Source organism: Pseudomonas sp. E1MeOHC2 (assembly GCF_058745025.1).
Genome location: NZ_CP196675.1, coordinates 4,286,435 through 4,344,105, shown reverse-complemented (window position 1 = coordinate 4,344,105; position 57,671 = coordinate 4,286,435). Strand labels below are relative to the sequence as shown.

Here is a 57,671-nt window from a genome sequence, read left to right as displayed (position 1 = left end):
ACCTGGCGCAGTTCCTGCCCAACCACGAGTACGACCGCACCCAAGCCGATTTCCAGTGTGCGGGCCACGCCCTGCGCGCGGTGGGCAAGCAGATCGTCGAGCCTGGCTGGCGCCGTGCCTTGCCCGAGGCGCTAACCCCGGCCAAAGGCCGCGAGGCGCCGCCAGCCCAAGTTCTGCCAGCCCTGCGCGAAGGCCAGGACTGCAACGTGCAGGGCCTGCAACTCAAGGACCTGTGGACCCAGCCGCCCAAGCCATTCACCGAAGGTGACCTGATCAAGGCGATGAAGAACGTCGCCAAGCTGGTAGATGACCCGCGGCTGAAACAGAAGCTCAAGGAAACCACCGGCATCGGCACCGAGGCGACCCGGGCTAGCATCATCCAGGGCCTGCTCGACCGCGGCTATCTGGTAAAAAACGGCAAGGCCTTGTCCGCCACGCCCGCGGCCTTCAGCCTGATCGACGCCGTGCCACGCGCCATCGCCGACCCCGGTACCACGGCCATCTGGGAGCAGGCACTGGACATGGTGCAAAGCGGTGAAATGAGCCTGGAAGAGTTCGTCGCCCGGCAGTCGGCCTGGATGGGCAAGCTGGTCGAGCGCTGCAGCGGCATGCGCATGACCATTACCGGGCCGGCGGCAGGGGCAGCGCCACCTTGGAAGAAGAAGCGCCGAGCCAGCGGGAAGAGTAAAACCACTGGAAGCAAAGCGACCACAGGCAAGCCAAGGCAACCTCGGAAAAAGGCTGCGACCTGAAACCATTGCAGGGCCTATTCGCGGGCAAGCCCGCTCCCACAGGCCCTACACGCACCTGAAGCCTGTTCTGTATCTGGAGGAGCGGGCTTGCCCGCGAAAAGGCCAGCACAGGCAGCACCAAAACACAGGTAAATCATAAAACCCGACCAACAAATTGGCGTCGTGAAATTTACATGCTAGATTTTCATGAAAATAATCACAATAATTTTCATGGGGCATCGGCATGTTCAAGCAATCCGCGCAACACATCGCCACCTACTACGCCCAGACCTACCCCACCCGTATCCCCCTGCGCCCTACCCTGCAAGGCCACCACGACACCGACGTGCTCATCGTCGGCGCAGGTTTCAGTGGCCTGCATACCGCTCTGCGCCTGACCATGGCCGGCGTGCGTGTAACGCTGCTGGAAGCCAGCCGAGTGGCGTGGGCTGCGTCCGGGCGTAACGGCGGCCAGGCATTGCTGGGCTGGTCGTGCGACATGCCGCCGCTGGAAAAGGCACTTGGCGTTGAACGCACCCAGCGCTTGTGGGACAGCATGTGCTGGGCCGCCGACGAAATGCGTGAACTGCCGCAACGTCATGGCTTCGATATCGACTATCGGCTTGGCAGCCTGTGGACAGCCGTACTCCCGCGCCGCGTGAAGATGCTTGAAGAAGCCCTGCACGATGCCGAGGCAAAGTGGGGCTATGACGCCCTGCGCCTGATCGGTCGCGATGAGCTGCCCCAGTGGATCGACAGCCCGCGCTACCAAGCCGCGCTGTATGACGCCAAAGGCGCCCACCTCAACCCACTCAAGTTGGCCCAGGGCCTGGCCAGTACCATCGAGGCAGCCGGTGGCCACATTTTCGAGCAAAGCAAAGTGCTCAGCTACCAGCAGACCGGCGACGGTTATGTAACCCGTACCGAACAGGGCGAGGTGCGCAGCCAAATCCTGGTACTGGCCTGCAATGCCTACATCGACCGCCTCGACCCGGCCCTGTCGCGCCGCTTGCTGCCCGTCGGTTCCTATCAGGTCGCCACCGCGCCACTGGAAGCCGACTTCGCCAAATCGTTGCTGCCACGCAACAGCTGCGCGATCGACAACCAGTTCGTGCCCGACTATTTCCGCCTTACCCCCGACAACCGCCTGCTGTTCGGCGGCGGCTGCACCTACCTGGGCGGCATCCCCAAGGATGTGGCCGGTGCCACCCGCCCCTACCTCGAACGGGTGTTCCCGCAACTGGCTGGGGTGGCCATCGACTATGCCTGGGGCGGCCATATCGACTGCAGTATGCAGCGCACCCCAGACGTCGGGTGCGAAGGGCAGCGCTATTGGCTGCAGGGTTTTTCCGGCCATGGCGTGCTGCCGACGCTGGCCGCAGCACGGGCTGTCAGCGATGCGATCCTCGGCAACAACGACCTGCTGACGCTGTACCAAGGCATCGACAACGGCCGCTTCCCTGGCGGTGACCTGCTGGCGGCCCCCCTGGAAGCCGCCGCCAAGGCGTGGTACAGGATGCGCGACCATGCCTGAAGACGCCAATCGCACCCTTGAACGAAGACCGTGGTAGCGGCATCGACTTCCCCAAGGACATGCTCAGCGCGGTCAGCGCCAGGGAGTACCGCTGGTTCCTGTAATGGCTTGATTGCCAGTGCCGGCCCTTTCGCGGGGCAAGCCCGCTCCCACAGGTTTACTAACAGGTTAGAGACGGCAGTAGACCTGTGGGAGCGGGCTTGCCCCGCGAAGAGGCCAGTACTGACAACACAGAAATCTCTCCTATTCTCAATAGCTCACTTGGCAATCCCCCTGCACAGAGGAGACGCGACCATGAGCTACGTAACCACGAAGGATGGCGTTCAGATCTTCTACAAGGACTGGGGCCCGCGCGATGCGCCGGTCATCCACTTCCACCACGGCTGGCCGCTGAGTGCCGACGACTGGGACGCGCAGATGCTGTTCTTCCTGGGCAAAGGTTTTCGCGTGGTTGCCCACGACCGCCGAGGCCACGGGCGCTCCAGCCAGGTGTGGGATGGCCATGACATGGACCACTATGCCGACGATGTGGCCGCCGTGGTCGCACACCTCGGCACCCAGGGCGCGGTGCATGTGGGCCACTCCACCGGTGGCGGTGAAGTCGTGCGCTACATGGCTCGGCATCCCGCCGACCCAGTGGCCAAGGCCGTGCTGATCGCCGCCGTGCCACCGCTGATGGTACAGACTCCCGCCAATCCCGGCGGCCTGCCCAAGTCGGTGTTCGACGGCTTCCAGGCCCAGGTCGCCAGCAATCGCGCGCAGTTCTATCGCGATGTGCCGGCCGGGCCGTTCTATGGCTACAACCGGCCGGGTGTGCAAGCCTCGGAAGGCATCATCGGCAACTGGTGGCGCCAGGGCATGATCGGCAGTGCCAAGGCGCATTACGACGGCATCGTGGCGTTTTCCCAGACTGATTTCACCGAAGACCTCGAAGGCATCCGTCAGCCGGTGCTGGTGATGCACGGTGACGATGACCAGATCGTGCCTTACGAGAACTCAGGCCCGTTGTCGGCCAAGCTGCTGCCTAACGGCACGCTGAAAACCTACAAAGGGTATCCGCATGGTATGCCGACTACCCATGCCGATGTGATCAATGCAGATTTGCTGGCGTTTATCCGTAGTTGATGTGATCACCTGTACCGGCCCTTTCGCGGGCAAGCCCGCTCCCACAGGCCCTCCACAGGTCTGAAGACTATGGGGTATCTGTGGGAGCGGGCTTGCCCGCGAAGGCGCTAACACTGTCGCCACACTTATCTTGCGCCTGTATGCAACTGGCAATTCTACCAGTTGCGCGCCAGCCCACTTTGCCTGAGGGTAGCTTCAGTTAATTACGCTCCGTGCCGCAGGCTGACCATGTCTCAGAACAGAAAGCAGTATTTATTCTACAAGAATGGACAACTGGCTTCGCAAATTGCCAGTGATCATGCAGTGACGGTGCTTTCAGTTTCAAACACGCTATTGGCAGAGCAGCGCTCAGAAGGACGCTCGGCCAGGATTTCATTATTGGCCGTGGATTTACAATCTTCGGTATTGAACAACTCCCATCGCGACAGCACTCACGCGCTCGCGTATACAGCATACGGACACAGCAAGACCCGCCACGGCACTGCCTCTCTTATGGGATTCACCGGGCAGCGCTACGATGACGCTACAAACTGCTATCTGCTGGGTAACGGCTATCGCGCTTATAATCCAAGGCTATCGCGATTTTTATCAGCAGATAGTCTGAGTCCGTTTACGACACGCACACACAACGCCTATGCCTATTGTTTGGGTGACCCAGTGAATCGCCACGATCCTTCGGGGCATATGTTTAGTCGTATCCAACAAAAATGGAAAACGGTCAAGGCTACGTTTTCGAAACCGAGAATCCACTATATCGATAAAGCCAGAGATGCAATCGCAGAGCATCCTGAGCTCGAAAAGTATTCCGCTCTCGTTGATGCTGATAACGTAACCATTGGCACCCTCAAAGCGATCTACAAAAAACCGAAGCTTGAGACAATGCGTAACGACTACCAAGCGGCAGCCGAAGAAAAGTGGCGCAAGCAAAAAGGTGACGAACAAGGCCCATTGCACGGCCCCATCAATTACTATTTTGACCATTCTAAGTATCTGGAGATTGAAGAAGGAATTCATTATGCAGGGATAGTGTCAATGCTCGACAAGTTCGAACGCAGGCTTGACGGCTTAACGCCTCCACATACGGCAAGGTCAGAGATACGTCATTCATAGGCACACCCACCTCAGTGAGCACTCTGTTCCTCAGAAGCTAGGTTTGGACTTGAGTAAGGACGCAAATTCAAAGACTGACAGCCACAGGTACCAGGGATATCATGTCCGTTTTATCAGATCACTTGTCTCAACCCTGCCCTCCCGCTTGAAAACCTCCCATGCCCTTCGAACTCTCCGTAGAACCCCTCACCCTGCTGATCCTGGCCCTGGTCGCCTTCGTCGCCGGCTTCATCGACGCCATCGCTGGCGGCGGCGGCTTGCTCACCACCCCGGCCCTGCTCACGGCCGGCATGCCGCCACACCTGGTGCTAGGCACCAACAAGCTCAGCTCCACCTTCGGCTCGGCCACAGCTGGCTTCACCTACTACAAGCGCAAGCTGTTCCACCCCGCACAATGGCGCCCGGCACTGTTCGCGACCCTGGTAGGCGCCTCTCTGGGCGCGGTGATCGCCCACTACCTGCCCGCCGAGTGGCTGAACAAGATGCTCCCGGTGGTGGTCTTCGCTTGCGGCATCTACCTGCTGTTCGGCGGCACGCCCAAGGCGCCGCTGGATGCCGATGCACCGATCAAGAAGAAATGGCAGCTCCCCCAAGGCTTCACCCTGGGCTTCTACGATGGCGTGGCCGGCCCCGGCACCGGCGCGTTCTGGACCGTGAGCACCCTGCTGCTCTACCCCATCGACCTGGTGCGCGCCAGCGGTGTGGCACGCAGCATGAACTTCGTCAGCAACATCGCGGCGCTGACGGTGTTCATCATTTCAGGGCAGGTGGACTACGTCGTCGGCCTGGCCATGGGCCTGTCGGTAATGGTCGGCGCCTTCTTCGGCGCACGCACGGCAATCAGCGGCGGCAGCAAGTTCATCCGCCCGGTGTTCATTACCGTGGTGCTGGCGCTGACCGTGCGCCTAGCGTGGCAGCACTGGTTCGGGCAGGCCTAATCGCTCAGCCACGTATAAATCGATCAGGTAGCGGGCGATGGATCGCCCGGCCGGTAGCGGCGGCAAGTCATGCACGCTGAACCACTGGGCGTCCTCGATTTCGTCCGGCTGCATGACGATCTCCCCGCCCGCGTACTCGGCATGGAACCCCAGCATCATTGAATGCGGGAACGGCCAGCACTGGCTGCCGACGTAGCGGATGTTCTGCACCTCGACCGCCACCTCTTCACGCACTTCGCGTACCAGGCAATCCTCGGCCGACTCGCCCGGTTCGGCAAAGCCCGCCAGGGTGCTGTAGACACCGGTGACGAAGCGCGGCGAACGCGCCAACAGGATCTCGTCACCGCGGGTGACCAGCACGATCATGCTCGGCGAAATGCGCGGGTAGCTGCGCAAGTCGCACGCCTGGCAGTACATTGCCCGCTCCCAATGGATTTGCGTCATCGCCTGGCCGCAACTACCGCAAAAACGGTGCTCGCGGGCCCAGGTACCGATCTGCGCGGCATAACCCAGCACCTTGTACAGGTCGAAGTCGCCTTCAAGCATGAACGCGCGCAGGCCGCGCCAGCCACAGCCCGGCAGGTCGGTGGCACTGCGCAGTTCGAACAGAAACACCGGCTCGCCATCGAAGTGGCCAATGCCATGCTCACACAGCACGTCCAGGTTCTGGCGCTTGAGCCACTCGCGGGGGAACAGCGCGCCGTTGTCGTCCACCAAAAACCCTTCCGGACTGCGGGCGACGGCCCAGCCCCCGGTGATCTGCGGGTCGAGTACTGCGGTAGTCCAGCGTGCTGACATGTCGGGGGTTCCTTGCTGCGCGCCCCCCGAACTGTCAGTCGGCGAACGTCGGTTTCTGTTTGCTCATGTGCGCCGCCACGGCCACGCGCAGGTCTTCGGACTGCAGCATCGCGGCGTTCCAGGTGGCGATGTATTCCAGGCCATCGTCAATGCGATGGTCACGCATGTAGCTGAGCATTTCCTTGGTGCCGGCCACGGCGATCGGCGATTTTGCGGCAATCTCGCGGGCGATGGCAAAGACCCCGTCAAGCAGCGCGGCCTGATCATCATAGACCCGGTTGACCAGGCCGATGCGCAGTGCCTCATCGGCCTCGACGTTGCGCCCGGTGAATGCCAGCTCGCGCATGATGCCGTCGCCAATGATACGTGGCAAACGTTGCAGCGTGCCGACATCAGCGGCCATGCCCATGTCGATTTCCTTGATCGAAAACTGCGCATCCTGGCTGCAGTAGCGCATGTCGCACGCCGAAATGAGGTCGATGGCGCCACCAATGCAGTAGCCCTGAACCGCCGCCAGTACTGGTTTGCGGCATTTGTCGACGGCGTTGAACGACGCCTGCAGACGCAGGATGGTGCTGCGCAGCAAGCGCGCATTACGGCCGACGTCCTTGCCCATCTGGCCAGCCAGCGAAGCCAGCATCATCAAGTCGATGCCCGCAGAGAAATGCTTGCCCGCGCCGCTGATGACGACGGCACGCACTGCATCGGTGTCATCGACCCACTGAAAAATGTCGATGATTTCCTCCCAGAAGGCGGCGTTCATCGCGTTGATCTTCTCGGGGCGATTGATCTGGACGTGGGCGATGTTATCGGTCAGGTCGACCTTGAAGGCGCTGTACGTCTCGGGTTCGAGGACCAATTGGTTCACGGGCGGCACTCCTGCAGAGGAAGGGTTGATGACGCAGGATGTTAACCCAGCCACCAGGCCGCGCTTGTGCCGCACTTATGCCAAAAGCAGGACCGCAAACCTTGCCTAAGGCGGCACGATCCGGCACCGTGCGCCATCGCCGAATTATAAGGATACATATTCATGTCACGCTCCCTGGCCGGCGCGCTCGCCCACAATTTCCTGGGCCAGTCACCGCTCTGGTACAAGGCCGTCATCGGCCTGTTCCTGGTGCTCAACCCGTTGTTGTTGCTGACCGCAGGCCCGGTCACGGCGGGCTGGGTGCTGGTGATCGAATTCATCTTCACCTTGGGCATGGCGCTCAAGTGCTACCCGCTGATGCCTGGCGGCTTGCTGCTGGTCGAAGCCCTGCTGCTCGGTATGACCACCCCTCAGGCCCTGTACGAAGAGCTGCTGCACAACTTCCCGGTGATCCTGCTGCTGATGTTCATGGTCGCCGGCATTCACTTCATGAAGGAGCTGCTGCTGTTCCTGTTCTCGCGGATCTTGCTCGGTGTGCGCTCGAAAGCGGCCCTGTCGCTGCTGTTTTGCGTACTGTCGGCGTTCCTTTCGGCCTTTCTCGATGCCCTGACGGTCACGGCGGTGATCATCAGCGCTGCGGTAGGTTTCTACGCGGTCTTTCACCGCGTGGCCTCCGGCGCCAACCCGCGTGAGGAGAGCGCGCTCGACAGCGACCAGCAGATCCCGCAACTGCACCGAGAAGACCTCGACCAGTTCCGCGCCTTCCTGCGCAGCCTGTTGATGCACGGTGCGGTCGGCACTGCGCTGGGCGGCGTGTGCACGCTGGTGGGCGAACCGCAGAACCTGCTGATCGGCCATGAGATGGGCTGGCACTTCGCCGATTTCTTCTTCAAGGTCGCGCCCGTGTCGTTGCCGGTGCTCGGTGCCGGGCTGCTGACCTGCGTCGTACTGGAAAAACTGCGCCTGTTCGGCTACGGCACGCTGATGCCCGAGCGGGTGCGTCAGGTGCTGGCCGCCTACGCTGCCGAGGACGATGCCGCACGCACCGCAGCTCAACGTGCCGCGCTGTGGGTGCAAGGCTGCGCGGCGCTGATCCTGATCATCTGCCTGGGCCTGCACATTGCCGAGGTCGGCCTGATCGGCCTGCTGGTGATCGTGCTGATCACCTCGTTCACCGGCATCACCGACGAACACCGCCTGGGCCGTGCCTTCCAGGACGCCATGCCGTTCACTGCGCTGCTGGTGGTGTTCTTCGCCGTGGTCGCAGTGATCCATCAACAGCAGTTGTTCAGCCCGCTGATTGCCTGGGTACTGGCGCTGCCCGCCGAACAACAACCGGGCATGCTGTACCTGGCCAACGGTGTGCTGTCGGCGATCAGCGACAACGTGTTCGTCGCCACCATCTACATTACCGAGGTCAAGCAGGCCTTCCTCAACGGTGGCATGAGCCGCGAGCATTTCGAGACGCTGGCAGTGGCGATCAATACCGGCACCAACCTGCCGAGCGTGGCGACGCCAAATGGGCAAGCGGCGTTCCTGTTCCTGCTGACCTCGGCGATTGCGCCGCTGATCCGGCTTTCGTATGGGCGCATGGTGTGGATGGCGTTGCCCTATACCGTGGTCATGGGTGGGCTGGGCTGGTGGGCGGTGACCTACTGGTTGTAAAGGTGGCGGCGTGGGGCAATCGAATACAACTTTTACCCCGCGCCCGCATCGAAGCACAGGTAAGTCCCCATCCGCTTCAAGGAGGTTTGCCATGGCGATGCGCACGGCACTGATGCTTTCCTGCATGACCCTAGCCCTGATCGGCTGCGCCGGCTCCAACGATGAACACCGCGCACCGCCAACGACCCAGCAGGTCGACCTGCAACGCTATCAGGGCACCTGGTATGAGCTGGCGCGCTTGCCGATGTTCTTCCAGCGCAACTGCGTGCAGTCCGAAGCGCATTACGGCCTGCGCGAGGACGGGCGCATCGACGTCAACAACCGCTGCAAGGAGCAGGACGGCCAGTGGAATGAAGCCAAAGGCATTGCCGAAGCCCAGCAGCCGGGTAAGACCGATAAGCTTTGGGTGCAGTTCGACAACTGGTTCAGCCGGCTGGCACCGGGGCTGACCAAGGGTGAGTACTGGGTGCTTTACCACGACAAGGACTACCGCGTGGCCCTGGTCGGGCACCCGAATCGGGAGTACCTGTGGCTGCTCTCGCGCACGCCGGTAGTCACCGACCAGGCGCGTGAGCAACTGCTGTCGATTGCCCGCAAGCAAGGCTACGACACCCGCAAGCTGATCTGGCGCCAGGAGGGCTAGCGCGCCACGCGGCTGGCCGTCGACGACGCGGGGCAATCAGGCTAAGGTGTGCGCCCCGCCTCCCCTCGAAGGAACGAGCCGTTGATCACCTGCCACGTCAAATACACCGTCGACCCTTACCAGCTGCCGGCCTTCGAGGCGTATTCACGCCTGTGGATGGGCCTGGTCACGCGCATGGGCGGCAAGCACCATGGCTACTTCCTGCCCGCCGAAGGCGCCAACAACATTGCCTATTGCCTGTTCAGCTTTTCCAGCCTGGCGGCCTACGAGCAGTACCGCAAACAGGCAGAGACCGACCCGGAATGCATTGCTGCAGTGGCCCTGGCCACTGAACAACGGTTTATCCTCAGCTATGAGCGCAGCTTCCTCAAGCCACTGCTTGAACCGCGCATTCGCTCGCTGGCCCTGTGTGTGTTCCATCATCAGGGGAAAATTCTGGTGAACGTGTTCGATGACCCTGTGACGCAACAGACGCTGTGCCGACCACTCGGTGGTGGCATCGAGTTTGGTGAACGGGGCAGCGAAGCCGTCGCCCGCGAAATCGAAGAAGAACTGGGGCAGTCGATCAGCGATGTTCGCTTGCTTGGCACGCTGGAGAGCCTGTTCACCTATGCCGGTACGCCAGGGCATGAGATCGTGCAGGTATTCGATGCACGCTTCAATGACGCCAGCCTGTACCAGCAGCCGTGGCTGGAGGGGCGGGAGTCCAATGGCAGCCCCTTCCGCGCCCGGTGGTGCGACAGCGCCGACTTCGACCGCATCGGCCCGCTCGTGCCCCAGGGCCTGCAAGCGTTGTTGCGTGACCTGTCGCTGCTGGGCTGAAGCAAAGGAGCCTGATCATGGACCTGCTGTTTCTAGGCACCAGTGCCGGCGTGCCGACCAAGGCCCGCAACGTCAGTGCCACGGCCGTGATCGAGGCCAGCGGCCGCCACTGGTACTTGATCGATTGCGGCGAAGGCACGCAGCATCGGCTGCTGCAGACGCCGCTGTCGATACGCGACTTACGCGGCATCTTCATCACCCATGTGCACGGCGACCACTGCTTCGGCCTGCCCGGCCTGCTGGCCAGCGCCGGAATGAGCGGGCGGACCCAGCCGCTGGATATCATCCTGCCCGCCGCCCTGCATGACTGGGTGCGACTGGGCCTGACCGCCAGCGACACTTACCTGCCTTTCGAGGTGCGCCTGCTGGCCGTTGAAAGCCTGACTGACTGGCGTAGCGAGACGCTGCAAGTCAGCACCGTGCAGTTGTCGCACCGGGTGCCGAGCGTGGGCTTCGTGTTCACCGAGCTCAACCCCGAACCGCGCCTGGACGTGCAGCGCCTGGATACCGAAGGCATTCCACGCGGGCCGTTGTGGGGCGACCTGGCCAAAGGGCTGCCGATCGAGCATGAGGGGCGAACCCTGCACGGCCAGGACTATTTGCGCGCATCGCGGCCGGCGCGGCGGGTGATCGTGTGCGGTGACAACGACAGCCCCGAGCTGCTGGCGGAGGTCGCCAAGGGCGCAGATGTGATGGTGCACGAAGCGACCTTTACCCAGGCGGTCGTCGAGCGCACTGGGGCTACCTTCGGCCACAGCACGGCGGCGCAAGTGGCGCGGTTCGCCGAGGTGGCGGGTGTGCGCAACCTGGTGCTGACGCATTTTAGTGCGCGGTACCAGGGTGATCCGCGGCGTAGCCCGTGCATCGACGATGTACGAGTAGAGGCCCTGGCGCATTACCGCGGGCATCTGACCTTGGCGCAGGACCTGCAGCGGTATCACATTGGGCGGGATGGGTGTCTTGTTGTGGTGGATGCGCTGTCGCACAGATAACAGGGGGCATGGTGGGAGCGGCGATACGGCGGTCCGACGTGTCCCGCGAATGGGGCTACGCGGGGCATGGCACCGGCTTCGCCGGTGTTCGCGGGGCAAGCCCGCTCCCACGTACCTGTGGGAGCTGGCTTGCCTGCGATCAAGACATACCCCTACGCCGCCAACCGCCCATTGGCAATCGCTTCCGAAGCCGCCAGCATCGCCCGCAACAACACCGCACAACCCGCCGCCAGGTCCTCCGGTGTGGCGTTCTCGATTTCGTTATGGCTGATGCCATTCTCGCAAGGCACGAAAATCATCCCCGCTGGCCCCAACTCGGCCAGGAAGATCGCGTCATGCCCGGCACCACTGACGATATCCATGTGCGGCAGGCCCAGATTACTTGCCGAATCGCGCACAGCATCGACGCAGCCTTTGTCGAAGTACAACGCCGGGAAATCCGCCGTGGGGGTCAGCTCATGCGTCAGGCCATGCTTGGCGCAGGTGCTTTCGATCACCCCTCGCACCTCGGCAATCATCGCATCCAATTGCTCGCCTTCAAGGTGACGGAAGTCCAGGGTCATGCGCACCTCACCCGGAATCACGTTGCGCGACCCTGGGTAAGCTTGCAGGCACCCGACCGTACCACAGGCATGCGGCTGGTGAGCATGAGCGGTGCGGTTGACCGCCTCGACCACCGCCGCCGCGCCCACCAGGGCATCCTTGCGCAGGTGCATGGGCGTCGGGCCGGCATGGGCTTCGACGCCGCGCAGGGTCAGGTCGAACCACTTCTGGCCGAGGGCGCCGAGCACCACGCCGATGGTCTTGGCCTGGTCTTCGAGAATAGGCCCCTGCTCAATATGCGCTTCAAAATAAGCCCCCACCGGGTGCCCAAGCACCGCGCGCTGGCCAGCGTAGCCGATGGCATCGAGCGCCTCGCCAACACTGACACCCTGCGCATCACGCTTGGCCAGGGTCTCCTCCAGCGTGAACTTACCGGCGAACACCCCAGACCCCATCATGCAGGGGGCAAACCGCGAGCCTTCCTCGTTGGTCCACACCACCACTTCCAACGGCGCTTCGGTGTCCACGCCCAGGTCGTTGAGGGTGCGGATCACCTCCAGCCCGGCCATCACCCCGTAGCAGCCATCGAACTTGCCGCCGGTGGGCTGGGTATCGATATGGCTGCCGGTCATCACCGGTGGCAACTTGGGGTTGCGCCCCGGGCGACGGGCGAAAATATTGCCGACTGCATCGACACTGACGGTGCAACCGGCCGCCTCGCACCACGCGACAAACAGGTCGCGGGCCTGGCGGTCGAGGTCGGTCAGCGCCAGCCGGCAGACCCCGCCTTTGGCCGTGGCGCCGAGGCGGGCAAGGTCCATCAGCGATTGCCACAGGCGCGCGCTGTCGACGTGGCGGGCGGTAGTCTTCAGGACATCTTTGACTGCAGTCATGGGTTTTCCCCTCAGGCTTTTTTGTTGTTTATCAAGGCCTCTTCGGGCAAGCCCGCTCCCACATTGAACCTGCGGTGACCTGTGGGAGCGGGCTTGCCCGCGAAGAGGCAAACTCGGTTTCAAGGCAACGGTTTGGCCAGCCGCGCGGGGCTGCGCGCCGCCAAGCCACCCAGGACGTAGTACAGCGCCCCACCCAGCAGCGAACCGGTGAACCAGCCATAGTCGTAGAACCAGCTGAAGCTGCTGTTGCCGATCGACATCACGGTCAGCGCCACCGGCACCCCGAACGCGGCGAACCCCGCCCAGTTCCAGGCCGGGTACACGTCGTCGCGGTACAGCCCGGCCAGGTCCAGGCGCTGGCGGCGGATCAGGAAGTAGTCCACCACCATGATCCCGGCAATCGGCCCGAGCAGGCTCGAATACCCCAGCAACCAGTTTGAATAGACACTCTCAAGGCTCAGGTCCGAGACGATCAAACCCAGCTTCTTGAGCAATTCATGGCCCATCAGCGCCAAACCGATAAAACCGGTCAGCCACACCGCACGGCTACGCCCGATCAGGCGCGGCGCGATGTTCTGGAAGTCGTTGGTGGGCGACACGATGTTCGCCGCCGTGTTGGTCGACAGCGTGGCGATCACGATCAACGCCATGGCCAGCGCAACCCAGCCTGGGCTCTGGATCTTGCCAATCAGGCTGACCGGGTCGGAGACCGTCTCACCCACCAGCGAAGCGGAAGCTGCGGTCAGCACCACGCCCAGGGCGGCGAACAGGAACATGGTCAGCGGCAGGCCGAAGATCTGCCCGAGAATCTGGTCCTTCTGGCTTTTGGCATAGCGGCTGAAGTCGGGAATATTCAGCGACAGCGTGGCCCAGAAGCCGACCATGGCCGTGAGCCCGGCGCAGAAGTAGCTGACCACGCTGGCGCCCTCTGGCCGCTTGGGCGGCTGCGCCAGCAACTCGGTCATCGACATGTGCGGCAGCGCCCAGAACAGCAGGCCCACGCCCACCGCCACCAGCAGCGGTGCCGAAAGCGTTTCGAGCCACTTGATCGACTCCGCCCCGCGCAGCACCACCCACAGGTTGAGGGCCCAAAAGATCATGAAGCCAATCACCTCTCCGGTGCCCTCCAGGGCCTTCCAGCTATCGAACATCGAGCCGAGGAACAGGTGAATGGCCAGGCCGCCGAACATCGTCTGGATACCGAACCAGCCGCAGGCGACCACCGCGCGGATCAGGCACGGCACGTTGGAGCCAAGAATGCCGAACGACGAGCGCAGCAGCACCGGGAAGGGGATGCCGTACTTGGTGCCAGGGAAGGCGTTGAGGGTCAGTGGAATCAGCACGATGAGATTGGCCAGCAGGATCGCCAGCAGCGCCTCGCCCACGCTCAAGCCAAAGTAAGCCGTAAGCACGCCGCCGAGGGTGTAGGTGGGCACGCAGATGGACATGCCCACCCACAGGGCGGTGATGTGCCATTTGTTCCAGGTGCGCTGGTGTACCTTGGTGGGCGCGATGTCGTGGTTGTAGCGCGAGCTGTCGAGCACGTCAGTGCCTGCCTCCAGCTCGAACAGGCCATCCTGCTCGATCACTTGCGATCTGCTCTGTTGCATGGGGCCTTCTCCAGGTTTTTCTAATTGTTTGCTCATCGGGCTAAAGCGATGGCCGGAGTACACACACCACCCGTACTGCTCCTCCGGTCCGGCCTGGCGGTTGTGGCCGTACTCAAATTACGTGCCGGGTTGGCCTGCGCCGTCCCGGGTGGCTGCCGCCGACCGGAGGTAATCGACTGAACTGCAAGGCATTTATCGGCGCAAAGCGAAAGCACGGTTATCCCTTCGCCTGCCTGTTGCGCCCACTTAAGACAAACCTGCGCCCGGTGCGTGTTTCAAACCGGTGCGCCCTGGTTTTTCAGCCGTGCGGCAGGCGTCTTCTGGCCCGCTGTCAAGCAGCTGATTTTGCATGGAAAATCTTGACCAATTTGGCTTCTTGTCAAGTGCGTCAAAATGGTGAAAGGCCTCACCATTTTGGTGATTAGAACAATAATTAGTTAAATATCAATAAGTTATGCAAGTTATAAGCTCATAAATTATTTTCTTGAACAATCCTAAATCACCATCTAGATTCCATTCTTGTCAGGTCTGACAGGATTGTAGGCTACCCTTCAACCACTGGCAGTCACTGGCATATAACAATTCAAGAACCGGCTCAGACCGGTCAGCCTGCGAGGAAGACGGCATGTCCCTGTTGATCCGTGGTGCCACCGTTATTACCCACGAAGAGCGCTACACCGCCGATGTGCTGTGTCTCGATGGCCTGATTGCGGCCATTGGCGCAAACATCGAACCGCCTACCGACTGCGAAATCCTCGACGGCAGTGGCCAGTACCTGATGCCTGGCGGCATCGACCCGCACACCCACATGCAACTGCCGTTCATGGGCACCGTGGCCAGCGAGGACTTCTTCAGCGGCACCGCCGCAGGCCTGGCCGGTGGTACCACCTCGATCATCGACTTCGTCATCCCCAACCCGCAGCAGTCCTTGCTGGAGGCCTTCCACACCTGGCGTGGCTGGGCGCAAAAAAGCGCCTGCGACTACGGCTTCCACGTCGCCATCACCTGGTGGAGCGAGCAGGTCGCTGAAGAAATGGGCGAGCTGGTGGCCAATCACGGGGTCAACAGTTTCAAGCACTTCATGGCTTACAAGAACGCCATCATGGCGGCCGACGACACTCTGGTGGCCAGCTTCGAGCGCTGCCTGCAACTGGGCGCGGTGCCCACCGTGCATGCCGAGAACGGCGAGCTGGTCTACCACCTGCAGAAAAAACTGCTGGCCCAGGGCATGACGGGCCCCGAGGCGCACCCCTTGTCGCGCCCCTCGCAGGTCGAAGGCGAAGCCGCCAGCCGCGCCATCCGCATTGCCGAAACCATCGGCACGCCACTGTATGTGGTGCACATCTCAAGCCGCGAAGCGCTGGACGAGATCACCTACGCCCGGGCCAAAGGCCAGCCGGTGTACGGTGAAGTACTGCCCGGCCACCTGCTGCTCGACGACAGCGTCTACCGCAACCCAGACTGGGCCACTGCCGCCGGCTACGTGATGAGCCCACCCTTCCGCCCACGGGAACACCAGGAAGCCCTGTGGCGCGGCCTGCAATCGGGCAACCTGCACACCACCGCCACTGACCACTGCTGTTTCTGCGCCGAACAAAAGGCCATGGGCCGGGATGACTTCAGCCGCATCCCCAATGGCACCGCCGGTATCGAGGATCGCATGGCGGTACTGTGGGATGCCGGGGTCAACAGTGGGCGCCTGTCGATGCAGGAGTTCGTCGCACTCACCTCCACCAACACCGCGAAGATCTTCAACCTGTTCCCGCGCAAGGGCGCCATCCGCGTCGGTGCCGATGCCGACCTGGTGCTGTGGGACCCGCAGGGCACGCGGACGATCTCGGCGCAGACCCACCACCAGCGCGTGGACTTCAACATTTTCGAAGGCCGCACCGTTCGCGGCATCCCCAGCCACACCATCAGCCAGGGCCGTGTGCTGTGGGCCGATGGCGATCTGCGCGCCGAACCTGGCGCCGGTCGTTACGTGGAGCGCCCGGCCTACCCCTCGGTGTACGAGGTATTGGGCCGACGCGCCGAGCAGCAGCGCCCGACACCCGTTCAGCGCTGAAGCCATTGGGGTTGCTGCGCAGCCCATCGCAGGCAAGCCAGCTCCCACAGAGGTAGCACCACACTTCAGGACATCACTGTCCCTGTGGGAGCCGGCTTGCCGGGGATTGGGCGCACAGCGCCCCACTCCAAGCCCGACATAATAATAGAGAGGCTACAACCGTGATCGATGCCCTGAACCACTTGCCGCGCCCCCGGGCCGGCGCCGACCAGTTGGCAGAGCGCTTCGGCGATCTCGCCCCTCCCCTCACCGCCCGCCAGGCCGCCGTGGAAAGCGCACGCTGCCTGTATTGCTACGACGCCCCCTGCGTCAATGCCTGCCCGAGCGAGATCGACATCCCCTCGTTCATCCACCGCATCAGTGACGAGAACCTGCAAGGCGCCGCCGAACGCATTTTGTCGGCCAATATCCTCGGCGGCAGCTGTGCCCGTGTCTGTCCGACTGAAATCCTCTGCCAGCAAGCCTGCGTGCGCAACAACGCCCAGGAGTGCGCACCGGTGCTGATCGGCCAGCTGCAACGCTACGCCCTGGACAACGCGCACTTCGCCGAACACCCCTTCACCCGCTCACCCGCCACAGGCAAGCGCATCGCCGTGGTCGGCGCAGGCCCAGCGGGGTTGTCCTGCGCGCACCGCCTGGCCATGCATGGGCACGATGTGGTGGTGTTCGAAGCCTGCGAAAAAGCCGGTGGCCTCAACGAATACGGCATTGCCCGCTACAAGCTGGTGGACGACTACGCCCAGCGCGAAGTGGCGTTCCTGCTGGGTATCGGCGGCATTGAAATCCGCCACGGTCAACGCCTGGGTGACAACCTGGGCCTGGGCGAGCTGCGCGATCAGTACGATGCGGTGTTCCTTGGCCTTGGCCTGAATGCGGTGCGCCAGCTCGGCCTGGCCGATGAAGAGGCACCTGGGGTGCTCGCCGCCACGCAGTACATTCGCGAACTGCGCCAGGCCGATGACCTGAGCCAATTGCCGCTGGCAGACCGCTGCGTGGTGATCGGCGCCGGCAACACCGCCATCGACATGGCCGTGCAGATGAGCCGCCTGGGCGCCCGTGACGTCAACCTGGTGTACCGCCGCGGCCACGCCGACATGGGCGCCACCGGCCACGAACAGGACATCGCCAAGGCCAACCAGGTGCGCCTGCACACCTGGGCACGCCCCGACGCCGTATTGCTGGACGACGCCGGCAAAGTGCGCGGCATGCGCTTCGCCCGTACCGAGCTTGCTGATGGGCGCTTGCGCGACACCGGCGAAACCTTCGAGCTGGCCGCCGATGCGATCTTCAAGGCCATCGGCCAGCGCTTCGACGACGCAAGCCTGGGTGACCCCGTGGCCGCGCAACTGGCCCGCGACGGTGAACGCATCCGCGTCGATGCGCACCTGCGCACCAGCCTTGCGGGTGTCTACGCGGGCGGCGACTGCACCGCCCTTGGCCAGGACCTTACTGTCCAGGCCGTGCAGCACGGCAAGCTGGCCGCTGAAGCCATCCATGCCCAACTCATGCTCAACGTGGAGGCAGCGTAAATGGCCGACTTGTCTATCGAATTTGCCGGTATCAAGGCTCCCAACCCGTTCTGGCTGGCCTCGGCGCCACCCACCGACAAGGCCTACAACGTGGTCCGCGCCTTCGAGGCTGGCTGGGGTGGGGTGGTCTGGAAAACCCTGGGCGAGGACCCGGCGGCGGTCAACGTGTCGTCGCGCTACTCGGCGCACTACGGCCCCAACCGCCAGGTGCAGGGCATCAACAACATCGAACTGATTACTGACCGCTCGTTGGAGATCAACCTGCGCGAGATCACCCAGGTGAAGAAGGACTGGCCCGACCGCGCGTTGATCGTGTCGTTGATGGTGCCGTGCGTGGAAGAGTCCTGGAAGTTCATCCTGCCCTTGGTGGAGGCCACGGGTGCCGATGGTATCGAGCTGAACTTCGGCTGCCCTCACGGCATGCCTGAGCGCGGCATGGGCGCGGCAGTCGGCCAGGTGCCGGAGTATGTGGAGCGGGTCACCCGCTGGTGCAAGACCTATTGCACCCTGCCGGTGATCGTCAAGCTCACGCCCAACATCACCGACATTCGCCAGTCAGCCCGCGCGGCGCACCGTGGCGGGGCGGATGCGGTGTCGTTGATCAACACCATCAACTCGATCACCAGCGTCGACCTGGACCGCATGGTGGCCCATCCCATTGTTGGCGATCAGAGCACCCATGGCGGCTACTGCGGTTCGGCGGTCAAGCCGATCGCGCTCAACATGGTCGCGGAGATTGCCCGCGATCCGGAGACACGTGGCTTGCCCATCTGCGGCATCGGTGGCATTGGCAACTGGCGAGACGCTGCCGAGTTCATCGCCCTGGGCAGTGGCGCCGTGCAGGTGTGCACGGCGGCGATGCTGCACGGGTTCCGCATTGTCGAAGACATGAAAGATGGCCTGGCCCGCTGGATGGACCAGCACGGGCACCGCAACCTGGAGGCGTTCAGAGGGCAGGCGGTGGGACACACCACCGACTGGAAGTACCTGGACATCAACTACAAGTCGGTGGCGCACATCGACCAGGACGCGTGCATTGGTTGCGGGCGGTGCCATATCGCCTGCGAGGATACATCGCACCAGGCCATTGCCAGCACGGCCAAGGCCGACGGTACCCACCTCTACAGCGTGATCGAGGAGGAATGCGTGGGGTGCAACCTGTGCCAGATTACCTGCCCGGTGGAGAACTGCATCGACATGGTGGCGCAGGAGACCGGCAAGCCTTATCTGAACTGGACACAGGATCCGCGTAACCCCTATCGCGAGGCCAGCTGAGGCTGAAAATGCCGGGGCAAGCCCGCTCCCACAGGAAAAGTACAGCCCTCAAGAGCGGTGCAATCCTGTGGGAGCGGGCTTGCCCCGCGAAGGGCTGCGAAGCGGCCCCAACTCTGGTCAAACCACCGCTGTCTCATGCAGGTACACCCACACCACCCGCTGCTCGTCACACTCGACAATCGCCAGCGAATACCGCGCAGTCTCCTGCCCCTGCAAGCGGTGGGTCTCCTTGTAGCGCACCGCCACACTCGCCCCCGCCTGCCACACCACCTGCTCCTCGCTGACGTCGATTTCCAGCCCTGGCCGAGCCCCTGCCGCCCGCTCGAACAACTGCCCCACCTGCTGGCGGCCAACAATCGCGCCCGCCGTGGTCACCATGCTGAAACCGTCGGCAAACGCCGCCATCAACTCACCCCGAAGCGCCTCGGTCTGTGCCGGGGGCCGGGTAAATACCGCATGAATCAGATCATGTACATCATGGATGCTGCGTACCGCACGTTCACTCACCGTCATGCTCAAGGCTCCAGGCCGATGCCACGCAGGATGACACGGGTCACCGTCTGCACCGCGTTTTCAAACGCCATGTCCGACAAGGGCTCGCCACCATTGAGCAACGCCACTTGATAGCCGAAATCCGCATAATGCTGGGTCGATGCCCAGATCATGTACAGCAAGGCGGACGGCTCCACCGGCAGGATGCGCCCCTCTTCCACCCAACGGCGGATCTTGGCCTCCTTCAGCTTCGCCCACGGCACCAGGCTTTCATCGAGGCTCACGCCCAGCACGGGCGCCCCGTGCAGCATTTCTTCAGCCCAGATCTTGGAGCCCAGCGACCGTGAACGCGAGTGGCCCATCTTGGCGCGGATGTAACTGGTGAGCACCACCCGCGGGTCATCGAAGTTCTCGAAGCACAGCGCATCCTGCTTCCACACATCCAGCAGGTCCTGCAGCACTGCGCGGAACAGGTCGTCCTTGGTGCTGAAGTAGTAATGCAGGTTAGAGCGCGGCAACTCAGCCTGTTCGGCGATATCGCCCATCGAGGTGGCACCGTAGCCCTTCTCGGCGAACACCTTTTCCGCGGCCTGGAGAATTTTCTCGATGTTGCGCCGACGGATCTCGATCTTGTGGTTGGCCATTAAGGTTGGGCCGTCCACACCGCCAGTTCGTAGCCGTCCGGGTCGACGAAGTGGAACCGTCGCCCGCCCGGGAACGAAAACGTCGCCCGGCTGATCACCGCACCGGCCGCTTCGATCCGCCGCTGCGTGGCGTCCAGATCGTCCGCATAAAGGATCACCAGCGGGCCACCCGGGCGTACTGGCTCACCCGTGGTGAAGCCACCGGTCAGGCGGCCATCGCTGAACTCTGTATAACTGGGGCCGTAATCCGTGAAGCGCCAGCCGAAAACGCTGCCATAAAAGGCCTTGCTCCGTGCGATATCGCCGACGTTGAATTCGATATTGTCGATCTGCCGATCGTGGCCACGAACGCTCATGCGTGCTCCTTGCCGAGGGGTATGCCCCAGTCTACTTCAGTCGCTGCGCATAAGCAGAGCTATCCACAACGCGCCCGATCGCGGGCCGGGCATTGCGCACGGTGCAGGTTCAGTGCCGTGTTGATGATGCCGATATGGCTGAACGCCTGTGGGAAGTTGCCCAGCATTCGCTTGCCGGCCGGGTCGTATTGTTCAGCCAGCAACCCCAGGTCGTTGCACAGGCCGCTCAGCCGTTCGTACAGGGCCTGCGCCTGGGCTTGCCGGCCCAGCAATACATAGACGTCGGCGAGCCAGAACGAACACACCAGGAAGGTGCCCTCGCCCGGGGTCAGGCCATCGCTGCAGCTGTCAGTGTCATAGCGCAACAGCAAGCCATTTTTCAGCAGGCGCTGCTCGATTTGTTGCAGGGTGCGCAGAAAACGAGGGTCATCCGCTGGCAAAAAACCGGTCAAGGCGATGTGCAGCAGGCTGGCGTCCAGCTCATTGGCGCCATAGGCCTGCACGAAAAAGGTGCCGCTGGGATCCAGCCCGTTTTCACACACTTCCCGATGGATCTCATCCGCCACCTGGCGGTAATGTCGCCCGCGCGCGCGATCCTCTTCGGTGGTGTCGGCCAACCCTGCGGCGCGGTCGAATGCCACCCAGGCCATTACCTTGGAGTGCACGAAATGCTGCCTGGGGCCGCGTACTTCCCAAATGCCTTCATCGGGCTCGCGCCAGATGCGCTCGACATACGGCAGGATCAACCGGGCAATCGCGGCGCTGCGCGGGTGGCGGGGCAAACCGCCTTTGATTGCCTGGCTCATGGCATCGGCCAGCTCGCCGTAGATATCCAGTTGCCGCTGCCCCGACGCCGCATTGCCCACCCGCACCGGCTGCGAGTGCTCGTAGCCGGCCAACCATGGCAAGGTGTATTCCTGCAGGTCGCGCTCGCCGGCCAGGCCGTACATGATCTGCATCTGCTCGGGGTTGCCGGCGACCGAACGCAGCAGCCATTCACGCCAGGCCTGGGCTTCGTCGAAATAGCCTAGGTTCATGAACGCCAACAAGGTCATGGTGGCGTCGCGCAGCCAGCAGAAGCGGTAGTCCCAGTTGCGTTCACCGCCTATGCGCTCGGGCAGCGAGGTGGTAACCGCGGCAACGATGCCGCCGGTTGGGGCATAGGTCATGGCCTTGAGCGTGAGTAGCGAGCGACGCACCAGGGCGGTATAGGGGCCGACTTCGGGGCAGCGGGCGGCAAACGCCTGCCATTGGTCGATGGTGCGCCCCAGGGCAGCCTCGACATCACAGTCGGGCTGTACGGGTAGGTGCGAGGGTTGGTGGCGCAAGCTGAACACGTGGCGCTCACCAGCACCCACGCGAAAACGTGCGACGGTGTGGTGGTCGCGGGCATGCGGGGGCACGGTGCCGCACAGGATCAACCGGTCTGGGCCGGCGACGGCACTGAGGGTCAACGGGTCGAGTCGCTCCACCCACGGCACGCTGCGGCCGTAGTCGAAACGCATCACCAGGTCCATTTCGAAGTTGGTTTCGCCAGCAAGGCCTTCGACGATGCGGATGACCGAGTTGACCTCGCCCAGGGGCATCAGGTCTAGCACGCGGGCCCGGCCCGAGGCAGTGACCCAGGTGGTTTCCAGTACCAGGGTGTCGTCCAGGTATTGCCGGCGGGTGTGCTCGACCGGGTCGCAGGGGGCCAGGCGCCAACGGCCGTTTTCTTCGTTGCCCAGGAGCGCTGCGAATACCGCTGGGGCATCGAAGCGCGGTAGGCACAGCCAGTCGAGCGAGCCATCGCGGCTGACCAGGGCGGCGCTGCGGCAATTGCCGAGCAGGGCGTAGTCTTCGATAGCTGCGGGCATTGGATCTCCTTTCAGTTGAGCCGGGTCTGTTGCCTGTACTGGCCTTTTCGCGGGCAAGCCCGCTCCCACAGGTTCTGCTCAGTGCTCAAGACTGGCGTGACACCTGAGGGAGCGGGCTTGCCCGCGAAAAGGCCAGTACAGGCAACACCGCTTGATCAGGTCACCCCAGGCGGTGCCACTCCCGCTTGTCCCGGGTCAGCAGTTCATTGCCCGCCTCGGGCCCATCCTCACCCGCCGGGTACTCATGCACCTCCCCTTCCTTGGCCCAGGCATCGAGAAACGGCTGCACCGCGCGCCAGCCGTTCTCGATGTTGTCGGCGCGCTGGAACAGGGTCTGGTCACCGGTCAGGCAGTCGTAGATCAGCGTTTCGTACCCCGTCGCCGGGGTCATCTTGAAGAAGTCCTTGTAGGCAAAGCCCAGCTCGACGTTCTCCATCACCAGTTCTGGCCCCGGGCGCTTGGCCTGCAAGTCAAACCACATGCCCTCATTGGGTTGGATCTGGATTTTCAGGTAATTAGGCTTGGGCCGTTCCAGCTCCGATTCGCGAAACTGCGCATAAGGCGCGGGCTTGAAGCAGATGGCGATTTCGGTATCGCGCACACTCATGCGCTTGCCGGTACGCAGGTAGAACGGCACACCGGCCCAGCGCCAGTTGTCGATCATCACCTTCAGCGCTACATAAGTTTCGGTCTGGCTGTTTTCGGCGACGTTGGCCTCCTGCCGATAACCGGCCAAGCGCTTGCGGCCCTGCTTGCCAGCGCTGTACTGACCGCGTACGGAGTTTTTCAGCGCCATTTTCATCGACCACGGGCGAATGGCACCGATCACCTTGGCCTTTTCACCACGTACCGCATCGGCGCCAAAGGCCGCTGGCGGTTCCATGGCAACCATCGCCAGCAACTGGAACAAGTGGTTGGGGACCATGTCGCGCAGGGCCCCGGTGTTGTCATAGAACGCGCCACGGGTCTCGACGCCAACAGTCTCGGCGGCGGTGATCTGCACGTGATCGATGTAGTGGTTGTTCCAGAACGACTCGAACAGGCCGTTGGAGAAGCGGCTGACCAGGATGTTCTGCACCGTCTCTTTGCCCAGGTAATGGTCGATGCGGTAGATCTGCCGCTCGCCCATCACCTTGAGCAAACAGGCGTTGAGTGCCTCGGCGCTGGCAAGGTCGGTACCGAAAGGCTTCTCCACGACGACGCGACGAAAGCCCCCGCCAGATTCGTCGAGCAGCCCGGCCTGGCCCAGGCGCTGGGCCACTTCGGGGAAGAAGCGCGGCGACGTCGCCAGGTAGAAAATCGCGTTGCCATGACGCGTTGCCTCAATGCGCTTGGCAATCGCCTGGTACGTGGCCGGGTCAAGGAAGTCGCCGGTCTGGTAGTCCAGCCGTTTGGCCAGGCGCGCCCAGAGCTTGTCGTCCAGGCATTTGGCGCCCCCTTCACTGCCCTTGTCTCGCTCCAGCATGAACGCGTGCAGGCGTTCGGCAAACGCCTCGGCGGTGGCGGCATTGTGATCGACGCCAACGATGCGCAGGTTGCGGTCCAGCAAGCCGTCGCGGCTGAGGTTGTACAGCGCCGGCATCAACAGGCGCTTGACCAGGTCGCCATTGGCGCCGAACAGAAACAGGGTGCAGGGGGGCGCGGCTGGGATCGTCTGTTTAGTCATTCGCCTTTCTTCTCGACATGGCCACCAAAGCCCAGGCGCATGGCCGAGAGAATCTTGTCGCCATAGGTACCCTGCTGCTGACGCGAGCGGAAGCGTGCGAACAGCGCGCTGGACAGTACCGGCACCGGCACGGCTTGTTCGACAGCAGCGTCGATGGTCCAGCGGCCTTCGCCACTGTCGGACACCGAGCCACTGAACTGTGCCAACTGCGGGTCGGCCACCAAGGCGTCGGCGGTGAGGTCGAGCAGCCACGAGGTCACCACGCTGCCGCGCCGCCAGACTTCAGCGATTTCAGCCACGTCGAGGTCAAAACGCTGCTCTTCGGGCAGCTCGTTGCCACCCTTGCTGCGCAGCAAGTCGAAGCCTTCGGCATAGGCCTGCATCAGGCCATACTCGATGCCGTTGTGGACCATTTTCACGTAGTGCCCGGCGCCTGGCGGGCCGGCGTGGATGTAGCCATGCTCGGCGCGTTGGTGCTCACCCTTAAGGCCATGGGTGCGCGGGATGTCGCCAACACCGGGCGCCAACGCTTTGAACAGCGGTTCGAGGCGTTCGAACACGTCCTTTTCGCCACCGATCATCATGCAGTAGCCACGCTCCAGGCCCCACACCCCCCCTGAGGTACCTACGTCCAGATAATGCAGGCCACGTTTGGCCAATTCGCCCGCACGGCGCATGTCGTCTTTATAGAAGGTGTTGCCGCCGTCGATGATTGCATCGCCCGGTTCCAGCAGCTCGGCAAGCTGGGCGATGGTCTGCTCGGTAGGCTCCCCGGCCGGCAGCATCACCCACACTGCGCGCGGTGCCTTTAGTTTTTGTACCAGGGCACCAAGGTCGTGAGCACCCTGGGCACCCTCGCCCTCCAGCCCAACGACGGTGTCACGGTTGCGGTCGTGCACCACGGTGCGATGGCCGGCGCGCATCAGGCGCCTTGCGATATTGCCGCCCATGCGGCCCAGCCCGACGATTCCCAGTTGCATGAGCCGATGCTCCCCTTTCTAAATAGATGACGACACAGTTCAGCGTTTCAGATTAGTCCAGCGTACCGCCGAAGGGTTCAGCGACGAACGGCAAGACCACGATAAACAAAAAAGTTCCCACGGGCGGCGAAAGAATTCAGAATGCGCCCCGCGTGAAGCGACTACGCTTGAAAATGTCTCCACCAATTGCGAGGTGAGCAATGGGTACTTTGATGCCAGCGACTCCCATCCAGACACTCTACGTCTCGGTGCGCCGTGATGAACTGTCCCAGCTGAAACAAGAGCGCGATCAGTTGCGTCAACAGGTTGCTCGACTCAACCAGATGCTCGAACAAGCCGCCAAACGCGAAAAATCTGTCAGCCACTGACGAACCTGGCCACTCGCTGACACGCGGCGTCCTCTTTACCGTAGAGCGCGCCGCAGGCCCGCCCCGGAGCCTGCACCCGATGGATGCGTGCATGAAGCTCCTTTCGTACTGCCTGCCAGCTACCCTGCTCACGGTTTGCCTACACGCTCAGGCAACCCCTCCACAGCACTGTCAAATGCTTTCCGAGGCCCAGTCTCGCGCCTTGTTCGCGCAATGGAATGCCAGCCTGCAGGCTGGCGACCCGGTGGCCGTCGCCAAACTTTACAGCGACGATGCGGTGTTGCTGCCCACGCTGTCGAAATTACCTCGGCTGACCCCGGACGAGCGAATCGAATACTTTCAACACTTTCTTGCTGATCGGCCAAGCGGCAAGCTGGACAGCCTTCACCTGAGCCCTGGCTGCAACAAAGTGACCATCGCAGGGCTGTACACCTTCGACTTTGCCGCCAGCGGCAAACAGGTACCGGCCCGTTACACCTTCACCTACCGCTGGGACGGGCAGGCCTGGCTTATCAGCCACCACCATTCCTCACTGTTGCCACAAGGCTGAAACAACCTTCGCAAGGCGTCTTACAACGTGCGTGTTAATCCGCCCCATCAGAGGGCGAACAATCACGCACACGCCCCATGATGGCGCGTCACCCTAACCGCCTGCCCCACCCTCGACCACTCCGTTCATAGCCAGTCACATACGCCAACGTTTGCGTCTAATTCGGCCATAACGAAAGTGACCAGTGGGTCACCTTTTTTACTTCTTCTCTCCTACACTCAGCTTTCGGCCCGCCATTTGCTCAGAGGAAGAGTGACGCAGAAAAGTCGAACTTTCATAAGCGGCGGTGGGTCAGGAATTAAGTAGGCCAGTTGCAAGGGGGCTTCCCCAGCTTGAGCCCACCACCCCCAATCAGTTCAATCGCCTTCGGCCGGAATGCTGATCGCGTTGTGCCTGCGCGCACGACTCAGGGGCATGGATAGCACTACACAGATTTGAACCAGAGAGAACCAACACGAGATAACGCCACGGGTGCCAGCACCCGGCCAAGCATAGGGACGGAGAGAAGTATGATCAGTGCCGCTGTCGAGCCTCACGTAGATTCATTCAACCCGGACAACCGCGAGCCGCTTACCCCGGATTTCGCCACGACAGGCAAGGCACCCGGCGCGCAGCGCCAGCACAACCCGAACAAACGCAAGATCCTGTTCGTGACCTCGGAAATCGCCGACCTGGTCAAGACCGGCGGCCTGGGCGATGTCTCCGCCGCCCTGCCCCGCGCCCTGGCACACCTGCACGATGTACGGGTGCTGATTCCCGGCTATCGCCAGGTGATGGAGAGCGATAACCCGATTCACATCGTCGGCGAACTGGGCGGCCATGCGGCGTTGCCGCCTTGCAAGATCGGGCGCATGGACCTGGCCGACGGCCTGGTCATCTACGTCTTGATCTGCCCTGAGCTGTACCAGCGTGACGGCACTCCCTATGGTGCCAATAACGGCCGTGACTGGCCCGACAACCATATCCGCTTCGCCCGCCTAGGCCTGGCTGCAGCCGAAATTGCCGCAGGCGAAGGCATGATCCACTGGAAGCCCGAAGTGGTGCACGCACACGACTGGCCTGCAGGCCTGGCCCCGGCCTACATGCATTGGCGCGGGCTGAACACGCCAACCCTGTTCACCATTCACAACCTGGCCTACCAGGGCGTCTACAGCCGTGGCTGCAGCCCGGAACTGGCGATCCCCGAGCATGCCATGCAGCAGGAAGGCATGGAGTTCTACGGCAAGCTGTCGTTCCTCAAGGCAGGCTTGGCCTACTCCAGCCACATCACCACGGTCAGCGCCACCTATGCCCGGGAAATTACCACCCCGGAATTCGGCTGCGGCCTCGACGGCTTCCTTTCTGCCAAGGCCCAGCAAGGCCTGCTAGGTGGCATCCCCAACGGTATCGACGAAAGCTGGGACGCGGCCACCGACAAGCACCTGCAACACAACTTCAGCATCAATGACTGGGACGGCAAAGCGCGCAACGCCGAAGCCGTACGTCAGCTCTTCGAGCTTGAACCTTCCGAGGGGCCGCTGTTTGCGGTGGTCTCGCGCCTGGTCTACCAGAAAGGCCTCGACCTGACCCTGGGTGTGGCCGACTACATCGTCGAGCAAGGTGGGCAGATCGCGATCATCGGCCGTGGCGAGCCGGAAGAAGAACAAGCCATGCGCGAACTGGCGCTGCGCCACCCAGGCCGCATCGGCGTGCGCATCGGCTTCAACGAGACCGATGCCCGGCGCATGTTCGCCGGCAGCGATTTTTTGCTGATGCCGTCGCGCTATGAGCCGTGCGGCCTGAGCCAGATGTACGCCCAGCGCTTCGGCTCATTGCCGGTGGCGCGCAATACCGGTGGCCTGGCCGATACCATCGAGTGCGGCGTCACGGGCTTTTTGTTCAACGAATCGACCGTCGAGAGCTACCGCGAGGCACTCAGCCGCGCCTTCTATGTGTACGGCAAGAAAGACCTGCTCAACGCCATGCGCTGCCTGTCGATGACCCAGCCATTCAACTGGTGCCAGGCGGTGGAACCTTATGCTCGCCTCTATGAGGACCTGGTCAAGCAGGCGCAATTGAGCCACTACTGAGCGGAGATTTCGAAGATGCACAGGCATGGCGCACACCTGTTGGACGCCACGTCGGCGCGCTTCGCCCTCTGGGCGCCGGATGCGCGCAGCGTGAGCGTGGAACTGGCGCAGCAGCCCCCCGTGGAGCTGCTGCCCGACAATGACGGCTGGTACACAGGGGTTGCCCCGTGTCAGGGGGGTGATCGGTATCACTACCGCATCGATGGCACGCTGCAAGTCGCCGACCCGGCCTCGCGCTACCAGCCCGATGGCGTGCAGGGGCCAAGCCAGGTGGTGGATGTTGCCAGTTATGACTGGCAACATCCCTGGCAGGGCCGACCATGGCATGAAGCGGTCATCCAGGAACTGCACGTCGGGGTGCTGGACGGTTATGCGGGCGTTGCCCGCCAACTGCCACGCCTGGCCGAAATCGGCATCAGCGCCATCGAGTTGATGCCGCTGGGGCAGTTCCCGGGTGAGCGCAACTGGGGTTACGACGGCGTGCTGCCCTATGCGCCGCACAATACCTACGGCAGCCCGCAGCAGTTGTGCGCGCTGATCGACCAGGCCCATGGCCATGGGTTGATGGTGCTGGTGGATGTGGTCTACAACCATTTCGGCCCGGACGGCAACTACCTCCACCAGTACGCCAGCCCGTTCTTCCGCGAAGACCGGCAGACCCCATGGGGCGCCGCTATCGACTTTCGTCGCGCCGAGGTGCGCGAGTACTTCATCCAGAACGCCCTGATGTGGCTGTGCGACTACCGCTGCGACGGCCTGCGCCTGGATGCAGTGCATACCATCGACCAGCCGGACTTCCTTGTTGAACTGGCGCAACGGGTACGCGCTGCGGTGGAGCCTGGCCGGCATGTCTGGCTGGTGCTGGAGAACGAGCACAACCAGGCCTTTCTGCTAGAACAGGGTTTTGACGCCCAATGGAACGACGACGGCCATAACGCCCTGCACGTGCTGCTGACCGGCGAAACCGAAGGCTACTACGCCGACTACCAACAGCGCCCCATCGACCAATTGGCCCGCTGCCTGTCGGAAGGCTTCGTGTTCCAGGGCCAGGCCAACCGCCATGGCACGCCACGTGGCGAGCCCAGCGGGCACCTGGCGCCCAGCGCCTTCGTGCTGTTTTTGCAGAACCACGACCAGGTCGGCAACCGCGCCCTGGGTGAGCGACTGACCCGCCTCTGCCCGCCGCAGGCCCTGCGTGCAGCCACCGGCCTGTTGCTGCTGGCTCCGATGATCCCGCTGCTGTTCATGGGCGACGATGACGGCAGTTGCCGCCCTTTCCTGTTCTTCACCGACTTCCATGACGCACTGGCCGATGCTGTGCGCGAAGGCCGGCGCGGTGAATTCTCCCACTTCGCCGCGTTCGCCGACCCCGTGCAACGTGAACGGATCCCCGACCCCAACGCCGAGCAGACCTTCGAATCGTCGCGCCCGCAAAGCAAGGACGTCATTGCCGGTTGGCATGGCCTTTACCACCAGTTGCTCGACCTGCGCCGTCGCCACGTCATCCCGCACCTGCCGGGCAGCCGCGCGCTGGGCGCTGAAGTGCATGGCGAGAAAGCGCTCACCGCACGCTGGCGGCTGGGTGATGGCAACACCTTGCAGATTGACTTGAACCTTGCCGCCACGCCCCAGCCCGTCGAGCTGCCCGCCGCGGCGACGCGGCTTTTCGACAGCAGTGACACCCAACACCCCGATACCTGTCTGTCCGCGTACAGCTGCGTGGTCAGCCTGCTTACCCCTGGCCAGGAGCGCCCATGAGCGAAACCGCCCTGCACCGTCTGGCGGCCCGCGTCGGGCTGAGCCGCGACTGGATCGATGCCAATGCCCGGCCGCAGCAAGTCAGTGACGACGTGCTACGCAATGTCCTCGAAGGCCTGGGCCACCCCGCCGCCGACGAATCCGCCATCCAGGCCAGCCTGCGCGCGGTGGAGGCCGCCGAGGACAGCGAACACCTGCCGCCCTTGCTGACCGCCGAGCTTGGCCAACCGCTGGCCCTGGATCGCTACTTCAGCGCCGGCAGCGAGGTGCATTGCACCTTGGAAGACCACAGCCAGCGCACCCTGGCCCTGGACAGCCAAGCCCATTTGCCGGCCGAACTGCCCCTGGGCTACCACACCCTGGCGATCGACGGCCGCACCTTCACCGTGGCCGTGGCGCCGTCGCGCTGCTACAGCCTGGCCGACAGCGTGGCGCAACCGCCCCCACGCTGCTGGGGCCTGGCAGTGCAGTTGTACAGCCTGCGCCGCAACGGCGATGGTGGCTACGGCGACTGCCTGGCGCTGGAGCAACTGGCGCGCACAGCCGCCGAGCGCGGCGCCGATGCCTTGGCAATCAGCCCGCTCCACGCCCTCTCGGCCATCGACCAGGATCACTACAGCCCCTACTCGCCGTCCAGCCGCCTGTTGCTCAATAGCCTCTATGCCAGCCCTGCAGCCCTACTTGGCGAGCGCGACGTGCGCATGGCCATTGAAGCCTGTGGGCTGGAGCAGGTGCTCGAAGAGCTAGAGCAGCGCCCCCTGGTCGATTGGCCTCGCGCCGCAAGCGCCCGCCTGCGCCTGCTTGAGGCCCTGTACAAGGGCTTCAGCCAGGGCGATCACCCACTGCGCAAGGACTTCGACAGTTACCGCGAGGCCGGCGGCCAAGCCCTGGAGCACCACTGCCGCTTCGAAGTGCTGCAGGCCCAGGCGGTGGAACATGGACTGGGCGCCGACTGGCGTACCTGGCCCAGCGCCTGGCATGACCCTTACCACCCCGAGGTCGAGGCCTTCGCCAGTGCCTACCCGGCCAAGGTCGAGTTCCACGCCTTTTGCCAGTGGCTGACCGAGCGAGGCCTGCAACGCGCACAGGAAGCAGCCCGTGGCAACGGCATGGCGGTTGGCCTGATCGCCGACCTGGCAGTGGGCGCCGACGGTGCCGGCAGCCAGGCCTGGAGCCGCCAGGACGAGTTGCTGGCCAACCTCAAGGTCGGCGCGCCACCCGACATTCTCAACCGTTCGGGGCAGGACTGGGGCATTTGTGCGTTCTCGCCCGAAGGCCTCAAGCGCAACGGCTACCGCGCCTTCATCGAGATGTTGCGGGCCAACCTTGCCCACGCCGGCGGGCTGCGCATCGACCACGTCATGGGCCTGCGCCGGCTGTGGTTGATCCCACGGGGAGCCAAACCCAGCGAGGGCGCCTACCTGAACTACCCGCTCGACGACCTGCTACGCCTGCTGGCGCTGGAATCGGTTCGGCACCAGGCGATCATCCTCGGCGAAGACCTCGGCACCGTGCCCGAGGGCCTGCGCGAACAGCTGGCCGACAAGGCCGTGCTGGGCATGCGCGTGCTGCCCTTCGAGCAGACCCAACCTGGCCACTTCAAAGCCATTCTCGACTGGCCCGACAGCGCCCTGGCCACCACCGGCACGCACGACCTGGCCCCGCTGGCCGGCTGGCTGGAAAACCGCGACATCGACTGGAGCCATCGCCTGCAGTTGATCGATGCCGCCACCGAATTGCACTGGCGCCAAGAGCGCCAGAAAGAACACGCCGGCCTGCGCCGCACCCTGGAGGCCAACTACGGCCCATTGCCAGACAACGATGCCGTGATCGACGCCGCCATCCGCTACGTCGGCCACACCCGCGCCCCGCTGGTGCTGGTGCCGCTCGAAGACCTGCTGGGCTGCGACGAACAACCCAACCTGCCCGGCACCACCCAAGGCCACCCCAACTGGCGCCGGCGCTTCGCACTGCCAGTGCGCGAACTGCTCGACGATGAAGACGCCGCACGGCGCCTGGAGCTACTGGCCCAGGCCCGCGAGCAAGCCTGGGAGCGTGACCGATGAAGCCACTGACCGCGACCCTGCGCCTGCAATTTCACAGCGATTTCACCCTCGACCACGCGGTGCCGCTGGTGCCGTATTTTGCCCAGTTGGGCATCAGCCACCTGTATACCTCGCCGATTCTCATGGCGCGCGCTGGCTCACGCCACGGCTACGACGTAGTCGACCCGACTCAGGTCAACCCGGAGCTTGGCGGCGAGGCCGCCCTGCAGCGCCTGGTCACGGCGCTGCGCCAGCATGGCATGGGGTTGATCCTCGACACCGTGTCCAACCACATGGCCGTGGGCGGCGCCGACAACCCCTGGTGGCAAAGCCTGCTGGCCTGGGGCCGACGCAGCCCGTATGCGGAGTTCTTCGACATCCAATGGCACTCCAGCGACCCGCTGTTGGCTGGCCAGTTACTGCTGCCCTTCCTTGGCAGCGACTACGGCGCAACCTTGAAGCAAGGCGAGATCCCGCTGACCTTCGACAAGCACCACGGCGTGCTGGAAGTTGCCCATTACGACCATCGCTTCCCGATCTGCCCGATCGACTATGGCTGGATCCTCGCGCAAAGCCCCGAACCCGCTTTGCAAGGGTTGGCCGAGCATTTCACTGCGCTGAGCGACAGTGCTCAACCGCTGGTCGATGCCCAGCCCCTGCACGCTGAATTGGCGCAGCGGGTAGCAGAGGGCGCAGACCTCGAATCGGCCCTGATCGCATTCGATAGCCGCAGCGAGGCCGGTTTCAAGCGCCTGCACCTGCTGCTCGAACGCCAAACCTATCGCCTGGCCAGCTGGCGCACCGCCGCCGACGACATCAACTGGCGGCGCTTCTTCGACATCAACGAGCTGGGCGGCCTGCGGGTCGAGCGCGCAGTGGTGTTCGAGGCCACCCACGCCAAACTGTTCGAGCTGATTGAACGCGGCCTGGTGGACGGCCTGCGTATCGACCATATCGACGGCCTGGCCGACCCACGTGGCTATTGCCGCAAACTGCGCCGACGGGTCGATGGCCTGTTGGCCCGGCGGCCATTGAGCGCGGCACTGGAGCACTTCCCGATCTACGTGGAAAAGATCCTCGGGGCCGACGAGCACCTGCACCGCGACTGGCTCACCGATGGCACCACCGGCTACGAGTTCATGAACCAGGTCTCGCTGCTGCAACACGACCCAGCAGGCGAAGTGCCCCTGACCGAATTGTGGGCCAACGTCAGCGAGCGCCCGGACTTCCCCGAGGAAGTGCGCCTGGCCCGCCACCTGGTGCTCAATGCCAGCCTGGCCGGTGACTGCGAATCGGTCGCCCAGGCCTTGCTGCAAGTGGCCCGCGACAACCTGATGACCCGCGACCTGACCCTGGGCGCGATCCGCCGGGCCCTGCAGGCGCTGGTCGCGCACTACCCGGTGTACCGCACCTACTTCAACGCCTGCGGCCGCCCTGCCGAGGATGAAGCGTTCTTCCAGCAGGCCCTGGCCAATGCCCGCCAGGACCTCGGCGAGGCAGACTGGCCGCTGCTCGACCAGCTCGAACACTGGCTCGGCGGCCAGCCCTGGCGCCACCTGCCACCGGGCCGCCCGCGCAAGCACCTGCGCCATGCCTGTGTGCGCTTCCAGCAACTGACCGCGCCCAGCGCCGCCAAGGCCGTGGAGGACACGGCCTTCTACCGCAGCGCCCGGCTGCTGTCGCGCAACGATGTAGGCTTCGAGGCCGAGCGTTTCAGCGCCGGCAGCGACGCTTTTCACAACGAGGCCCAGCGGCGCCTGCGCGACTTCCCCGACAACCTGTTGGCCACTGCCACCCACGACCATAAACGCGGCGAAGACACCCGCGCCCGCTTGGCCGTGCTCAGCGAACGCGGCCCGTGGCTGGCCAGCCGCGTGGAGCATTGGCGTGAGCTGGCGGCGCCGCTGCGCACGCAACTGGACGACGGCCTGGCTCCCAGCCCTGGCGATGAGCTGATGCTGCTGCAGACGCTGCTGGGCAGTTGGCCGCTGAGCCTTGACCCACACGATGACGGCGCTCTGCGCCCGTACGCCGAGCGCCTAAGGCAATGGCAGCAGAAGGCCTTGCGCGAAGCCAAGTTGCGCAGCAGCTGGAGCGCCCCGAACGAGGCCTACGAGGCCGCCTGCGCCAGCTACATCGACGGCCTGTTGCTGGGTGACGAGAACCAGCAATTGCGCAAGTCGTTGGCCGATGCTGCCCAGCTCATCGCCTGCCCTGGCGCACTCAATGGCCTGGTCCAGGTACTGTTGCGCATGACCGTGCCTGGCGTGCCCGACCTGTACCAGGGTAACGAGTACTGGGACCTCAGCCTGGTCGACCCGGACAACCGCCGCCCGGTCGACTACGCGCTCAGGCGCCGCACCCTGGACGACGCCACGCCGCCCGCCGAGCTGCTTGCACACTGGCGCGACGGCCGCATCAAACAAAACCTGATCGCGCGGGTGCTGGACTGCCGCCAGGCGCATGCCGAACTGTTCCGGCGTGGCGCCTACCTGCCGCTGACGGTGCAGGGCCGGCATGCAGACAAGGTGCTGGCCTTCGCCCGCCTGGGTGACGACGAACGCGCCATCGTCGTTGCCCCACGCCTGGCCAGCGGCCTGCTCGGCGGCGCCACTACACCGTTGATCCCGGCACATAACTGGGACGACACCCGGCTGATCCTGCCGTTTGCCTTGTCGCCTGCCAACTCGACGGGACTTTTCCCCAGTGCTGCGGTCAGCCCTTCAAAGGAGCTGCTGTTGAGCGCCGTACTGTCGGAATTTCCGGTCAATGTGTTGATACAACAATCTTGAGCATCAGGAGCGTCATGATGAGTGTCGATGAGAAGCGTATCCGTGAATTTGCCTACCAGATCTGGGAATCGGAAGGTAAGCCCGTCGGTGAGGAGGAGCGCCACTGGGAGATGGCGCGCAAGCTGGCCGAGGCCGAGGCCTTGGCACCCAAGGCAGCGCCGCGCAAGAAAGCGGCGGCCAAGCCCAAGGTAGCGGCAGAGCCGGTTGCCAAGCCTGCGGCGGCGAAGAAGCCACGGGCGGTGAAAAAGCCCGCCGCCGGTTAAGCCTGCACCGGCCTCTTCGCGGGCAAGCCCGCTCCCACAGAGTCCCCACTGCCTGTGGGAGCGGGCTTGCCCCGCGAAGAGGCCCGTCCGGGAGTACATAGCCCCCTTCCACCACGGTCACTCGAGGACTGCCATGAGCCCCCGCATCCCGAAGAAAACCCGCTCAGTCGCCCCATCGCGCATTCGCGAAGGCATGCCCTTCCCCCTCGGCGCTACCTGGGACGGGCTTGGGGTCAACTTCGCCCTGTTCTCGGCCAACGCCACCAAGGTCGAGCTGTGCCTGTTCGACTCCAGTGGCGAACAGGAAATCGAGCGCATCGAGCTGCCCGAATACACCGACGAGATCTACCACGGCTACCTGCCCGACGCACACCCAGGGCTGGTCTACGGCTATCGCGTCTACGGCCCTTACGAGCCCGAGAACGGCCACCGCTTCAACCCCAACAAACTGCTGATCGACCCTTACGCCAAGCAACTGGTCGGCAGCCTGAAATGGTCCGAGGCACTGTTCGGCTACACCATCGGCCACCCCGACGGCGACCTGTCGTTCGACGAACGCGACAGCGCACCCTTCGTGCCCAAATGCAAAGTCATCGACCCGGCCTTCACCTGGGGCCGCGATCAGCGCGTGCAGATCCCCTGGGAGCGCACCATCCTCTACGAAGCGCATACCCGCGGCATCAGCATGCGTCACCCGGCGGTGCCGGAAGCACTGCGCGGCACCTTCGCCGGCCTTGCCAATGACGAGCTGCTCAAGCACATCAAGGACCTGGGCGTTTCCAGTATCGAACTGCTGCCGATCCACGCCTTCGTCAACGACCAGCACCTGCTGGACAAGGGCCTGAACAATTACTGGGGCTACAACAGCATCGCCTTTTTCGCGCCGCACCCCCGGTACCTGGCCAGCGGCAAGATCGCCGAATTCAAAGAGATGGTCGCGCACCTGCATGACGCCGGGCTGGAGGTGATTCTGGATGTGGTCTACAACCACACCGCCGAAGGCAACGAGCGCGGCCCGACACTGTCCATGCGCGGCATCGACAACGCCTCCTACTACCGGCTGATGCCCGACGACAAGCGTTATTACATCAACGATTCCGGCACCGGCAATACCCTGGACCTGAGCCACCCGTGCGTGCTGCAACTGGTCACCGACTCACTGCGTTATTGGGCCGGCGAGATGCATGTGGATGGCTTTCGCTTCGACCTGGCGACCATCCTCGGTCGTTACCACGATGGCTACAGCGAACGCCACGGCTTCCTCGTCGCCTGCCGCCAGGACCCGATGCTCAGCCAGGTCAAGCTGATTGCCGAGCCTTGGGATTGCGGCCCCGGTGGCTATCAGGTGGGCAACTTCGCGCCTGGCTGGGCGGAGTGGAACGACCGCTTCCGCGACACCGTGCGGGCGTTCTGGAAAGGTGATGAAGGCCAGTTGGCCGACTTCGCTTCGCGCATGACCGCGTCGGGCGACATGTTCAACAACCGCGGCCGGCGCCCTTATGCCTCGGTCAATTTCGTCACCGCCCACGATGGCTTCACCCTGCGCGATCTGGTGTCGTACAACAGCAAGCACAACGAGGACAACGACGAGAACAACCAGGACGGCACCGACAACAACCTGTCATGGAACTGTGGCGCCGAAGGGCCCACAGACGACCCGGAAATCATCGCCCTGCGCATGCGCCAGATGCGCAACTTCTTCGCCACCCTGCTGTTTGCCCAGGGCACGCCGATGATCGTCGCCGGCGACGAGTTCAGCCGCACCCAGCATGGCAACAACAACGCCTATTGCCAGGACAGCGAGATCGGTTGGGTCAACTGGGACCTGGACGACGATGGCACCGCGCTGCTGGCCTTCGTCAAACGCCTGACCCGGCTGCGCCTGGCCTACCCGGTGCTGCGCCGTTCACGCTTTCTGGTGGGTGACTACAACGAGGCGATCGGGGTCAAGGATGTCACCTGGCTGGCGCCGGATGGCAGCGAGATGAGCGTCGAGCAATGGGAAGACCCCCATGGCCGTTGCCTGGGCATGCTGATCGACGGGCGTGCGCAGGTCAGCGGCATCGCCCGGCCAGGTGCCGAGGCGACGGTGCTGCTGATCGTCAATGCCCATCACGATACCGTGCCGTTCCAACTGCCTACCGTGCCCGAAGGCGATTACTGGAGCTGCCTGGTGGATACCGACCGGCCTGAGTTGCGCAAGGGGCAGCACTTGCCATTCGAGAGCAGTTTCGAAGTGAAGGGGCGCTCGATGCTGTTGATGGTGCTGCAGCACGAGGAAGAGTGAACCTCAGGGGCCCTGACCGGTCTTTGTCTAGGCTCTGTACGAAAAGTTTTGTGGGAGCGGGCTTGCCGGGGCGCTCCTACAGGGGTCGTGCGCGACGCTTTGACAGAGGCATCACCTACATGGGTTTCACTGCCTTCCACCGGCGCTTCATGCTGCCGCCACTGCGCGAGGCGGTACGTAGCACCCCGGCCGACATCGAACTGGCTGTTGAGGTTCGGCTCTAGCAATCATTCTTCATAGCCACGGGGCGGTAAATAGCGAACCTCGATATACCTGACTATTTAACTCGGAAAATCAGCTGCTTGAACCCATTCACAGGCCATGAACAGATCCTTCACGCTTTCTTGACGCAAGCCCCTACCTCTCCTTAGCTGAACAGTATCTAGTCGTAAAGATCTCGCGCCGGGCCTCTAGCTCGCGCCTTCGTGCGCGTTTGCGAAAGCAGGCGTGCTGGTTTGGGTCGCCCACTGTTTTTGCCGTACAGCTCGTGACAACAGGCCAGGTCCTTGGGCTGTACCACAAAAACAACGGAGATCCGCCATGAAAAGAACCTCGAACCCTTTGCGCTTCGACAGCATTTTCTGCGCGGTTTCCACGTCGCTGCTTCTGGCAACCCCGGTGGAAACTTTCGCATTCGAACTGCAGGACGACCCAACCTCCCCTAGCTTTTTGCAACAACCGGCGGTCCCGCAGCTATCGCTCGACCCGGTCAGCGCCAGCGGATTGAACATAGCGACCCTGAACGCCTTCTCGGAAAAGATGAACGAGCGCCACGGCCTCACGGCGCCGGACCTGGTCGCCAGCCAGTGGGCGCAATTCTTCCCCGGCACCTCGCGCACCGGCGCACAGCCGCCCGACCAGCTCGAATCGCCCAGCCAGCAACTGATGATCGGCCCGGACCTGTTCTTGCGTGAAACCTCGGCGGGTAATGTGCACCGCGCGGGGATCTTCGTTGGCCACAACAACCTGCAGAGCAGCTTCAACGGCATTCGCCCGCTGTTGGGCGACAAGCAGCGCAATGCCGTGAACCTGAGTGGCGAAAGCCTGGGGGTGTACTGGAGCATGACCCATGAACGGGGCTGGCACCTGGATGCCGTGGCCATGGGCTCGCGTATCGACATCAATGGCCGCGGCGAAAGTGGCCAACGCCTGGACGACAGCGGTCATGCCATGACCTTCTCGCTGGAAGGTGGCTACCCGATCGGCCTGGGGGGCGGTTGGGTGATCGAACCCCAAGCTCAGTTGATCAACCAGCAGTTTTTCCCCGGTAGCCGGGTGCAGGAGGAGACGCTACAGGCATTCGACAGCCAGCCCAGTTGGAGCGGCCGGGTCGGTGCCAAGTTGTCCGGGCGCTACGAAGTGCGTGGCATGCCGATCGAACCCTATGTGCGCACCAACGTCTGGTATGACTTCAGCAATGCCGACGAGGTGAAGCTGGATCAGGTCGACAAGATCTCCAGCTCGCGGTACTCGACCACGGTGGAATTAGGCTTGGGGCTGGTGGCACGGGTGACACCGAACGTGGCGTTGTTTGTCAGTGCCGATTACAGCAGCGATGTGGATGACAATGACCTCAATGGGCTGATCGGTAGCCTTGGGGTGCGGATGCGGTGGTAGAGGCTGAATGTAGCGGTGCCCTTTTCGCGGGTAGCCCCGCGAAAAGGGCGTATCGGGCAAACCAAATCAGGCAGGTTTGAGGATCAACACACCCAGCGGCGGCAAGTTGAGGGCCAGCGACAGTGGCTGCCCATGGCTAGTGATTGCTTCACTTTCCACCGCCCCCAGGTTGCCCACGTTGGACCCTGCATACAGTTCGGCATCGCTGTTGAGCAGTTCTGCCCAACGCTCGCCAAACGGCACGCCAATCCGATACCCCTCACGCGGCACCGGGGTGAAGTTGGCCACCACCAGCAAGGGCTCGCCCTCACTGCTCCAGCGCAGCCAGGCGTACACGCTGTTTTGCGCATCGTCGCCGATCAGCCACTGGAAGCCCTGGGGCTGGCAATCCTGTTCGTGCAGCGCCGGCACCTCGCGGTACAGGCGGTTGAGGTCGCCGACCAGCCGCTGCACGCCCTTGTGCTCTGGGTACTGCAACAGATACCAGTCCAGCTCGCTGTCGTGGTTCCACTCACGCCACTGGCCAAATTCACAGCCCATGAACAGCAGCTTCTTGCCCGGGTGCGCCCACATGAAGGTCAGGTAGGCACGCAGATTGGCGAACTTCTGCCAGCGGTCGCCCGGCATCTTGTCGATCAGCGAATGCTTGCCGTGCACCACTTCGTCGTGGGAAATCGGCAGGATGAAATGCTCGGAGTAGGCATAGATCAGCCCGAAGCTCATCTCGTTGTGATGAAAGGTGCGGTGAATCGGGTCGTTCTGGATGTAGTGCAGGGTGTCGTGCATCCAGCCCATGTTCCACTTGTAGGCAAAGCCCAGCCCGCCCTGCTGGGTTGGCTGGCTGACACCTGGCCAGGCGGTGGATTCCTCGGCGATGATCAGCGCGCCGGGGGCCTCATGCGCCGCCACACCGTTGAGGTGGCGGATGAAGTCGATGGCCTCCAGGTTCTCGCGCCCACCATGGCGGTTGGGCACCCACTCGCCAGCCTTGCGCGAGTAGTCGCGGTAGAGCATCGACGCCACGGCATCGACGCGCAGGCCGTCGATGTGGAACTGCTTGAGCCAGAGCAAGGCCGAGGCCAGCATGAAGCCGCGCACCTCGTTACGGCCAAGGTTGTAGATCAGTGTGTTCCAGTCCTGGTGGTAGCCCTCCAGGGGATTGTCGTACTCGTACAGTGCCGTGCCGTCGAAGCGTGCCAGGCCGTGTTCGTCGGTGGGGAAATGCGCCGGTACCCAGTCGAGGATCACGCCAATGCCGCCCTGGTGGCAGGCGTCGATGAAGGCGGCGAAATCTTCGGCACTGCCGTAGCGCGAGGTCGGCGCGAACATCGACAGGGGTTGATAGCCCCAGGAGCCGCCGAACGGGTGCTCCATGATCGGCATCAGTTCAATGTGGGTGAAGCCCAGCGCCTGCACATAGGGCACCAGGCGCTCGGCCAGCTCGCGCCAGTTGTAGTAACGCGCCACCTCGCCCAGGTCATCCAGCTCGCATTGCCATGAACCAACATGCAGTTCGTAGATCGACAGGGGCGCGTTGTAGGCGTGACGTTGCGCACGCTGCGCCATCCAGTCGTGGTCTTGCCAGGGGTGGCTGAGCGCACTGGCAACCTTCGACGCCGTGCTCGGCGGCAGCTCGGTGGCGCGGGCCAGCGGGTCAGCTTTCAGGGGCAACACGCCTTCTTTGCCCAGCACCTCGAACTTGTACGTTTCACCCACACCAAGGCGCGGCACGAACAGCTCCCACACCCCTGCGCTGTGGCGCAGGCGCATGGGATGACGCCGGCCATCCCAGTTGTTGAAGTCACCCACCACCGACACGCGGCGGGCATTTGGCGCCCACACCGAGAAGCACACACCGTCGATGCCATCGGCCTGCATCGGCTGCGCACCAAAACGCCCCGACAGGTCGCGGTGGTTGCCCTCGGCGAACAGGTAGAGGTCCATGTCACCCAGCTGCGGGCCGAAGCTGTACGGGTCTTCGGTCACCTGCTCGCCACCGGCCCAACCGATGTGCAGCAGGTACGGCTGTGCTTCATCCAGGTGCGCGGTGAACAGCCCAGGCAGCTTGCCTTGCACCATTTCGGCGAGCACACGCCCATCCTGGCGCGCCAGCACGCGCGCGCTCAGGGCATTGGGCAGGAACGCGCGGACGAACTGCCCGCCCGCACCATCGCCATGGGGGCCTAGTACCGCAAATGGATCGGCGTGCTCGGCGCGGGCCAGGGCGTCGAGGTCCCGTTGCCGAAGGCCGCCGTTTTCACGCGTGGTTGCATTCATCTATGACTCTCCCCAGGTACTGATCAGTCCATGCAAGCCATGCAAAGGCACGGCCAGCCAATTCGGTCGATTTTCAGCTTCGTACGTGATTTCGTACGCGGCTTTTTCCAGGCAGAACAATTCAAGTGCGGCACGCTCGCCTTCGGCCTGCTGCCAGGCGTGGGGCATGGCAGCGGTGGCCAGGCCATAGGCTTCGACAAAGGCATGCCGCGACTGGTGCAGGTATTGCCTGGCAACCCGTTGCCGAGCCTTGCGCGCCGGGTCCGAAAGGTCCACCGCAGACGCGCTGCGCAGAATCATCGCAGCAGCATAGTCGAAGGATCGCAGCACGCCGCTGACATCTTTGTAAGGGCTGTGACGGGCCCGACGTTCTTCCAGTGGGCGGGCCGGTTCGCCCTCGAAATCGATCAGGTAGGCATCGCCCTGCACCACCAGCACCTGGCCCAGGTGCAGGTCGCCATGCACCCGCATCAACAGGCCACCCTGGGCCTGACACGCGAGGTTGTCGATGTGCTGGGTAAGGCCGTCGCGCTGTTGCTGCAGGTCGTCGACCAGCGCCTGGCTGTCGCTGTCCAGGTTGTCGCGGTGCTGGGCCAGCAGGTCGAGGGCGTGGGTCAGGTCGGCACTGATCTGGCGGCTCCAGCGTTCGCTGTCCTGGGTACCGCTTGGGCGCGGCTGGAAGGCGGCATCGTCGGTCGGTGCCGCCAGCAGCAGGTGCATCTCGCCCAGGCGCTGGCCGAGCAAGGCGGCGAAACCGTCGAGTTCGGCCAGGGCATCGGTGTGGGCTTCGCTGGCCGTGCTGGACGGTTCCATCTCGTCGCGGATGGCCCGCTCCAGGGTGTTCTGGGTCCAGGCCCAGGCATCGCCCTGATTGCTCAGGTAGCCCTGGGCAATCATCAGCAGGTGCTCAGTCGCGTGCTCATCCACGCGGCTGACCCAAGCCAGCAGTGGCGAAATGTTGGTATAGCCTGCAGCTGTCAAGTAGGCGCTCATCTCAAGCTCGGGGTGAATGCCCGGGTTGACCCGTCGGATCAATTTGAGCACCACGCGGTCAGCGACCACCACCGAGCTGTTGGACTGCTCGGCGCTCAAGTAGCGCACTGGGCTGTCTTCGCTAAGGCCCAACCTGGCCAGCTGTTCGGTGCACGCGAAACGCAGCTCGCCCAGGCCATTGCCGCAGGGCAGCTGGTGGCGCTCCTGACAGGCCCGCAGCACGGCACGGATGAACGGTTCAAGGACGAACGCATCGGTGATCAGGCCAACCTGTCGGCCACGGCGCACCCGCGATAACGCCAGTTGCTGAGGCAAGGCACTGTTGATCTGCTCTTCGGGCAACAGGCCGAACGGCAGTTGGTAATGGTTGACCACGCCCTCGCTGAGCACTTCCAGCTCGCTGAGCAGCACCGGCGTGGTGGCCGTGCCAAAGCGCACGCCATAGCGCAGGCGAACTTGGTCGATCGGCCCTTCCTTGCCCGCGAACCAGCGCCGTTTAGGCAAGTATTGCGGCAGGATCGCGCTTTCCAGCGTTTCGCTGGAAGGCGCTTCGAGCAACTCTTCCAGGCGCTTGCGCAGCACCAGTGTGGTCAATTCGGGTAACCCCTCAGTGGCCTGGATATGCCAGCTGGGCATGCGGTCGTGCGAAGCCAGCAGGAACCAGTAAAAAGCATACGGCGGCAATGTCAGCAAAAACGGCAGCTGGCCAATCGGTGGAAAGGCGCTGCCGCCAAGCATCTCCACCGGTACTTTATCGGCGTATTGCGACAGCTCGAGTTCGGCGGCCTGGGCGGCGCGGGAAACGTTGGCCACGCAGAGAATCACTTCGCTGTTGCCGTCCTGGTCGGTGTACTCGCGCAGGTACGCGAGGATGCGCCGGTTGCTCGGTGTGAGCATACGAATGCTGCCACGGCCAAACGCCTTCTGCTGGTTGCGCACCGCGAGCAGGCGGCGGTTCCAGTTGAGCAGCGAATGCGGGTCGTGGGACTGGGCTTCGACGTTGACCGTCTGGTAGCCGTACAGCGGGTCCATGATCGGCGGCAGCACCAGGCGCTGCGGGTCGGCGCGGGAGAACCCGCCGTTGCGGTCCGGCGACCATTGCATGGGCGTACGCACACCATCGCGGTCGCCCAGGTAGATGTTGTCGCCCATGCCCAGCTCATCGCCGTAGTACAGGGTCGGCGTGCCGGGCATCGACAGCAGCAGGCTGGTCAGCAGTTCGATGCGCCGACGGTCGCGTTGCAGCAGCGGCGCCAATCTGCGGCGGATGCCAAGGTTGATGCGGGCGCGGCGGTCTTCGGCGTAGTAGTTCCACAGGTAGTCGCGCTCACGGTCGGTGACCATCTCCAGGGTCAGCTCATCGTGGTTGCGCAGAAAGATCGCCCACTGGCAGTTGGCGGGTATTTCCGGGGTCTGGCGCAGGATGTCGGTGATCGGGAAGCGGTCCTCCATGGCCAGGGCCATGTACATCCGTGGCATCAGCGGGAAGTGGAAGGCCATGTGGCATTCGTCGCCATCGCCCTCGCCAAAGTAAGGGCGGGTGTCCTCGGGCCACTGATTGGCCTCGGCCAGCAGCATGCGGTCGGGGTAGTTGGCGTCGATCTCGGCACGGATCGCCTTGAGCACCCGGTGGGTCTCGGGCAGGTTTTCGTTGTTCGTGCCATCGCGCTCGATCAGGTAGGGGATGGCATCCAGGCGCAGGCCATCGACGCCCAGGTCAAGCCAGAAGCGCATCACCCCGATCACCGCCTTGAGCACCTGCGGGTTGTCGAAGTTGAGGTCTGGCTGGTGCGAATAGAAGCGGTGCCAGAAGTACTGGCCGGCGACCGGGTCCCAGGTCCAGTTGGACTTTTCGGTGTCGAGGAAGATGATGCGCGTGCCGTCGTACTTCTGGTCGTCATCCGACCACACGTAAAAGTCGCGCGCCTTGCTGTCACGCTTGGCCAGGCGGGCGCGCTGGAACCAGGGGTGCTGGTCGCTGGTGTGGTTGATGACCAGCTCGGTGATCACCCGCAGGCCCCGTTTGTGTGCTTCGGCAATGAAGCGCCGGGCATCGGCCATGCTGCCGTAGTCCGGGTGCACGGCCTTGTATTCGGCGATGTCATAACCGTCGTCGCGCCGTGGCGAGGGGTAGAACGGCAGCAGCCAGAGCGTGTTCACGCCCAGTGCGGCAATGTAGTCGAGTTTGCTGATCAACCCGGCGAAGTCGCCGATGCCGTCGTTGTTGGCGTCGAAGAACGACTTGATGTGCAGCTGATAGATCACCGCGTCCTTGTACCACAGCGGGTCGTCGATGAAGGCTGCTGGTCGGGAACGCTTGGCCATGGGTGACTCCTTTCAGATCGTTCTTGAGCTTGGAGCTTGCGCGATCTCCTGCGGGAGCGGGCTTGCCCGCGAACACCGGCAAAGCCGGTGCCATTCACCGCGGTGCCTGCTTCGCGGGCAAGCCCGCTGCCACCGTTAATGGGGTATGTCGTGCTACCGGGCCTTTTCGATGCGCCAGATGCCAAACGGCTGATACCACGGCTCGATGCGCATCCACTGGGTCTTGCCATGCCAGGTCCAGCGGTGGCCGTTCATCAGGTCTTCGCCAAGGGTGTCGGCGTTGTCGTCCAGGCCCAGTTCCCACAACGGCAGCTCGAAGCTGGCTTCCTGGGCGTTGTGCGGGTCGAGGCTGATCGCCACCAGGATGAAGTTGTCGCGCTCGGGCGTACGCTTGGCGAAGTACAGGATGTTGTCGTTCCAGCAGTTGAAGAAGGCCACGCCAAGGTGCGTTTGCAGGGCGCGGTTCTGCCGGCGGATACGGTTGAGCTGGGCGATCTCGGCAATGATGTTGCCGGGTTGGCTGAAATCACGCGGGCGGATTTCGTACTTCTCCGAGTCCAGGTATTCCTCCTTGCCGGGCAGCGGCGTGGCTTCGCACAGCTCGAAGCCCGAATACATGCCCCACAACCCTGAACCCATGGTTGCCAGCGCGGCGCGAATCAGAAAGCCCGCGCGGCCCGATGTGTGCAGGAAGTACGGGTTGATGTCCGGGGTATTGACGAAGAAGTTGGGGCGGTAGCACTGGCTCCACGGCGGCTGGTTGAGTTCTTCGAAATACTCGCGTAATTCCTTCTTGGTGTTACGCCAAGTGAAGTAGGTATAGCTCTGCGTGTAACCGACCTTGCCCAAGCGCGCCATCATCGCCGGCTTGGTGAAAGCCTCGGCGAGGAAGATCACCTCCGGGTGCCGACTACGCACATTGGCGATCAGCCATTGCCAGAACGGCAGCGGTTTAGTGTGTGGGTTGTCGACGCGGAAGGTCTTCACGCCCTCCTCGACCCAGCCGACCACTACATCGCGCAGCGCCAACCACAACGAAGGCACGGCTTCAGGGGCGTAGAAGTCGACGTTGACGATGTCCTGGTACTTCTTCGGCGGGTTTTCCGCATAGCGGACGGTGCCGTCGGGGCGCCAACTGAACCAGCCGGGGTGTTCCTTGAGCCACGGGTGGTCCTGGGAGCACTGGATAGCGAAATCGAGCGCGATTTCCAGACCGTGCTCGGCGGCGGCGGCCACCAGCCGGCGGAAGTCTTCACGGGTGCCCAGCTCAGGGTGAATGACGTCGTGCCCGCCTTCGGTGCTGCCGATGGCGTAAGGGCTGCCGGGGTCAGAGGGCTCCGCCTGCAAGGCATTGTTGCGGCCCTTGCGGTGCTTTTTGCCGATCGGATGAATGGGCGGAAAATACAGCACGTCGAAGCCCATGTCGCGGATCATCGGCAGGCGTTCGTGCACGTCGTTGAACGTGCCGTGGCGCTCGGGGCGGTCGGTGATCGAACGCGGAAACAGCTCGTACCAACTGGCGAACTGCGCGGCCGGGCGGTCGACATCGACGGGGAATTCGCTGCTGCGGGTGAGGTAGCTGCGGTGTTCCGCCTCGGTCATCAGCCGAGAGGCTTCGGGGCTCAGCAACAGCGCCACCTGGTCATCCTGGGAGAGTGCCGGCAGCCGTGCCTGCAAGCCCTCGATCTGCTCACGCAAGAAGCCCTCGCTGCGCTCTGCGCCTTTGCCCAGCAGCAGACGGCCTTCCTCAAGCTCCAATTTGACCTCGACGCCAGCGTGGTACTTCTTCTCCAGGTCGTGGCAATAGGTGGCGAACGGGTCGATCCAGGCTTCGATACTGAACAGGTGCGGGCCCAATTCGGTCGGGGTGAACGCGGCCAGCCACAGGTCATTGCCCGGTGAATGCATGGGCACGCAGTGCCAGCGCCGGCTGTGGGCCTGGCGCCAATTGAGCATCACGGCCAGACGGTCATGGCCGTCGCTGTAGACCCTGCTGCTGACCGCGACCGGCTGGCCGCTGATGGCCTTGGCGGCGAACATGCCGCCGTCGAGCGCAGGTTGCGTACCCTCGATCACGATGCGCGGCGCCAGCAGCGCCTGGGACAGGCTGATGGCCTGGTCCGGGTGATCGTTCGCCATGGGCACGCTTTCGAAAGGCTCGTTTCGTGACATCGGACCTTGCTCCCTTAGGCTGGTGGCGGTAAGGATTCAGAGCCGGGCACGGGCGTAGGGGTTCAAATAAATTGAGCGAACGGCCGCCCCTGACAGTCAGAGCCTGCAGCACCTCTTCATTCACCCACGCGAGGTCAGGCCATGAACATTCCCATTCCACCGGAAACCCCCGATCCCAACATCGACGACCCCAGCTTACCGCCGCCCGTGCCGGAACAAGACCCGGACGAGCTGCCGATCAAGCCAACAGTGCCGCCGACGGTGGGCGACCCGCCGAGCCAGGAGCCACCGGTGAAGGCTTAAGGATAGAGGCTTTTGCGGTGGCTGCCGGCCGCTTCAAGGGTTCACCCTGGAAGCGGCCGGCAGCCGGGACCTGTCAACCTGCAGAGAGCGCCGAAATTTCCGCCACACTGATCTCGCGCATCCTGAACTTCTGCACCTTGCCAGTCACCGTCATGGGGAACTCGTCGACAAAGCGGAAATGCCGCGGCACCTTGTAGTGCGCGATGCGCGCCTTGCACCAGCCGTGCAGCTCATCAACCGTGGCGCTATGCCCCGGATGCAGCTTGATCCAGGCCACCACTTCCTCCCCAAACTTACTGCACGGAATGCCGATTACCTGAGCATCCGCCACCGCCGGGTGGGTGTAGAAGAACTCTTCCAGCTCGCGTGGGTAGATGTTTTCGCCCCCCCTGATGATCATGTCCTTGTTGCGCCCGACAATGCGCACATGGCCGTGCTCGTCCATCACCGCCAGGTCGCCCGAGTGCATCCAGCCGGCCGGGTCGATGGCATCCGCCGTGGCCTGCGGGTTGTCCCAATAGCCGAGCATCACGCTGTAGCCCCGCGTGCACAGCTCGCCGATTTCACCTCTGGGCACGATGCAACCGTCGGCATCCACCAGTTTGTTCTCCAACTGCGGCTGGGTACGCCCGACTGTGGTCACGCGCAGTTCAAGCTCGTCGTCCGGGCCGGTCTGCAGCGACACCGGGCTGGTTTCGGTCATGCCATAGGCAATCTGCACTTCGGCCATGTGCATCTGGTCGATGACACGGCGCATCACTTCGATCGGGCAAGTGGCACCGGCCATGATGCCGCTGCGCAGGGTGGAGAGCTCCATGCCCTGACGTGACGGGTGGTCGAGCATCGCGATGAACATGGTGGGCACGCCGTACAGGATGCTGGCGCGCTCCTCGGCCACGGCGCGCAGGGTGAGCTCAGGGTCAAAAGCGTCGTTGGGGTAGACCATGGTGCTGCCATGGGTGATGCAGCCGAGGTTGGCCATGACCATGCCGAAACAGTGGTACAGCGGCACCGGGATCACCATGCGGTCGGCGCTGGTCAGCCCCAGGCTCTCGCCGACCATGAAACCGTTGTTGAGGATGTTGTAGTGGCTGAGCGTGGCGCCCTTGGGCGCGCCAGTGGTGCCAGAGGTGTACTGGATATTTACCGGCTGGTCGAACTGCAGGCTCTGCTGGCGGGCCGTGTAGGCCTCGACCGTGGTCTGCCCAGCCCGATCGGCCAGCGCCTGCCAGGGCAGGAAGCCAAGCGGTGGCTGGGCAGCCAGGCTGATCACCCCGCGCAGTTCGGGCAGGTTTTCATTGGCGAGCTCACCGGGGGCTACGGTTGCCAGCGCTGGCACCAGCTGCTGGACCATGGCGTGGTAATTGGACGTCTTGAACGCATCGGCGCACACCAGCCAGCGGCAACCGGACTGGCGCAGCACATACTCCAGCTCGCCCACGCGGTAGGCCGGGTTAATGTTGACCAAGATCGCGCCGACCTTGGCGCTGGCCAGTTGCAGGATGCACCACTGGGCGCAGTTGGGCGACCAGATGCCGACCCGATCGCCGGTGTTCACACCCAGGGCCATCAAGGCGCGGGCATGCACATCGACCTGTTCGGCCAACTGCTGCCAGCTGTAGCGCAGGCCCTGGTGGCGCGACACCAACGCTTCGTTATCGGCGTAGCGGGCCACAGTGGCATCGAAGGCCTGGCCGATGGTCAGGGTCAGCAAGGGTCGGTCCTGGCGACCGCGGGTATAGCTCGGTTGACTCATGGGTGTCCCTTCTTGTGGTTGTTCTGGGCACGACTGAAGCAAGCGGGAGATACTCTGGCGCACATTTACGTTTACGTAAAGGTGATGAGGCGATTGACAGTGACTGAAGGCAGGTTTACGTTAACGTAAAGGTGACGAACGACACCGCCCATCAGGCTCAAGCCGACCCCTGTGGGAGCGGGCTTGCCCGCGAATGCGATCACTCAGGCAATGACGGTGGTCCTGCTGACGCATTCGCGGGCAAGCCCGCTCCCACAGGGGTCGGCGGCGAACCCATGAGCTACGGTGTTACCCATTTCAAGAACAAGAAGGTGCCCCCACATGCATTACCCCTCTCTGAATTTCGCCCTGGGCGAAACCATCGACATGCTCCGTGACCAGGTGCGCACCTTCGTCGCCGCCGAACTGGCGCCACGCGCCGCGCAAATCGACCACGACAACCTGTTCCCCGCCGACATGTGGCGCAAATTCGGTGACATGGGCCTGCTGGGCATCACCGTGTCGGAAGAATACGGCGGCGCCGGCCTGGGCTACCTCGCCCATGTGGTGTCGATGGAAGAAATCAGCCGCGGCTCGGCCTCGGTGGCGCTTTCCTACGGCGCGCACTCCAACCTCTGCGTCAACCAGATCAACCGCAACGGCACCCATGAGCAAAAGCTCAAGTACCTGCCCAAGCTGATCAGCGGCGAACACATCGGCGCCCTGGCCATGAGCGAGCCCAACGCCGGCTCCGACGTGGTCTCGATGAAACTGCGCGCCGAAAAACGCGGCGACCACTACGTGCTCAACGGCAGCAAGACCTGGATCACCAACGGCCCCGACGCCAACACCTACGTGATCTACGCCAAGACCGACCTGGACAAGGGTGCGCACGGCATCACCGCGTTCATCGTCGAACGCGACTGGAAAGGCTTCAGCCGCAGCAACAAGTTCGACAAGCTGGGCATGCGTGGCTCCAACACCTGCGAGCTGTTCTTCGATGACGTCGAAGTGCCCGAAGAGAACATCCTCGGCCAGCTCAACGGGGGCGTGCGCGTACTGATGAGCGGCCTGGACTACGAGCGCGTGGTGCTCTCCGGCGGCCCGACCGGCATCATGCAAAGCTGTATGGACCTGGTGGTGCCCTACATCCACGACCGCAAGCAGTTTGGCCAGAGCATCGGCGAGTTCCAGCTGATCCAGGGCAAGATCGCCGACATGTACACCCAGCTCAACGCCAGCCGCGCCTACCTGTATGCCGTGGCCCAGGCCTGCGACCGTGGCGAGACCACCCGCAAAGACGCCGCCGGGGTCATCCTGTACACCGCCGAACGCGCCACGCAAATGGCCCTGGAAGCGATCCAGATTCTGGGCGGCAACGGCTACATCAACGAATTCCCGGCTGGCCGCCTGCTGCGCGACGCCAAGCTGTACGAAATCGGCGCCGGCACCAGCGAAATCCGCCGGATGCTGATTGGCCGCGAACTGTTCAACGAAACCCGCTGAGCACAAGGGACGGGCGCACATGGCTACCTTGCATACCCAGATCAACCCGCGTTCGGCGGAGTTCGCCGGCAACAGCGCGGCCATGCTCGAACAGGTTCAGGCCCTGCGTGGCCTGCTTGCGCACATCGCCCAGGGCGGCGGGCCCAAGGCCCAGGAGCGGCATACCTCACGCGGCAAACTGCTGCCCCGTGAGCGTATCGACCGCCTGCTGGACGCGGGCTCACCCTTCCTCGAAATCGGCCAACTGGCCGCCCATGAGGTGTATGGCGAAGACGTGCCCGCCGCGGGCGTGATTGCCGGCATTGGCCGGGTCGAAGGCGTGGAGTGCATGATCGTGGCCAACGATGCCACGGTCAAAGGCGGCTCCTACTACCCCCTGACCGTCAAGAAGCACCTGCGCGCGCAAACCATCGCCCTGCAGAACCGCCTGCCCTGCCTCTATTTGGTGGACTCCGGCGGCGCCAACCTGCCCCGCCAGGACGAAGTGTTCCCCGACCGCGAGCACTTCGGGCGGATTTTCTTCAACCAGGCCAACATGAGCGCGCTGGGCATCCCGCAGATCGCCGTGGTCATGGGCTCGTGCACCGCCGGTGGCGCTTATGTACCCGCCATGGCCGACGAAGCGATCATGGTCCGTCAGCAAGCCACCATCTTCCTGGCTGGCCCGCCGCTGGTGAAGGCCGCGACCGGTGAGGTGGTGAGTGCCGAAGACCTCGGCGGCGCCGATGTGCACTGCCGCATCAGCGGCGTGGCCGACCATTACGCCGACAATGACGAACACGCCCTGGCCCTGGCCCGGCGCAGCGTGGCCAACCTCAACTGGCACAAGCTGGGCAAACTGCAGTGCCAGGCGCCCATCGCCCCGCTGTACGCCGCCGATGAGCTGTACGGCGTGGTGCCAGCCGACGCCAAGCAACCGTTCGACGTGCGCGAGGTCATCGCCCGCCTGGTCGATGGCTCGGTGTTCGATGAATTCAAGGCCCTGTTCGGTACCACCCTGGTGTGCGGCTTCGCCCACCTGCACGGCTACCCGATCGCGATCCTGGCCAACAACGGCATCCTGTTCGCCGAGGCCGCGCAAAAAGGCGCGCACTTCATCGAGCTGGCCTGCCAGCGCGGCATCCCGCTGCTGTTCCTGCAGAACATCACCGGCTTTATGGTCGGCAAAAAGTACGAAGAAGGCGGCATCGCCAAGCACGGCGCTAAACTGGTGACTGCAGTGGCCTGCGCCCAAGTGCCGAAGTTCACGGTGATCATCGGTGGCAGCTTCGGTGCCGGCAACTATGGCATGTGCGGCCGCGCCTACGACCCGCGCTTGCTGTGGATGTGGCCCAACGCGCGCATCGGCGTGATGGGTGCCGAGCAAGCCGCTGGCGTGCTGGCCCAGGTCAAGCGCGAACAAAGCGAGCGCAGCGGCCAGCCGTTCAGCGCCGAAGACGAAGCCAAGCTCAAGCAGCCGATCCTCGACCAGTACGAGCACCAGGGCCACCCCTACTACTCCAGCGCCCGGCTGTGGGACGACGGCGTCATCGACCCGGCGCAAACCCGCGACGTGCTCGGCCTGGCGTTGTCCGCCGCGCTGAACGCCCCGATCGAACAGAGCCGCTTCGGCATTTTCCGGATGTGACCCATGAGCGATTTCAGCACCCTTGAAGTGGTCAAGGACCCTCGCGGCTTCGCCACCTTGTGGCTCAGCCGCGAAGACAAGAACAACGCCTTCAACGCCCAGATGATTCGCGAGCTGATCGTTGCCCTTGCCCAGATCGCCGAAGACAGCAGCCTGCGCTTCCTCGTGCTGCGTGGCCGGGGTCGGCATTTCAGCGCCGGCGCCGACCTGGCCTGGATGCAACAGTCCGCGCAACTGGACTTCAACACCAACCTCGATGACGCCCACGAGCTGGGCGAGCTGATGTACGCCTTGCACCGGCTCAAGGCACCGACCCTGGCCGTGGTGCAAGGCGCAGCCTTTGGCGGCGCCTTGGGCCTGATCAGTTGCTGCGACATGGCCATCGGCGCCGAAGACGCCCAACTGTGCCTGTCGGAAGTGCGCATCGGCCTGGCCCCCGCAGTCATCAGCCCGTTCGTGGTCAAGGCCATCGGCGAACGCGCCACGCGCCGCTATGCCCTGACCGCCGAGCGCTTCAGCGGTGTGCGTGCCCGTGAACTGGGCCTGCTGGCCGAGGTGTACCCCGCCCAGGACCTGGATGCCCAGGTCGAAGCCTGGGTGGCTAACCTGCTGCTCAACAGCCCGCAAGCCCTGCGCGCCAGCAAAGACCTGCTGCGCGAGGTCGACGACGGCGAGCTCAGCCCTGCCCTGCGCCGCTACTGCGAAAACACCATCGCCCGCATCCGCGTCAGCGCCGAAGGCCAGGAGGGCCTGCGCGCCTTCCTCGAAAAGCGCCGCCCTGCCTGGCAAACCGACGACAACAAGGAGCCGCGCCCATGAGCCGCACCCCGTTGACCACCCTGCTGGTCGCCAACCGCGGTGAAATCGCCTGCCGGGTGATGCGCACCGCCAAGGCCATGGGCCTGACCACCGTCGCCGTGCACAGCGCCACCGACCGTGACGCCCGGCACAGCCGCGAAGCCGATATCCGCGTCGACCTTGGCGGCACCAAGGCCGCCGAAAGCTACCTGCTGGTCGACAAACTGCTGGCCGCCGCCAAGGCCAGCGGCGCCCAGGCCATCCACCCAGGCTATGGCTTTCTTTCGGAAAACGCAGGCTTTGCCCGCGCCATCGAAGAAGCTGGGCTGATCTTCCTCGGCCCACCGGCCAGCGCCATCGATGCGATGGGCAGCAAGTCGGCGGCAAAGGCCCTGATGGAAGCCGCTGGCGTGCCCTTGGTTCCGGGCTACCACGGTGAGGCTCAGGACCTGGAAACCTTCCGCGCCGCCGCCGAACGCATCGGCTACCCGGTGCTGCTCAAGGCCAGCGCCGGGGGCGGCGGCAAGGGCATGAAAGTGGTCGAGGACGAAAGCCAGCTGGCCGACGCGCTGGCCTCGGCGCAGCGTGAGGCGCAGTCGTCGTTTGGCGATGCACGCATGCTGGTGGAAAAGTACGTACTCAAGCCGCGTCACGTGGAAATCCAGGTGTTCGCCGACCAGCACGGCAATTGCCTGTACCTCAACGAACGTGACTGCTCGATCCAGCGCCGCCACCAGAAAGTGGTCGAAGAGGCCCCCGCCCCCGGTCTGTCGCCAGCGCTGCGCCAGGCCATGGGCGAGGCCGCAGTGCGCGCCGCCCAGGCCATCGGTTATGTGGGTGCGGGCACGGTGGAATTCCTGCTCGATGCCCGTGGCGAGTTCTTCTTCATGGAGATGAACACCCGCCTACAGGTTGAACACCCGGTCACCGAAGCCATCACCGGCCTCGACCTGGTGGCCTGGCAGATCCGTGTGGCCTGCGGCGAGGCATTGCCGATCACGCAAGAGCAGGTGCCGCTGATCGGCCACGCCATCGAGGTGCGCCTGTATGCCGAAGACCCGGCCAACGAGTTTCTGCCGGCCACTGGCACGCTGACACTGTACCGCGAGTCGGCGCCGGGTGAAGGGCGCCGGGTCGACAGCGGGGTCAGCGAGGGGGATGTGGTGTCGCCGTTCTACGACCCGATGCTGGGCAAGCTGATTGCCTGGGGCGAAGACCGCGAGCAGGCACGCCTGCGCCTGTTGGCGATGCTCGATGAATTCGCCATCGGCGGTTTGAAGACCAACATTGGCTTCTTGCGGCGCATCCTCGCCCACCCCGCGTTTGCCGATGCCGAGCTCGACACCGGGTTCATCCCGCGTCATCAGGCCGTTTTGCTGCCCGCTTCACAACCGCTGCCAGCGCCCTTCTGGGAGGCGGCGGCCGAAGCTTGGCTGCAGGGCCAGGCGGGCCAGCAACGGGACGACGACAACCGCTCGCCGTGGGCTGAGCGCAACGGCCTGCGCCTGGGCCTGCCGGCGCGCAGCAGCCTGCATCTGGCCAGTGCCGGGCAGGATCAGGCGGTGGCCCTCGAACGCAGCGCGCCGTCCACCTGGCAGCTTGATGGCGAGCACCTGGTGCACGATCAGGCTGGCGTGCGCCGTCAGCACCTGGCGCTACGCCGCGGCGGCATGCTGTACCTGCGCTGGGATGGCGAAATGCACGCCATCCAAGCCTTCGACCCAATTGCCGAAGCCGAGGCCAGCCACAGCCACCAAGGTGGCCTAGGCGCGCCCATGAACGGCAGTATCGTGCGGGTGCTGGTCGAGCCGGGCCAGGTGGTTGAGGCGGGTACGGCGCTGGTGGTGCTGGAGGCCATGAAGATGGAGCACAGCATTCGCGCGCCACATGCCGGGACGGTGAAGGTGTTGTTCTGCCAGGAAGGGGATATGGTCAGCGAAGGGACGGTGCTGGTCGAGCTGGTAGAGTGAGGTAACTGGGGCCGCACTGCGGCCCCAACAATCTAGAAGGACCCATGCACCCGCACAACCACCCCCAGAAATTCGCAGCCGTCTTCACACAGCAATGCAGGGTAGTTGCTGTTCAAGGCCTTCAGATACCGCTGCCCACCTTCCTCAGCCAACTCACGGAAAATCGCCGGTTTGCCCGGCTGACGAGCGATAACCAAACGCCCCGGCTCAACCTCCACGCCTGGGTCGACCAGCATCCGCATACCCTGCGGCACACTGCGGCCACTGACTGCACTCATCGCATCGTTTTCAACAGTCAGCCAGAACGCCTTGCCCTTGGCCATGTAGTCCGTCTGCTCAAATACGCCAGTCTCTGCTGCTTCTAGCTCCCCCCAACCCAGCACCGGGTAGCGGAAACACACGATGTATTGCATGAGGTCCAGGTCATCATCGGTGTCATCCACTTCATAGCTGCCGCGCTCCTCACCGACCTGACCCAGAATGCGCAATTGCAAGCTGACGTTGTAGTGGGGCATGCCAAGCTCGACGAACGTGCGGTTCATCGACTCGATCTTCGGCTGACGCCGCTTGTTCACCCAATGCCCTACGCTGCCCTGAGACACGCCAACGCGTTCGGCAAGTTGTTCTTGAGTGAGCCCAAGCTCCTCCATCCGGTCACGGACGAGGGCAATCCATTTATCCATATTCATCGCTGGCACGATACGGACTGCCTTCAGGCGCTCAATAAACATTCTGTATTATTTATCAGAAAGCGTGAAAATACTTTAGGTATTAGTATCGGCCTGAACCTTTTCCCTATTGGCATTCGCAGGTATCAGGATGAAACCACCGACAAATGACGAAACAGATCTCGACAGCGAAGCGGCCCGCCGCGCCCTCGACTACTACCTCAACCCCAACCCGCCGCGCCCCAGCATCGAGAACAAGATCTGGACCCTCCACGAAGGCGTAAGCGGTGAGCAAGCCCAGGAACACGCCATCGCCCTGCTCCGCTGCGCCGCCGCCACCGCACAGGAAACCGCCGTCCATCAGCAAGGCACCCAGCGCGAGCTGACCTTCGCATTGATGCACATGATGGACATGGCGCGCGCCCTGCTGGAGCACAAGCGCCCCGTGTAGACGGGGTGTAGGTAAAAACGAAGGGAGAGACGTGACGGCCGGGTAACGGCAAAGGCCCCGATTGCCGGGACAAGGAAGCGCATCGGTAGAACTTTTTTACCGAATTAGCGAAAATTCATTTGACTGGCAAATGATAACGATTATTATTGCACTCAGCTGATCGCGAGATCTGCTGGATAACCTGGAGCTTAGGTCGCTCTCAGATTATCTCCTCATCAGGCTAATCACGGTTTTTGACCCGGCTTTTTGCCGGGTCTTTTTTTTGGCTCTTCAGGCTAATGAAGATCGTGAATGGCCGGCATGATAGCAAAAGTGTGTCAGACCGTGAACGCTCATTACAAAACTTTGCGGAATCAGCACTTGAGAATCAATCTCGTTTCGCCTACGCTGATGACGCATCAAGGAAGATGCCCCCACACCTCCCCTTTTGAGCAAGGAGCTGTCCATGACACGTCTGCTGCTGCCCCTTGAGCACCCATCGCCGACCACCGAGCACGATGCTGACACCGCCCTGTTACATGGCCTGAAACGGCTGCCCCGGCGCGTCCAGCAAGTGTTTCTGCTCAATCGCCTCGACCAACTGGATTTTGCCGGTATCGCTGCCCGGCTCGACCTGCCATTGGCGAGCATCGAGCGCCATATGAACCAGGCGCTGCAAGCAGGCCGCTCGCGCCGGGATGTGCTGGCGAGTATTGCCGGGCAATGGTACGTACGCCTGCAGAGCCCCCAGGTGACCGCCTGCGAGCGCATCGACTTTCGCCGCTGGCTGGATGCGGACCAAGCCAACTTGCTGGCGTTTCACGACACCGAACTGCTTTGGCGTAGCCTGCTGGCGCCAGCACGGCAGCTGGGCCAGGACGGTTGGTACCGGCAAGGTCGCGCGGCGCTGTCGTTAGGTGGGTGTTCGATTGCAGTGGGCCTTGGCATGGCTGCATTGGTGCTGTTCGGCTTTTGGGCCTGACAACGCATCAGCACCGCGAATCACACAAAGACGTACATCGCCCCCCAAACAGGCACCGCCGTCGCCAATCCGACCGCCAGCCGCGGCCAGTAAGGCAGCAGCATCACCAATAGCATCCCCGACAACGACATCACGCCCAACCAGGCCACCGGCCCCATGGCCCAACCCCAGGCTTGCGCGCACAGCAGCAGGCTGGCCAGCAACGCGAGCCACCCCATGCCACGCAACCCCACGCGCAATGCACGTGGACAGGCCCGCTGCCATACCTGCTTGTAATGCCGTTCCAGCCCCTGGCACAGGCCGAGCATGCCGAGGTAGGCGAACACTACGCCACCTGTCATCCACATCATCATGCGCCCGCCTCCAGGTTACGCCCCGCCTTGACCTTGACCGGCGCCGGCACCGCTTGGTGCACTCGCCACGCCACCAGCCCCAACAGCATGCCCAGTACCAGGGCGCTGACCACAACCCCCAGGCGCATCGCATCCCCCACGCTGCCAAGCGCTCCCAAGCCAATGCACAGCATCGCCGCCATTACCAGTTGCTCGACCCAGGCCCGCTTCGCCGGCCTGACGCCAGCGTGCAACAACGCCAACAACCACACCCCGAAGAACGCGCGCACTTCCCAGCTTTCTCGTTGCACCAGTTCAACCGGCAGCACGCGGCTGGCCCACAGCAGGCCTACGCAGGCCAGCAGCAATCCGCTGATGAAGCCGACGTTGCACACTTCGACCACCCGGAACCACCGCCGCGCCGAAACCTGGGTCGTGGCGCTGGCATACTTGCGCCCGCGCTTGACGCAAAACAGCACCAGCCCGCTGGCAATCATCACGCAGCTGACCAGCCCGCAGATGAAGTACAACCAGCGCATCGGGTAACCGCCGAACTGGGCAAAGTGCAGGCCGACCATTACCCGCTGGGTCAGGGGGGCCGCACGCCATTGCGGTACATCGCTGAGCAGCTCACCGCTGACGCCGTCGAAGACCATCGCCTGGCCCTTG

At 63.5% G+C, this 57,671-nt stretch carries 45 protein-coding genes and 1 pseudogene (2 of these 46 running past the window's edge); 29 read left to right on the top strand and 17 right to left on the bottom strand.

Features of this window, described 5'->3' with window-relative positions; genetic code table 11:
* The 5 genes from ACSSU5_RS19635 to ACSSU5_RS19615 all read left to right on the top strand — a co-directional run.
* Positions 1-752: the end of a DNA topoisomerase III gene (locus ACSSU5_RS19635; RefSeq protein ID WP_492561343.1), read on the top strand. Its footprint begins 1,207 nt before the window's first position; 752 of the gene's 1,959 nt are visible here — the last part of the coding sequence; its start codon lies beyond the left edge, outside the window; it ends in the stop codon at positions 750-752.
* Positions 753-975: 223 nt separating this feature from the next.
* Positions 976-2,265, top strand: coding sequence for an NAD(P)/FAD-dependent oxidoreductase (locus ACSSU5_RS19630; RefSeq protein WP_492559557.1), 1,290 nt, complete (start codon positions 976-978; stop codon positions 2,263-2,265).
* Positions 2,266-2,559: 294 nt separating this feature from the next.
* On the top strand, positions 2,560-3,390 hold the full coding sequence (locus ACSSU5_RS19625) for an alpha/beta fold hydrolase (RefSeq protein WP_492559556.1): 831 nt from the start codon (positions 2,560-2,562) through the stop codon (positions 3,388-3,390).
* 228 nt (positions 3,391-3,618) lie between these two features.
* A complete protein-coding gene (locus tag ACSSU5_RS19620; RefSeq protein WP_492559555.1) occupies positions 3,619-4,500 on the top strand; it encodes an RHS repeat-associated core domain-containing protein in 882 nt (293 codons plus the stop codon).
* A 158-nt stretch (positions 4,501-4,658) separates the two neighbouring features.
* Positions 4,659-5,438 (top strand): TSUP family transporter, encoded by a 780-nt coding sequence (locus tag ACSSU5_RS19615; RefSeq protein ID WP_264309374.1) that lies wholly within the window; start codon positions 4,659-4,661, stop codon positions 5,436-5,438.
* Here ACSSU5_RS19615 and nudC read toward each other — a convergent pair.
* Together nudC and ACSSU5_RS19605 are read right to left on the bottom strand one after the other, a co-directional pair.
* Positions 5,406-6,236, bottom strand: coding sequence for an NAD(+) diphosphatase (gene nudC / locus ACSSU5_RS19610; RefSeq protein ID WP_492559554.1), 831 nt, complete (start codon positions 6,234-6,236; stop codon positions 5,406-5,408). The genes ACSSU5_RS19615 and nudC overlap by 33 nt on opposite strands.
* Before the next feature lie 34 nt (positions 6,237-6,270).
* Entirely contained in the window at positions 6,271-7,095 is an 825-nt protein-coding gene (locus ACSSU5_RS19605) for a crotonase/enoyl-CoA hydratase family protein (RefSeq protein ID WP_264313945.1), read from the bottom strand.
* Between the two features lie 171 nt (positions 7,096-7,266).
* On the opposite strand from ACSSU5_RS19605, the gene nhaB reads away from it, so the two are divergent.
* The 5 genes and pseudogenes from nhaB to ACSSU5_RS19580 all read left to right on the top strand — a co-directional run bounded on the left by nhaB (position 7,267) and on the right by ACSSU5_RS19580 (position 11,226).
* A complete protein-coding gene (gene nhaB / locus ACSSU5_RS19600; protein WP_492559553.1) occupies positions 7,267-8,769 on the top strand; it encodes a sodium/proton antiporter NhaB in 1,503 nt (500 codons plus the stop codon).
* 91 nt (positions 8,770-8,860) lie between these two features.
* Positions 8,861-9,412 (top strand): lipocalin family protein, encoded by a 552-nt coding sequence (locus ACSSU5_RS19595; protein ID WP_264309377.1) that lies wholly within the window; start codon positions 8,861-8,863, stop codon positions 9,410-9,412.
* 81 nt (positions 9,413-9,493) lie between these two features.
* Positions 9,494-9,793 (top strand): annotated as a pseudogene (locus ACSSU5_RS19590) (NIPSNAP family protein); the annotation flags it as partial.
* A complete protein-coding gene (locus tag ACSSU5_RS19585) occupies positions 9,788-10,234 on the top strand; it encodes an NUDIX hydrolase (RefSeq protein WP_492561342.1) in 447 nt (148 codons plus the stop codon). The pseudogene ACSSU5_RS19590 and the gene ACSSU5_RS19585, both read left to right, overlap by 6 nt.
* A gap of 17 nt (positions 10,235-10,251) precedes the next feature.
* Positions 10,252-11,226 (top strand): MBL fold metallo-hydrolase, encoded by a 975-nt coding sequence (locus ACSSU5_RS19580; protein WP_492559552.1) that lies wholly within the window; start codon positions 10,252-10,254, stop codon positions 11,224-11,226.
* Between the two features lie 152 nt (positions 11,227-11,378).
* On the opposite strand, the gene ACSSU5_RS19575 is transcribed toward ACSSU5_RS19580, so the two are convergent.
* A complete protein-coding gene (locus ACSSU5_RS19575) occupies positions 11,379-12,662 on the bottom strand; it encodes a Zn-dependent hydrolase (protein WP_492559551.1) in 1,284 nt (427 codons plus the stop codon).
* A 119-nt stretch (positions 12,663-12,781) separates the two neighbouring features.
* A complete protein-coding gene (locus tag ACSSU5_RS19570; protein WP_264309381.1) occupies positions 12,782-14,272 on the bottom strand; it encodes an NCS1 family nucleobase:cation symporter-1 in 1,491 nt (496 codons plus the stop codon).
* Between the two features lie 625 nt (positions 14,273-14,897).
* Between ACSSU5_RS19570 and hydA the strand changes: the two genes are divergently transcribed.
* The 3 genes from hydA to preA all read left to right on the top strand — a co-directional run bounded on the left by hydA (position 14,898) and on the right by preA (position 19,141).
* On the top strand, positions 14,898-16,337 hold the full coding sequence (gene hydA, locus ACSSU5_RS19565; protein ID WP_264309382.1) for a dihydropyrimidinase: 1,440 nt from the start codon (positions 14,898-14,900) through the stop codon (positions 16,335-16,337).
* 161 nt (positions 16,338-16,498) lie between these two features.
* Positions 16,499-17,866: an NAD(P)-dependent oxidoreductase gene (locus ACSSU5_RS19560; RefSeq protein WP_264309383.1), complete on the top strand. Its 1,368-nt coding sequence runs from the start codon at positions 16,499-16,501 to the stop codon at positions 17,864-17,866.
* Positions 17,867-19,141, top strand: a complete 1,275-nt coding sequence (gene preA / locus ACSSU5_RS19555; RefSeq protein WP_264309384.1) for an NAD-dependent dihydropyrimidine dehydrogenase subunit PreA — start codon at positions 17,867-17,869, stop codon at positions 19,139-19,141.
* 117 nt (positions 19,142-19,258) lie between these two features.
* Here preA and ACSSU5_RS19550 read toward each other — a convergent pair whose 3' ends face one another.
* From ACSSU5_RS19550 to gnd, 6 genes are all read right to left on the bottom strand, one after another.
* Entirely contained in the window at positions 19,259-19,654 is a 396-nt protein-coding gene (locus ACSSU5_RS19550; RefSeq protein ID WP_264309385.1) for a DUF4440 domain-containing protein, read from the bottom strand.
* Between the two features lie 2 nt (positions 19,655-19,656).
* The gene (locus ACSSU5_RS19545; protein WP_264309386.1) at positions 19,657-20,277 is read right to left on the bottom strand and encodes a TetR/AcrR family transcriptional regulator; all 621 of its coding nucleotides are present in this window, start codon (positions 20,275-20,277) and stop codon (positions 19,657-19,659) included.
* A complete protein-coding gene (locus ACSSU5_RS19540) occupies positions 20,277-20,633 on the bottom strand; it encodes a VOC family protein (RefSeq protein ID WP_264309387.1) in 357 nt (118 codons plus the stop codon). The genes ACSSU5_RS19545 and ACSSU5_RS19540 overlap by 1 nt, the downstream gene beginning before the upstream one ends.
* A 59-nt stretch (positions 20,634-20,692) precedes the next feature.
* Entirely contained in the window at positions 20,693-22,489 is a 1,797-nt protein-coding gene (locus tag ACSSU5_RS19535; RefSeq protein WP_492559550.1) for a glycoside hydrolase family 15 protein, read from the bottom strand.
* A gap of 160 nt (positions 22,490-22,649) precedes the next feature.
* Positions 22,650-24,155, bottom strand: a complete 1,506-nt coding sequence (gene zwf, locus ACSSU5_RS19530; protein WP_492559549.1) for a glucose-6-phosphate dehydrogenase — start codon at positions 24,153-24,155, stop codon at positions 22,650-22,652.
* The gene (gene gnd / locus ACSSU5_RS19525) at positions 24,152-25,135 is read right to left on the bottom strand and encodes a phosphogluconate dehydrogenase (NAD(+)-dependent, decarboxylating) (protein WP_492559548.1); all 984 of its coding nucleotides are present in this window, start codon (positions 25,133-25,135) and stop codon (positions 24,152-24,154) included. Before gnd ends, zwf begins: the two co-directional genes overlap by 4 nt.
* 200 nt (positions 25,136-25,335) lie before the next feature.
* Here gnd and ACSSU5_RS19520 point away from each other — a divergent pair, with 200 nt between their 5' ends.
* The 9 genes from ACSSU5_RS19520 (at position 25,336) to ACSSU5_RS19480 (ending at position 38,884) form a co-directional block, all read left to right on the top strand.
* Positions 25,336-25,503 carry a DUF6026 family protein gene (locus ACSSU5_RS19520; protein ID WP_264309391.1) on the top strand — a complete coding sequence of 56 codons (168 nt, stop codon included), beginning with the start codon at positions 25,336-25,338 and terminating at the stop codon, positions 25,501-25,503.
* A 175-nt stretch (positions 25,504-25,678) separates the two neighbouring features.
* Positions 25,679-26,053, top strand: a complete 375-nt coding sequence (locus tag ACSSU5_RS19515; RefSeq protein WP_264309392.1) for a DUF4440 domain-containing protein — start codon at positions 25,679-25,681, stop codon at positions 26,051-26,053.
* 509 nt (positions 26,054-26,562) lie between these two features.
* Complete coding sequence (glgA, locus tag ACSSU5_RS19510; protein WP_264309393.1) at positions 26,563-28,122, top strand: glycogen synthase GlgA; 1,560 nt, start codon at positions 26,563-26,565, stop codon at positions 28,120-28,122.
* 15 nt (positions 28,123-28,137) lie between these two features.
* Positions 28,138-29,880, top strand: a complete 1,743-nt coding sequence (gene treZ, locus ACSSU5_RS19505) for a malto-oligosyltrehalose trehalohydrolase (RefSeq protein WP_492559547.1) — start codon at positions 28,138-28,140, stop codon at positions 29,878-29,880.
* Positions 29,877-31,946, top strand: a complete 2,070-nt coding sequence (gene malQ / locus ACSSU5_RS19500; RefSeq protein ID WP_492559546.1) for a 4-alpha-glucanotransferase — start codon at positions 29,877-29,879, stop codon at positions 31,944-31,946. The genes treZ and malQ overlap by 4 nt, the downstream gene beginning before the upstream one ends.
* Positions 31,943-34,717 (top strand): malto-oligosyltrehalose synthase, encoded by a 2,775-nt coding sequence (locus tag ACSSU5_RS19495; RefSeq protein WP_492559545.1) that lies wholly within the window; start codon positions 31,943-31,945, stop codon positions 34,715-34,717. The genes malQ and ACSSU5_RS19495 overlap by 4 nt, the downstream gene beginning before the upstream one ends.
* Positions 34,718-34,731: 14 nt before the next feature.
* The gene (locus ACSSU5_RS19490; protein WP_264309397.1) at positions 34,732-34,980 is read left to right on the top strand and encodes a DUF2934 domain-containing protein; all 249 of its coding nucleotides are present in this window, start codon (positions 34,732-34,734) and stop codon (positions 34,978-34,980) included.
* A 133-nt stretch (positions 34,981-35,113) separates the two neighbouring features.
* Positions 35,114-37,267: a glycogen debranching protein GlgX gene (gene glgX / locus ACSSU5_RS19485; RefSeq protein WP_492559544.1), complete on the top strand. Its 2,154-nt coding sequence runs from the start codon at positions 35,114-35,116 to the stop codon at positions 37,265-37,267.
* Positions 37,268-37,807: 540 nt separating this feature from the next.
* Positions 37,808-38,884, top strand: a complete 1,077-nt coding sequence (locus ACSSU5_RS19480; RefSeq protein ID WP_492559543.1) for an autotransporter domain-containing protein — start codon at positions 37,808-37,810, stop codon at positions 38,882-38,884.
* 66 nt (positions 38,885-38,950) lie between these two features.
* Here the strand turns inward: ACSSU5_RS19480 and glgB are convergent, their stop codons facing one another.
* From glgB to ACSSU5_RS19465, 3 genes are all read right to left on the bottom strand, one after another.
* Positions 38,951-41,161 (bottom strand): 1,4-alpha-glucan branching protein GlgB, encoded by a 2,211-nt coding sequence (gene glgB, locus ACSSU5_RS19475; protein WP_492559542.1) that lies wholly within the window; start codon positions 41,159-41,161, stop codon positions 38,951-38,953.
* Entirely contained in the window at positions 41,162-44,479 is a 3,318-nt protein-coding gene (gene treS / locus ACSSU5_RS19470) for a maltose alpha-D-glucosyltransferase (protein ID WP_492559541.1), read from the bottom strand. It lies immediately after the preceding gene.
* A gap of 153 nt (positions 44,480-44,632) precedes the next feature.
* Entirely contained in the window at positions 44,633-46,651 is a 2,019-nt protein-coding gene (locus tag ACSSU5_RS19465; RefSeq protein WP_492559540.1) for an alpha-1,4-glucan--maltose-1-phosphate maltosyltransferase, read from the bottom strand.
* 141 nt (positions 46,652-46,792) lie between these two features.
* On the opposite strand from ACSSU5_RS19465, the gene ACSSU5_RS19460 reads away from it, so the two are divergent.
* On the top strand, positions 46,793-46,954 hold the full coding sequence (locus ACSSU5_RS19460; protein WP_172228164.1) for a hypothetical protein: 162 nt from the start codon (positions 46,793-46,795) through the stop codon (positions 46,952-46,954).
* A 73-nt stretch (positions 46,955-47,027) separates the two neighbouring features.
* On the opposite strand, the gene ACSSU5_RS19455 is transcribed toward ACSSU5_RS19460, so the two are convergent.
* Positions 47,028-48,710 (bottom strand): AMP-binding protein, encoded by a 1,683-nt coding sequence (locus tag ACSSU5_RS19455; protein ID WP_492559539.1) that lies wholly within the window; start codon positions 48,708-48,710, stop codon positions 47,028-47,030.
* A 321-nt stretch (positions 48,711-49,031) separates the two neighbouring features.
* Here ACSSU5_RS19455 and ACSSU5_RS19450 point away from each other — a divergent pair, with 321 nt between their 5' ends.
* The 4 genes from ACSSU5_RS19450 to ACSSU5_RS19435 are packed head-to-tail and all read left to right on the top strand — an operon-like array spanning position 49,032 to position 54,590.
* Positions 49,032-50,195 carry an isovaleryl-CoA dehydrogenase gene (locus ACSSU5_RS19450; RefSeq protein ID WP_264309405.1) on the top strand — a complete coding sequence of 388 codons (1,164 nt, stop codon included), beginning with the start codon at positions 49,032-49,034 and terminating at the stop codon, positions 50,193-50,195.
* A 19-nt stretch (positions 50,196-50,214) separates the two neighbouring features.
* The gene (locus ACSSU5_RS19445; RefSeq protein WP_264309406.1) at positions 50,215-51,822 is read left to right on the top strand and encodes a carboxyl transferase domain-containing protein; all 1,608 of its coding nucleotides are present in this window, start codon (positions 50,215-50,217) and stop codon (positions 51,820-51,822) included.
* A gap of 3 nt (positions 51,823-51,825) precedes the next feature.
* Positions 51,826-52,641 (top strand): gamma-carboxygeranoyl-CoA hydratase, encoded by an 816-nt coding sequence (locus tag ACSSU5_RS19440; protein ID WP_264309407.1) that lies wholly within the window; start codon positions 51,826-51,828, stop codon positions 52,639-52,641.
* Positions 52,638-54,590 (top strand): acetyl/propionyl/methylcrotonyl-CoA carboxylase subunit alpha, encoded by a 1,953-nt coding sequence (locus ACSSU5_RS19435; protein WP_492559538.1) that lies wholly within the window; start codon positions 52,638-52,640, stop codon positions 54,588-54,590. Before ACSSU5_RS19440 ends, ACSSU5_RS19435 begins: the two co-directional genes overlap by 4 nt.
* A 32-nt stretch (positions 54,591-54,622) precedes the next feature.
* On the opposite strand, the gene ACSSU5_RS19430 is transcribed toward ACSSU5_RS19435, so the two are convergent.
* Positions 54,623-55,321, bottom strand: coding sequence for a LexA family transcriptional regulator (locus ACSSU5_RS19430; RefSeq protein ID WP_264309409.1), 699 nt, complete (start codon positions 55,319-55,321; stop codon positions 54,623-54,625).
* Between the two features lie 88 nt (positions 55,322-55,409).
* On the opposite strand from ACSSU5_RS19430, the gene ACSSU5_RS19425 reads away from it, so the two are divergent.
* Entirely contained in the window at positions 55,410-55,709 is a 300-nt protein-coding gene (locus ACSSU5_RS19425) for a DUF6124 family protein (protein WP_264309410.1), read from the top strand.
* A 445-nt stretch (positions 55,710-56,154) separates the two neighbouring features.
* Positions 56,155-56,670 carry a DUF4880 domain-containing protein gene (locus ACSSU5_RS19420; RefSeq protein ID WP_492559537.1) on the top strand — a complete coding sequence of 172 codons (516 nt, stop codon included), beginning with the start codon at positions 56,155-56,157 and terminating at the stop codon, positions 56,668-56,670.
* 20 nt (positions 56,671-56,690) lie between these two features.
* On the opposite strand, the gene ACSSU5_RS19415 is transcribed toward ACSSU5_RS19420, so the two are convergent.
* Positions 56,691-57,023, bottom strand: a complete 333-nt coding sequence (locus tag ACSSU5_RS19415; RefSeq protein WP_492559536.1) for a DUF3325 domain-containing protein — start codon at positions 57,021-57,023, stop codon at positions 56,691-56,693.
* Positions 57,020-57,671, bottom strand: the final stretch of a protein-coding gene (locus ACSSU5_RS19410) for a PepSY-associated TM helix domain-containing protein (RefSeq protein WP_492559535.1). Its footprint extends 869 nt past the window's final position; 652 of the gene's 1,521 nt are visible here — the last part of the coding sequence; its start codon lies off the right edge, out of view; it ends in the stop codon at positions 57,020-57,022. The genes ACSSU5_RS19415 and ACSSU5_RS19410 overlap by 4 nt, the downstream gene beginning before the upstream one ends.

What these genes read in the sequence shown, in the direction of transcription:
- ACSSU5_RS19630 (WP_492559557.1), top strand. Translation starts at nt 976, where the DNA reads ATGTTCAAGCAATCCGCGCAACACATCGCCACCTACTACGCCCAGACC.
- ACSSU5_RS19625 (WP_492559556.1), top strand. Translation starts at nt 2,560, where the DNA reads ATGAGCTACGTAACCACGAAGGATGGCGTTCAGATCTTCTACAAGGAC.
- ACSSU5_RS19620 (WP_492559555.1), top strand. Translation starts at nt 3,619, where the DNA reads ATGTCTCAGAACAGAAAGCAGTATTTATTCTACAAGAATGGACAACTG.
- ACSSU5_RS19615 (WP_264309374.1), top strand. Translation starts at nt 4,659, where the DNA reads ATGCCCTTCGAACTCTCCGTAGAACCCCTCACCCTGCTGATCCTGGCC.
- nudC (WP_492559554.1), bottom strand. Translation starts at nt 6,236, where the DNA reads ATGTCAGCACGCTGGACTACCGCAGTACTCGACCCGCAGATCACCGGG.
- nhaB (WP_492559553.1), top strand. Translation starts at nt 7,267, where the DNA reads ATGTCACGCTCCCTGGCCGGCGCGCTCGCCCACAATTTCCTGGGCCAG.
- ACSSU5_RS19595 (WP_264309377.1), top strand. Translation starts at nt 8,861, where the DNA reads ATGGCGATGCGCACGGCACTGATGCTTTCCTGCATGACCCTAGCCCTG.
- ACSSU5_RS19580 (WP_492559552.1), top strand. Translation starts at nt 10,252, where the DNA reads ATGGACCTGCTGTTTCTAGGCACCAGTGCCGGCGTGCCGACCAAGGCC.
- ACSSU5_RS19575 (WP_492559551.1), bottom strand. Translation starts at nt 12,662, where the DNA reads ATGACTGCAGTCAAAGATGTCCTGAAGACTACCGCCCGCCACGTCGAC.
- ACSSU5_RS19570 (WP_264309381.1), bottom strand. Translation starts at nt 14,272, where the DNA reads ATGCAACAGAGCAGATCGCAAGTGATCGAGCAGGATGGCCTGTTCGAG.
- hydA (WP_264309382.1), top strand. Translation starts at nt 14,898, where the DNA reads ATGTCCCTGTTGATCCGTGGTGCCACCGTTATTACCCACGAAGAGCGC.
- preA (WP_264309384.1), top strand. Translation starts at nt 17,867, where the DNA reads ATGGCCGACTTGTCTATCGAATTTGCCGGTATCAAGGCTCCCAACCCG.
- ACSSU5_RS19550 (WP_264309385.1), bottom strand. Translation starts at nt 19,654, where the DNA reads ATGACGGTGAGTGAACGTGCGGTACGCAGCATCCATGATGTACATGAT.
- ACSSU5_RS19545 (WP_264309386.1), bottom strand. Translation starts at nt 20,277, where the DNA reads ATGGCCAACCACAAGATCGAGATCCGTCGGCGCAACATCGAGAAAATT.
- ACSSU5_RS19540 (WP_264309387.1), bottom strand. Translation starts at nt 20,633, where the DNA reads ATGAGCGTTCGTGGCCACGATCGGCAGATCGACAATATCGAATTCAAC.
- ACSSU5_RS19535 (WP_492559550.1), bottom strand. Translation starts at nt 22,489, where the DNA reads ATGCCCGCAGCTATCGAAGACTACGCCCTGCTCGGCAATTGCCGCAGC.
- zwf (WP_492559549.1), bottom strand. Translation starts at nt 24,155, where the DNA reads ATGACTAAACAGACGATCCCAGCCGCGCCCCCCTGCACCCTGTTTCTG.
- gnd (WP_492559548.1), bottom strand. Translation starts at nt 25,135, where the DNA reads ATGCAACTGGGAATCGTCGGGCTGGGCCGCATGGGCGGCAATATCGCA.
- ACSSU5_RS19520 (WP_264309391.1), top strand. Translation starts at nt 25,336, where the DNA reads ATGGGTACTTTGATGCCAGCGACTCCCATCCAGACACTCTACGTCTCG.
- ACSSU5_RS19515 (WP_264309392.1), top strand. Translation starts at nt 25,679, where the DNA reads ATGCTTTCCGAGGCCCAGTCTCGCGCCTTGTTCGCGCAATGGAATGCC.
- glgA (WP_264309393.1), top strand. Translation starts at nt 26,563, where the DNA reads ATGATCAGTGCCGCTGTCGAGCCTCACGTAGATTCATTCAACCCGGAC.
- treZ (WP_492559547.1), top strand. Translation starts at nt 28,138, where the DNA reads ATGCACAGGCATGGCGCACACCTGTTGGACGCCACGTCGGCGCGCTTC.
- malQ (WP_492559546.1), top strand. Translation starts at nt 29,877, where the DNA reads ATGAGCGAAACCGCCCTGCACCGTCTGGCGGCCCGCGTCGGGCTGAGC.
- ACSSU5_RS19495 (WP_492559545.1), top strand. Translation starts at nt 31,943, where the DNA reads ATGAAGCCACTGACCGCGACCCTGCGCCTGCAATTTCACAGCGATTTC.
- ACSSU5_RS19490 (WP_264309397.1), top strand. Translation starts at nt 34,732, where the DNA reads ATGATGAGTGTCGATGAGAAGCGTATCCGTGAATTTGCCTACCAGATC.
- glgX (WP_492559544.1), top strand. Translation starts at nt 35,114, where the DNA reads ATGAGCCCCCGCATCCCGAAGAAAACCCGCTCAGTCGCCCCATCGCGC.
- ACSSU5_RS19480 (WP_492559543.1), top strand. Translation starts at nt 37,808, where the DNA reads ATGAAAAGAACCTCGAACCCTTTGCGCTTCGACAGCATTTTCTGCGCG.
- glgB (WP_492559542.1), bottom strand. Translation starts at nt 41,161, where the DNA reads ATGAATGCAACCACGCGTGAAAACGGCGGCCTTCGGCAACGGGACCTC.
- treS (WP_492559541.1), bottom strand. Translation starts at nt 44,479, where the DNA reads ATGGCCAAGCGTTCCCGACCAGCAGCCTTCATCGACGACCCGCTGTGG.
- ACSSU5_RS19465 (WP_492559540.1), bottom strand. Translation starts at nt 46,651, where the DNA reads ATGTCACGAAACGAGCCTTTCGAAAGCGTGCCCATGGCGAACGATCAC.
- ACSSU5_RS19460 (WP_172228164.1), top strand. Translation starts at nt 46,793, where the DNA reads ATGAACATTCCCATTCCACCGGAAACCCCCGATCCCAACATCGACGAC.
- ACSSU5_RS19455 (WP_492559539.1), bottom strand. Translation starts at nt 48,710, where the DNA reads ATGAGTCAACCGAGCTATACCCGCGGTCGCCAGGACCGACCCTTGCTG.
- ACSSU5_RS19450 (WP_264309405.1), top strand. Translation starts at nt 49,032, where the DNA reads ATGCATTACCCCTCTCTGAATTTCGCCCTGGGCGAAACCATCGACATG.
- ACSSU5_RS19445 (WP_264309406.1), top strand. Translation starts at nt 50,215, where the DNA reads ATGGCTACCTTGCATACCCAGATCAACCCGCGTTCGGCGGAGTTCGCC.
- ACSSU5_RS19440 (WP_264309407.1), top strand. Translation starts at nt 51,826, where the DNA reads ATGAGCGATTTCAGCACCCTTGAAGTGGTCAAGGACCCTCGCGGCTTC.
- ACSSU5_RS19435 (WP_492559538.1), top strand. Translation starts at nt 52,638, where the DNA reads ATGAGCCGCACCCCGTTGACCACCCTGCTGGTCGCCAACCGCGGTGAA.
- ACSSU5_RS19430 (WP_264309409.1), bottom strand. Translation starts at nt 55,321, where the DNA reads ATGTTTATTGAGCGCCTGAAGGCAGTCCGTATCGTGCCAGCGATGAAT.
- ACSSU5_RS19425 (WP_264309410.1), top strand. Translation starts at nt 55,410, where the DNA reads ATGAAACCACCGACAAATGACGAAACAGATCTCGACAGCGAAGCGGCC.
- ACSSU5_RS19420 (WP_492559537.1), top strand. Translation starts at nt 56,155, where the DNA reads ATGACACGTCTGCTGCTGCCCCTTGAGCACCCATCGCCGACCACCGAG.
- ACSSU5_RS19415 (WP_492559536.1), bottom strand. Translation starts at nt 57,023, where the DNA reads ATGATGATGTGGATGACAGGTGGCGTAGTGTTCGCCTACCTCGGCATG.